We start from the raw sequence: 57,159 nt of genomic DNA on the forward strand, positions 1-57,159 counted from the left end.
TATTTCCGTCGATGCCACCGAGTTTGGTAAAGTATCGGGTGTTGAGGGGTTGCATTTCAATAATGTCCTGGTCACCGCGAATAAACTCACGCAGGACATCAATGATAGCTACGAGCGCTGATGGGGATTCCGTCAGGCCTGAGGAATGCTCTCTAAGCAGGTGTAGACCTGAAGACCACGCTTGCGCGCGACCTCAATATCCAAATCTGCACCTTTTGATGCACCTTCGATGCGATAAATCGCGTCGCATTTACCAATGAGGCGATGGGCAACGGGATAAAGCATCGCTTCACTGATTTCATCATGCAACGAGGTTGACCCTGCGGCCTTCGCCAGCGGCAGGGCGAGCCATTCACCAATGACCGGGATGTGCCCACGTTCGTACACCGCAAGCGCTGCGTTTTCTAATCTTGCCAGATTGGCATCGATACGTTCCTGAATACCATCCGTGCCGCTACGATAGGGTCCGGCGATTAAAATCAGCTGTTGAGTCATATCTACCTCTGTGAGTGATGATGCATGTTATTGCACGATAATTTCTGTTTTGCGATGAAATTAAACATAACAGGCATTATCATGCAAGATCAAGTGGAATCATGCATGCAGATCACCGAAGTCGCGGTAGTGTCAGTCCAATGAGCCGCTTTCAGGGGCATGACAAACCGCCTCGATATTATGACCATCGGGCGCAATGACAAACGCGGCATAATAATTTTTGCCGTAAGATCGTAATCCCGGCGCGCCGTTATCTTGCGCGCCCGTACGCAGCGCGGCATTGTAAAAGTCATCAACTTGCTGACGCGTTGTTGCGACAAAGGCGATATGTAATGGTGCTGGCTTATCATGTGTCTGATACAGGCAAAGTGAAACATCGCCGGAACTCATTTCGACACCGTAGTCTGGTGCGCCTTCATCGATAATGTTTACGCCAAGCGGCCGAAGGGCTTCGAGGAAGAAGGTTTTACTTTTTTCATAATCACTTACGCCAAATTTAACATGGTCAAACATTTGAGCCTCCAGTAAGTAGCGGTGAAATACGGAGTATAGAAGCGGAGCGTGATTATGGTGGATTCGATGCCTGGTAATGTGGGTTTGGGCACGTTCGTTGACGAGGACAAGGATGACCATGAAATGCTGGATTTTGCCTTAATCTATGTCGGTGCGCATAATGTATATTATGTTAAATTTAATATTATGGTCACATACCCACTCTCTACTTAAATGCCGAGTATTTAAATGTTTAAAGTCTTATCCCGTCGCCTGCAACACTGTAACGAGGTGGCTGCCAGTATCAGCAAAGCCAGCCCGGTTCAACTGCAACAGATAAAGACGCAGCTTGCTGCATTCTTTCTACGTCTTTCTATAAAATGCTGTTATTCACTCTGTATAATCGAGCCTGGCGCAAGCTAATCATCCAGACTCGTGAAGCTCACACGCCTCGCTAACCATTTCCCCTAAAAAACCCGCCATAAACTGGCGGGATTTATACTCATTATCCCAGGCGTGATATCCTTGACCTCGCCTCGTCAAGATGTGCGCGTAACGCCCTCAAACAAGGTGCAAAGCTGGCAGAGAAACGGTCGCAATCGCGGGCTAAAGCATAAAATCGCTCCGCCAGTTCCAACGCTTCACGCCAGGTTTCCCCACCGATCGCATCAAGTAGCGTTGCCGGACGAAGTGTATTCACTATTTCGCCACCTGACTTAGGCGCAAACCCCATAGGCAGAATGTCGTAGGCTGGCGCAAGATTTATGCGGTAAATGGGGGCCGAACTGAACCCCCGAAACGCATCGCGTAGCACATAGTGAATAGATGGACCGGTGCCAATTCGAACAACCTCATCACCAAGCGCTTTCATCGCTCGCGAGATGGTTGGCTGACTAATCCTCATAATATCAGTAAGTTGCCTTGCTGATGTAGGGCCTTGCCTCAGCAGCTGTCGTATCGTTTCAGAACGGTCTGTCATTATTATGAATCGCTGTGTGAATAGGTTATTGAATAGCTAATTCATCAGGTGTTGTGCTCCCTGTCATCTTCAGCAAATGCTGTCGCCGTTTTATGCCTGCGCAGCCAGATGAGCTTGTACGCCGCAGGAATAATAAACAGCGATAACAGCGGCGCCGTGATCATCCCGCCAATCATCGGTGCCGCTATCCGGCTCATGACTTCAGAACCCGCACCGGTTCCCCAAAGAATGGGCAGCAGACCGGCAATAATCACCGCGACGGTCATCGCCTTTGGCCGCACGCGCAGCACGGCACCATGATAAAGGGCGTCATCAAGCCCCTGCTCGGTGAACGTTTCCCTATGGGATAACGCAGGTTGCGCTTCAATGGCATGACGCAAATACATCAGCATCACCACGCCAAATTCTGCCGCTACCCCGGCCAGCGCGATAAACCCGGTTCCGGTTGCGACAGACATATGGAAGCCCTGCCAGTACAGGAACCATATCCCTCCAACCAGTGCGAACGGCAGGCTCATCAGAATCAGCAAGGCTTCGTCCACGCGACGGAAGGCCAGATATAACAGAATGAAAATGATCATCACCGTCATCGGCACCATCAGCTTCAGTTTTTTATTGGCATGCTCGAGTAATTCAAACTGTCCAGAGAATGACACACTGGTTCCCGGCCTCAGTTTTACCTTCTGGCTGATGGCTGTCTTAATGTCGTTTACCACCGACACCATATCCCTGCCCCGCGCATCAATGTAAATCCAGCTGGCGGGACGGGCATTTTCCGTTTTCAACATGGTTGGACCGGAAACGACGTTAATCTCTGCCACATCGCCAAGGGTGATTTGCTGCTTCATCGGCGTCAGGATCGGCATCTCCTTCAGCGCCTGCGGGCTGTTCCGGTAATCCTGCGGATAGCGGATATTGATCGGATACCGGGCCACGCCTTCTACCGTTTCCCCTACCGTCGCGCCGCTGATGGCGGAGGAGACGAAGAGTTGCACATCGCCCACCGTCATGCCGTAGCGGGAGGCTTTTTCACGGTTGATATCCACATCAACGTAGCGCCCCCCTTCCAGACGTTCAGCCAGTGCTGAGACCACGCCCGGCACGGTTTTGGCTACCGCCTCAATGCTCTGCGCCGTTGCGTCGATATCCGACAAAACGGTACCCGACACCTTGATCCCTATCGGACTTTTGATCCCGGTTGAGAGCATATCAATGCGGTTACGGATGGGCGGCACCCAGAGATTGGCAAGCCCCGGCAAACGAACCGTCTGATCCAGTTCATCGATAATCTTGTCAATCGTCATGCCCGGCCGCCACTGGTCTTCCGGCTTGAGCTGAATGGTCGTTTCAACCATTTCAAGCGGCGCGGAATCTGTTGCGGTTTCAGCCTTACCCGTCTTACCAAACACGGAAGCCACTTCCGGGACGGTTTTGATTAACTTGTCCGTGGTCTGTAATAGCGCCGCCGCTTCTGCCGGAGAGACGCCCGGCAGGGTCGACGGCATATACAGCAGATCGCCCTCATTGATCTTCGGCAGAAACTCACCTCCCACCTGACTTAAAGGCCAGATAACCGTGAAGATGGATAACGCCGCAACCAACAGGGTAGTTTTAGGCCAGTGGAGCACCCTGAGCAGTAACGGGTGATAGGCTTTAATCAGCAGCCGGTTCAGGGGATTACGGGTTTCCGCAGGGATTTTCCCGCGGATCCAGAACCCCATCAGAATAGGAATAACAATGATGGCCAGCGCGGCTGCACCTGCCATGGAATATGTTTTAGTAAAGGCCAGCGGGCCAAACAACCGCCCTTCCTGTCCTTCAAGGGTAAATATAGGAATGAAGGATAAGGTGATGATCAGCAGGCTGATAAACAGCGCGGGGCCAACCTCCACGGAGGCGTCGGTGATCACCTGCCAGCGGGTGGCGTTATCAATCTGCTCTCCGGGATGCTGATGATCCCACTCCTCGAGCCGTTTATGCGCATTTTCAATCATCACAATGGCGGCATCCACCATTGCGCCGACGGCGATGGCGATCCCACCCAGCGACATAATATTGGCGTTCAGCCCCTGGAAGTGCATGACGATAAAGGCAATGCACAGGCCGAGCGGCAGAGAAATGATGGCGACCAGCGCAGAGCGGACGTGCCAGAGGAACAGGGCGCAGACAATAGCCACCACGATAAACTCTTCAAGCAGCTTGGAACTCAGGTTGTCGATTGCCCGGTCGATTAGCTGGCTGCGATCGTAGGTGGTCACAATCTCAACGCCTTCCGGCAGACTGGCTTTCAGCGTCTCCAGTTTATCTTTCACCGCAGTAATGACCTCACGCGCATTTTTGCCCGAACGCAGGATCACGACGCCCCCGGCGACTTCCCCCTGCCCGTTTAGTTCGGCAATACCGCGTCGCATTTCCGGCCCCGTCTGAACGCGAGCAACATCACGCAGATTAATGGGGACCCCGTTTTCCCCGGTTTTCAGGACGATATTATTGAAGTCATCAAGAGTCTGGAGATAACCGCTGGCGCGAACCATATACTCCGCTTCCGCGATTTCAATGGATGAGCCCCCTGCTTCCTGGTTGGACGATTCCAGGGCCTGCTTAACCTCAGGCAGGCTTACGCCGTACTGGGCCAGTTTTAACGGATCAACCTGAATCTGATACTGCTTCACCACGCCGCCGACCGACGCCACCTCGGCCACGTTCGGAATGGTTTTCAGTTCAAACTTGAGGAACCAGTCCTGAAGAGATCGCAGTTCCGCGAGATCGTGTTTTCCGCTGCGATCGACCAGCGCATACTCAAATATCCAGCCCACACCCGTGGCATCAGGCCCGATTTCAGCGCTTACCCCGGCGGGCAGTCTACCCTGCACCTGATTCAGATACTCCAGCACGCGTGACCTGGCCCAGTAGAGATCTGTCCCATCTTCAAAAATGACATACACGTAGGAATCACCGAACTGGGAAAACCCGCGCACGGTCTTTGCGCCCGGCACCGACAGCATGGTGGTGGTGAGCGGATACGTCACCTGGTTTTCAACAATCTGCGGAGCCTGGCCGGGATAGCTGGTTTTAATAATGACCTGAACATCAGACAGATCGGGCAAGGCATCGACCGGCGTGTTGATGATGGTCCAGGTTCCCCAGACGCTGAGAAACAGCGCCCCCATCATCACCAGAAAACGATTGGCGACTGACCGCCGGATAATCCATTCAATCATCGTCGTCTCCTTAGTGACCAGCATGCGCGTCGTCATGTTTTTCAGGATGCCGCATGCGTTCCAGCGCACCGGTAATATTGGCCTCCGAGTCAATCAGGAACAGGCCGCTGACCACCACCGACTCCCCTTCATTCAGGCCTGAACCAATACCGGACTGTTGCTGAGATTCGTGCAGCACGTGGATCGGCTTCGGCACAAAACGCCCCTCCGAATCGACCGTAATCACGCGCTGTTCTTTGCCGGTATCGATAACGGCCTGAGACGGGATCAGCAGCATGTCCTGGCTTTGGGTATTCAGCTTCAGATAGGCGTTCATACCCGGTTTCAGACGTTCATCTTTATTGGAAACCTGCAGGCGCACCTGCAGCGTGCGAGTGGCCGGGTCCACGCTCGGCAGAAGGTTCCATTTTTCAACGGGGAAAGATGTGTCCGGATAAGCCGGTACGGAAATAGCAAACTGCGACGTGTCTTTCAGGAGATACGCGATGGACTCAGGGACGGCTGCGCTGATCCAGACGGGGTCCATCCCCTGAATCTGTGCCACCACTTTATCTTTTGAAATATTCATTCCGGTGCGCAGGTCAAACGCGGTGATCACCCCGTCGATGGGGGCTTTGATGGTAAATCGGGTCTGAATCGTTCGGCTTGCGCGCAGCCTTTGTATATCGTCGTCTGGCATGCCTGCCAGCCGCAGCCGCTCAAGCACCCCTTTAATCTGGGTAGGCGTTCCGCCGGTGCCGGATAACAGCAAAAACTCACTTTGCGCCTCGACCCAGTCCGGGATCGTGATATCAATCAGCGGCGTGCCTTTCTTCACATGGTCGCCCGTTGTCAGCGGGTACACCTTCTCAACGAAACCTTCAGCGCGTGCCTGCACAATGACAAACTGATAGTCGTTATAGCTGACGTTGGCCGGGATGGTCTGGGAATAATTCAGCTTCCCTCGCGTGACTTTTTGCGTTTTTAATCCCAGGTTCTGAACCTGTGTCGGATCAATACGAATACCGGCGCTGCTTTTCTCGTCGTCTTCATCCGCATATTTCGGCACCAGGTCCATATCCATAAAAGGCGATTTACCGGGTTTATCAAATTTAACGTCTGGCTTCATCGGGTCATACCAGAAAAGTACCTTTCGCTCGGGTACTGTCTTTTCTGTTTTATCCACTGAATGCATTACCTGCCAGGCCGTCACTGAAATCAGCCCACCTGCGATGAGGCTGGAAATAATCATTGCAGCATATTTTATTTTAAAAGACGCCATGCCGTTTCTCGCTATTTAATGCTCTTCAGTAAAGAGATATTGCCCTGCTGCACAAACGAAAAATTAACCTGGCTACCCACTTTTAACGCCGTAATACTCTCGTCAGCCTGGGTAAAGGTGAAGCGCATGGTCATCGCGGGCCAACCCACCGCCGGGATAGCATCATGAGAAATGGTGATTTTCTTATTGGTGAGATCAATGTCCTTCACAATACCGGTTCCTTCAATCACCTGCTCTGAAGCGGCGTCGCTGGCAGCAGTCATTTCACCATGCTGATGAACTTCAGCCTGAAGGCCAGCAGAAAACATCACAGAGAGAGCACCAAATACAACGGCTTTAATGGAATTACGCATATTCATTGTCCTGTTAAATGATAAATAAGTTATTCAACCCAGCCGCCACCTAGTGCGGTGTAGAGATTAATTTCATTCACCTGTCTGGAATTGGTCAGGTCGAGTAGAGTTTGCTGTGTGGTGAAAAGAGAACGTTCAGCATCAAGTACTTCGATATAGCTCACCGCGCCGCTGGCATATAATCCTCTGGCGCGCTGAAGGGTAATTTGCAGTGAATCCAGATAACGCTGCTGCGCATCAATTTGCCTGCTAATGCTGTCACGCAGGGCGAGCGCATCAGCAACATCTTTAAATGCAGCCTGAATTTTTTGTTCGTAATTCACAACCGACTGCTGCTGGCGATTTTCAGCCAGCTTCAGGTTGGCGTTATTCCTTCCGGCATTGAAAATCGGAATGTCGATTTTAGGAATAAAATTCCACATTCCGCTCGCCGGTGTGAACAGGCTGGATAACGCCGTACTGCTTGTTGAAAGTCCACTGGTCAGCGAAATTGAAGGGAAAAAAGCGGCTCGCGCAGCGCCAATATTGGCATTAGCCGCTTTCAGCTGATACTCCGCCTCCATGATATCCGGGCGCTGAAGCAGAATGTCTGATGACAGATTGGGCGGCAGCTTTACGGGTGTCAGAGCGCTATCGCTCGCACCGTTTTCTGCCGGGAGCGCGCGATACGTGCCCAGCACAAGCTGCAGGGCATTATTGGCCTGCGCCAGCTCGCCCTCTCTTTTGGCAATCTCCGCGCGGGTGCTTTCGATTTGTCCACGAGCCTGCTCCAGCGCGAGGACGTTCGTGCTGCCCGTCACCAGCTGCTGCTCTACAAAAGCATAAGACTGTTGATAATTTTTCAGCGTCTCGCGCGCAATACGCAGCTGTTTGTAGGCCAGCTGCTGGCTGAAATAACTCTGCGACACGCTGGAGACAAGCAGAATATGCACCGCCCGGCGAGCTTCTTCGCTTGCAAAAAAGTTATGTCTGTCTGCCTCACTCATGTTCCTGAGCTTGCCGAAAAAATCGAGTTCGTAGCTAAGCTCAAGGCCCGCGTCATACTCTTGTGATGTCGGCTTGTCACTTTTCAGCCCGCCGCTGTAGGTAATGCCTGACGACGCATTCAACTGCGGATAGCGGTCTGCATCCGTGACGTTAAACTGAGCCCGGGCTTCTTCCACCTTCAGGGCCGCCATGCGCAAATCGCGGTTATTGCTCAGGGCCTCGGCGATCAGCCTTGTCACCTGCGGATCGTCAAAAAAGTTGCGCCACCCGCTGTCCTGATAATTCTGCGCTGCGGGCATCAGACCGTTGCGAGACAGTGAAAACTGCTGCGGGACCGGTGCCGCGGGGCGCTGGTATTCAGGTGCCAGGGAGACGCAGCCTGCAAGGAGGAAAATTGTGCTGATGCTAAGTCGTTTTAAGGTGAACATAACGCTTCTCGTCCAGGCAGACCTGGTAAATGATTCCAATGAAGTCCAGAGTGTTACCAGGGTTACTCTAACGAAATCATCCTGTTTGCCCGGTGACAGGATAATGACAATGTTGTCATTTTTAGCGTAAGCCGTTGATTACGGCCTTCGGCACAATAGAATGTCGCTAGCAGCCAGTCAGGGGAGCAAGATGAAAATACTGATCGTTGAAGACGAGATTAAAACGGGCGAATACCTCAGCAAGGGGCTGACGGAGGCGGGCTTTGTGGTGGACTACGCTGACAATGGCCTGAACGGATATCATCTCGCCATGACCGCCGGGTATGATCTACTGATTCTGGATATCATGCTGCCTGATGTGAACGGCTGGGATATCGTCCGCATGCTGCGTTCTGCCGGGAAAGGGATGCCGATACTGTTACTGACGGCCCTCGGCACGATTGAACACCGGGTTAAGGGGCTTGAGCTGGGCGCAGATGATTACCTGGTAAAACCTTTCGCGTTTGCTGAGCTTCTCGCTCGGGTGAGAACGCTGCTAAGGCGCGGTAATACGGCGATAGCCGAGAGCCAGTTCAACGTGGCGGACCTGACGATCGATCTCATCTCCCGGAAAGTCACCCGCGCCGGAAACCGTATTCTGTTAACCAGTAAAGAGTTCAGCCTGCTCGAGTTTTTCATCCGGCATCAGGGCGAAGTCCTGCCCCGCTCCCTGATTGCTTCGCAGGTGTGGGACATGAACTTTGACAGCGACACCAACGCCATCGACGTCGCGGTTAAGCGCCTGCGCGCCAAAATAGATAATGATTATGAGCCAAAACTGATCCAGACCGTCCGCGGCGTCGGCTATATGCTGGAGGCGCCGGATGCAAAATAAGCCCGCCAGGCGTCCATTCTCTCTTGCCCTGAGGCTGACGTTTTTTATCAGCCTCTCTACGATCCTCGCTTTTTTCGCTTTTACCTGGTTTATGCTGCATTCGGTTGAAAAGCATTTTGCCGAACAGGATATTAGCGATCTGCAGCAAATCAGTACCGCAATGCACCGCATACTGCAGTCACCGGCCGATCCCGATGAACGAAAGGTCAGTAAAATCAAAGAGTCGATTGCCAGTTACCGCAACGTCGCCGTGCTGCTTCTGGATCCTCAGGGGAAAGAACTGTTCAGTTCAGCGCAAGGCGCGGCATTACGCCCTGCGGTAAATACGGCGGATTTTGGCACACACCGCCGCGCGCAGGATGTGTTTCTCTGGACGGTAGAAGACCCGTCCATGCCCGCGCACTCCGGCCCCGAAATGAAAATGGAAACCTACCGAATTATCGCCTCTTCTGGAACGGCTGCATTTCAGGGAAAAACGCAGAACTACGTCATGCTTATCGGGCTATCCATCAATTTTCATCTTCACTACCTCGATGCGCTGAAAAAGAATCTGCTCGCGATTGCTGCTGTTATCAGCGTGCTGATTATTCTTGTCATCCGCATCGCGGTTCGCCAGGGACACCTGCCCCTGCGTAACGTCAGCACCGCTATCAAAAATATCACCTCTGAAAATCTGGATGTGCGGCTGGAGCCGTCCCGCGTGCCTGTTGAGCTGGAACAGCTGGTGATCTCCTTCAACCATATGATTGAAAAAATTGAGGATGTCTTTACCCGTCAGGCCAATTTTTCTGCCGATATCGCGCACGAAATCAGAACCCCCATCACCAACCTGATGACGCAAAGCGAGATTGCCCTAAGCCAGAACCGGACCCAGAAAGAGCTTGAAGACGTGCTCTATTCCAGCCTTGAAGAGTACACCCGGATGACCCGCATGGTCAGCGACATGCTGTTTCTCGCCCAGGCGGATAATAACCAGCTGATCCCTGACCGGGTCATGTTTGATTTACGTGCAGAGGTGATGAAAGTTTTCGATTTCTTCGAAGCCTGGGCGGAAGAGCGCAACATCACGCTGAAATTCAACGGGATGCCCTGCCTGGTTGAAGGCGATCCCCAGATGTTCAGGCGAGCAATCAATAACCTGTTATCCAATGCCCTGCGCTATACGCCGGAAGGACAGGCTGTGACCGTCTCACTCACAGAACAAGATAGCTATTTTGTTCTGATGATGGAAAACCCCGGCACGCCCATCCCCGAAGCGCATTTGCCGAGACTGTTCGACCGCTTCTATCGTGTGGATCCGTCCAGGCAACGTAAAGGCGAAGGCAGCGGGATCGGGCTTGCCATCGTCAAATCCATTGTGGTTGCCCATCATGGAAAAGTGCGTGTGGAATCTGACGCTCGCTCGACGCGGTTTATCTTGTCTGTGCCAAAGGCGATATCGCGCTAAGGCTCACTGCGCATCCTGACAGACTTCGCGCACTTTCTCTCTCAACCAGCGGTGCCCCGGATCCTGCTCCATTCGCGGGTGCCACATCTGGGAAACCGTAATGGTCCGGGCTTTAAACGGCAGTTCGAAGACGTGCAAACTTTCCGTCATGGTTTGATTGCGCAGATACAGTGCGGGCACCATCGCAATGAGATCGGATGCCAGCGCCACGGATAACGCCGTCGGGAAGCCCGGCACCACGCTGGCCACTTTACGTTTCATACTCTGTTCCGCCAAAACATCATCGACAAAGCCGTGTAACGAACCGTCAGGCGAGGCGACCACATGGCCCCATGACACATAATCGTTGATGCTGATTGCCGACAGCGCGGCCAGCGGATGTCCTTTGCGTACCGCACCCACAAACCGGTCCTGAAATAACCGCTGCAAACGTATCTCCGGTCCCATGTTGCTCTGTACGCCAATTTCCAGGTCAACCAGCCCCTCACGCAGATACCGCGACGTTTTTTCAGGCTTCGGTGCGAAGCGTATACAGACCTCAGGGGCAGCCGCGGCAACGGCGGCAATCAGGGCAGGACCAAAGGCCACTACGAAGCCATCATTTGCCCGAATGGTGAAAAGTCGTGCCAGAGTTTGGACGTTAAGCGTCTCGGTGGAGGGCTGGAGCACCGCCCTCGCCTCGTGCACGGCGTTTCTGGCCCGGTCCCGGGTGGCTTCTGCCCAGGGCGTCAGCACCATGTGACGTCCGGCCCGAACCAGAATCGGATCGCCGGTCACTTCACGCAGCCTGCTCAGCGTTCGGCTCATGGCGGAGGTGCTCAGGTTTAGACGCCGCGCCGCAGCGGCTACGCTGGCTTCAGCCAGCAAAACGTCGAGGGCAACCAGCAAATTGAAATCAGGGTCGGTCACGTTATCTCCTCATATAAGGCGTTATACGCAACGAATGAATGCACAGGCTGCGTCTTCCGCCTTGTATACCCCATGATTATAGTTTCGTCATCACTATTCTTTTCTGGAGTAAATATCATGACGCTGTTTTCAAACCAGCCCGGCGATGAGGGATTACCGGGACATGAACGTGCTCGGGTCATGGTCGCGCTGATGACCACCACGCTGATGGGCGTCTTTGATGGCACCATGATTAACGTAGCGCTGCCCTCCATGGCGAGCGCGATGCAGGTCTCTGCGAATGTCGCAGTATGGTTTGCCAACGGTTACCTGCTGTCGGCGGCGATGACGCTGGCTATCTTCGCGGCGCTGGCAGCGCGCATGGGCTATCGCCCGGTGTTTCTGGCGGGTCTTGCGACGTTCACGCTTACCTCCCTTGGCTGCGCGCTGGCGACGACGCCGGACATGCTGATCGGGATGCGCGTTTTGCAAGGCATAGGGGGTGCGGCCACGTTGAGTATCGCCCCGGCGATACTGCGCTCCGTTTTCCCTGGACGACTGCTTGGCCGCGTTCTGGGGCTGCACGCCCTGCTGATTGCCGCCAGCACGGCCATAGCGCCGGTGCTGGGCGGCACGATCCTGGAGGCGCTGCGCTGGGAATGGCTGTTTGCGATTAACATTATTCCGGGAAGTGTCGCACTGCTGCTGGCCTGGAAGGCGTTACCGCGCGGTTCGGCTTCCAGTAAAACGCCCTTTGACACCGCAGGTGCGGTGCTCTCGGCGATTCTGCTCGGTTCGACAATCATGACCGCGAACAGTTTCCAGCACGTCAGCCATGAGGCGGTGTTTTGGGTGGGTATTGCCCTGCTCAGCGCCACCGCCTTCATCTGGCATATTCGCCGCGTCCAAAGCCCCTTACTGCCCCCCGTTATCTTCCGCAACGGCCGCTTTACGCTCGCCGCACTCACCTCACTTGCGTCGTTTGTCAGCCAGGGCATCACCTTTATCGCGCTGCCGTTTATGTTTCAGAGCGTGTATGGCTACAGCCCGCTGGAATCGGCCCTTCTGTTCACGCCCTGGCCGATTGGCATCGTGTTGATTGCCCCTCACGCGGGCCGTTGGGCAGATACGATTTCCGCGCCGCTGATTTCCACCATCGGGCTGATGATTTTTGCCGTTGGGTTGATCCTGCTGGCGACGTTACCCGCAAGCCCTCCCACATGGGATATCTGCCTGCGCAGTCTGGTATGCGGTATTGGGTTTGGCTGCTTCCAGAGCCCTAATAATCGGGAAATGCTCGCTAACGTGGCGCGGGAGAATGCCAGCTATGCGTCCGGGGTATTGTCCATCGTCAGGACCTTCGGGCAGTGTCTGGGGGCGGCCGTGGTGGGTGTTTGGTTGGCCGCGACGACGGGCTCGGACCAGGCCGTTCACTTTGCGCTGTGGACTGCGGTGGTCGCCTCTGCCGAGTCGGTGTTGTTTAGCCTGAGCCGACTGCGCGCCGCCGTTCGGGCATCAGCCTGATTCGCCCGGCGGCGCTACGCTTACCTGGCCTACAATGTAGGCCAGGTAAGCGCAGCGCCACCCGGCAAAAAAGACGACGCGTTTATTTACTCCAGCGCCAGCAGCGCAAAGCTCGCCAGCCAGTGCCCGCCGCTGTAGTGGCTGCCCACCACGTGCTCGACGCTTGCCGTCAGGTGTTTCGCCACGGCATCACGCAGCGCCTGCTGTCCCGGATGGTTCTCCGGCAGCGCCTTTGCGATGTGCTTCATACACCAGGCGCGGCTGAGGTTTAACCCGTCCAGATGGGCAATTTTCGGGTCGGAACGGTCGCTCACCTCCGCCGGGTTCATCAGTGCCGCAACAGTCTCTACGTCAGGGAGGAATTTATCGAACCATGCCGGGAAGTTATCCGTTACCTTGCTCATCAGCAGCGCCTCGGTCAGCGCGCCGGAAATATACTCATCGCCGCCCGGTTCGTAGTGCGCCGGATAGCGCGTATCGGCGAAATAAAACCGCTCAGCCGCCGTCAGAATCGCCTGCTCCAGCCCGCTGTCCTGCACGGCACGGGCGTAATCCAGCCCCAGCGCGAGGGCAAACGCCGTGTTGTAGTGCGTTCCGACGCGGATCGGATAGGTGAGCTTGCTGAGATAATCCACCAGCCGGTTACGAATATCCTGGGTTAACGGCTCAAGCGTCTGGTACCAGCCTGCGGCCTGCGGCAGCGACGACTGTTTCAGCTCCTGAGCCAGTGCCAGCAGCCAGCCGTAGCCATACGGACGTTCGAACGACGCGCGGAACGGCGCGGTGAAATAGGCCAGCTCTTTCGCCACGTTCTCGTCGGTCAGATGCTCGTCGATAAGCGCGACGATGTCATTCCGACACGGTAGCTCAGGATAGAGGCGCAAGCAGCGCAGCAGCAGCCAGTAGCCGTGCACCGCCGAGTGCCAGTCAAAACAGCCGTAGAAAATGGGGTGCAGCTCGCGAGGCGGCAGAACATCGCCATCATCATTCAGCAGGTGCATGATGTGGTTCGGGTATTCCTGGCGCAAATAGGTCAAAGGCATGCGGGCAAACGCGTCTGCCTGATGTTGCGTTAATTCCATATCAGCTCCTTAGCGAAACACGAGGAAATACATTAAGAACACGTTCACCACCAGCAGGGTTAACGCGGTCGGGATCTGGATCTTGATCACCTGATATTTGTCTTTGAGTTCCAGCAGCGCGGCGGGAACGATATTGAAGTTCGCGGCCATCGGCGTCATCAGCGTGCCGCAGTAGCCCGCGTACATGCCAATCGCCAGCAGCGGTGCCGGGTTGCCGTGATGCACGTTAATCAGGAACGGTAAGGCGATACCGGCACTTAATACCGGGAAAGCGGCAAAGGCGTTACCCATGATCATGGTAAACAGCGCCATACCCACGCAGTAAATCACCACCAGCATGAAGCGGCTATCCGGGTTCACGAACAGGCTGACCACCTTCTGCACCGAATCGCCGGTATTGGCCGCCACGAACACGCCGCCAAGCATCGCCAGCATCTGCGGCAGGATCACCGCCCAGCCGATGGTGTCGACAAGACGACGAGACTGGCGGATAGCGTGCAGCGGTGTCCCCTTCGTTAGCCACCATCCGGTGAGGATCGCCGCGACGCAGGCCACGCACAGCGCCGCCAGGGTAAGCTGTTTCTGGTCGAGAAGATAAACGCCGCCAATCGACACGCCCTTCAGGAACAGCGTCCCGATAACCGTCACCGCCGGGATCATCAGCGCGGGCAGGAACAGCCAGTTTTTGAGCCGGTTCGATGAGGCAACGCGCTCCTCGTCGGAGGCCATTTTATAGTGCCCTTTCCCGACCAGTCCAAAGCCCGCCAGCAGCGCGATAGCGATGACGCCGCCGCCAATGATCCGGTACGCCAGCGATTTCCCCAGCTCCTGTACCATCAGATCGCCAAACAGGAAGATCCCGCCGAATAAAAACCAGAACAGCGCGGTGGTAAAACGCTTCGGATTGGCGCGATCGCGCAGGGTCATCACGACCAGCAGCATCACGACAAAGCCGATGAGGTAGTACACGCGGTTAATGGTGATAAGCGTCATCATTGCGCCACCTCCTGTTTACCCTGCTCTGCACGCCAGGCCATGACGTCGCGACGAATGCTTGCATCCAGGCGCAGCAGGCGCGTCATATGAATAATTAATGCCGCAATGGCGGTGGGAATAGCCCACAGGCCGATATGCAGCGGTTCGATCCCCTGGATCCCGTTCTCTTTCAGGAAGGCGTCAATCAGCAGAACCGCACCGAAGGCGATAAAGATATCTTCGCCAAAAAAGACCGCGATATTGTCGCACGCGGCGGCATGGGCTTTGATTTTGTCGCGGATATGTTGCGGCAGTTCGCCATATTCGTTCAGCGCCGCCCCTTCGGCCATTGGGGCCAGCAGCGGGCGCACCGTCTGGGCATGGCCGCCAAGAGACATCAGACCCAGCGCCGCGGTCCCTTCACGCGCCACAAAGTAGAGCATCAAAATACGCGCCGAGGTGGCGCTGGCGATCTTCGCCACCCAGGCCTGGGCGCGCTCTTTAAGCCCGTAGTATTCCAGCAGACCAATCACCGGCAGGATCAGGATGAAGGTGGCCAGCGATCGGCTATTCACGAACTTTTCGCCGAAGGTCTCCAGCAGCATCCCGAAATCCATCCCGACCAGCAGACCCGTCGCCAGCCCCGCCACCACGACCACCAGCAGCGGGTTGAAGCGCAGTGCAAAACCAATAACCACGATCGGTATCCCGATCAGCGGCAACAGCGTAGTACCGTCCATAAACGTTTACCCTATCCAAAGTGAGCGTTGCGCGCCGACGGCTATTTTTTTAATTTGCGGCGAGCGATGTTGTGTTTTGTTGGCAGGCTTCGCAAAACCTGCGCTAAAAAGCTATATCTGAACCTCAAAAACATGTAAACAATTTATCAATAAAATGTTCTTATTTTATCGATGAGTTTACATTTCTGGCTAAGGAACGTTATGACCTCAAAAAAGAGTGTTGCCTCAAACCACGACGATATTACGGATGGCCGCATCGTCTCCTCTCGCCACCTGGTGTCGGAACGCTGTGCGGAGCTATCGGAGCTGGAATACGCGCTGATCATGACCAGCAACGCGTTTAACAAATGGATGGTGCGCTGCATGACGGCTGCCGGCGAGCCGGATATGGGGGCATTTGACGTGTCGCTGCTGCATCATGTGAATCATCGCAACCGCAAGAAAAAATTGGCCGATATCTGCTTTGTCCTGAACGTGGAGGACACGCACGTGGTGACCTATGCGCTAAAGAAACTGGTGAAAGCGGGCTATGTGACGAGTGAGAAAGCGGGCAAGGAGCTCTTTTTCTCAACCACGGAGGAAGGCAAAGCCTTATGCATGAAGTACCGCGACGTGCGGGAAGCCTGCCTGATTAACATTCATGGAGAGAGCGGTATTTCAGGAACGTCTATCGGGGAGACCGCGCAGCTGCTGCGCACGATCTCCTCCCTGTATGATACCGCCGCACGGGCGGCGGCATCGCTGTGAGTTAAGGACGTCTGAAAAGCGAGATACTGCGTCCGGCCAGTTCGTAATCTACGGCCTGGGTGATAACCGTTCCGGCGGCAGTATCTTCAGCCGTAGACAGTTCAAGCACCCATCCACCTTCCCCAAACTGCGGGATCTGGAACGCCACCGGGCCTTCAAACGGGTTAAACAACATCAGCACATCGTGCCAGATGCCGTCCTCCTGTTTGAGATCCGGCCTGCTGATGGAGACCCCAAGCGTCGAGCCCTCATCCCACTGTTCCTCCTGCTGCGGCCCGCCTCCGGCATTAAACCAGCGGATCTCCAGCCCGTCGCGCCAGCTTTCACGGCGCAGTAACGGCTGTGAAGCGCGCAGGGCAATGAGACGGCGGGTAAAGTCGCGCAGCGCCTCGTCGTTTTCGGATAGCCCCTTCCAGTCTATCCACGAGATCTCGCTGTCCTGGCAGTAGCCGTTGTTATTGCCCTTCTGCGTGCGGCCAAACTCGTCGCCCGCCAGCAGCATCGGCGTGCCGTGGGAGAACAGCAGCGTGGTCAGGAAATTACGCTTCTGCCGCTCGCGCGTGACAATAATATCCGGGTTCTCCGTCGGCCCCTCTTCGCCATAGTTGTACGAGCGATTATCGTTATGCCCGTCGTTATTATCTTCTCCGTTGTCGGCGTTGTGCTTCTCGTTGTACGACACCAGGTCGTTCAGGGTAAAGCCGTCGTGAGCGGTGATGAAGTTAACGCTGGCCCACGGACGACGACCGCGCAGATCGTAGAGATCGCCGGAGCCCAGCAGACGCGCGGCAAAATCGGTTGAGACGTTATCGCCCTTCCAGTATTCGCGGACGGTGTCGCGATATTTGTCGTTCCACTCGCCCCAGCCCGGCGGGAAACCGCCGACCTGATAGCCGCCGGGACCGATATCCCAGGGTTCGCCGATAAGCTTAAGCTTAGAGAGCACCGGATCCCGGGTGACCGCGTCAAAAAAACCGCCGCGCGGATCAAACCCTTCCGGCTCGCGGCCAAGTATGGTCCCTAAGTCAAAGCGAAAACCGTCAATATGCATCGATTCCGCCCAGTAGCGCAGGGAGTCCATCACCATCTGCAGCACGCGCGGGTGCGAGGTGTTGACCGTGTTTCCCGTCCCGGTGTCGTTAATGTAATACCGGTGCTGGTCGGGCAGCGTGCGGTAATAGCTGTAGTTATCAATGCCCTTAAACGAGAGCGTTGGCCCAAGCTCGTTGCCTTCCGCCGTATGGTTATACACCACGTCCAGAATGACCTCGATGCCCGCATCATGATACGCGCGTACCATGTCGCGGAAACCCTGGATCCCCGCCGGGCCGTAGTAGCGCGACGCCGGAGCGAAAAAGCCCAGCGTGTTATATCCCCAGAAGTTTTTCAGCCCGCGGTCAAGCAGATGCTGGTCGTCAGGGAACCAGTGAACCGGGAGCAGCTCAACCGAGGTGATGCCAAGACTCTTGATGTAATCGACCGAGGCTTTGTGTCCCATCCCCTCAAACGTCCCGCGCAGTTCGGGCGGAATGGCCGGGTTCATCTGGGTAAAGCCTTTCACGTGGCTCTCGTAGACAACGGTATGCGGCCATGGCACCTCCGGTCGGTTGTTGTCCTGCCAGTCGAAGGCGTCCGGATCGATAACCTTGCATTTGGGCGTGAACGGCGCGCTGTCGCGAGTATCAAAACTGAGATCCCGTTCATCATGCCCAAGCTCATAGCCAAAATGGGCGTCGTTCCAGTCGATATCGCCCACCAGTTCACGCGCGTACGGGTCGATAAGCAGCTTATGCGGGTTGAAGCGGTGGCCGTTTTCCGGGTCATAAGGACCATAGACGCGATAGCCGTACAGCGCGCCAGGCTTTAGATCGGGCACGTAGCCGTGCCAGACTTCATGGGTATATTCCGGGAGTTCCAGCCGGGCAATTTCCGTTTTGCCGGACGGGTCAAACAGACAGAGCTCCACCCGCTCTGCGTGCGCGGAGAAGAGCGCAAAGTTCACGCCTTTTCCGTCGTAGTTTGCGCCCAACTGCTGGCCGTGACCGGCCCGAATTTCAAACCTGTTATCCTTTGCCATTTTCGTTCTCCACGATTATTCGCAGGTAAGCAGAACCAATGCACATCCCTTTTCTGACGTTAGATCCAGCGTCTCTTGCAGAACGCGGCTTTCACCGCTGAACACATCGCGATAGCGCTTCCCGACCAGCTCTTCGGGTATGGCTACCGAGGTATTGACCCACAGTTTTTCGTGACTGGTGATTGTGAAAACCAGGCGCGGCACAGCAACAATCAGCGCCTCGTCGTCCTTCACGCGTGCATACACAATCAGATGCTCCTCACGCTCACCGGTCACTTTAAGCGGCAGCCAGTCGCCGTAGCGGAACAGCGACGGGTAGTGCGGACGCAGCCGCAGCAGCGTGGCAGTGACATACTGCTTCACGCGTCCGTCCCGCCAGCACTGTTCGTCGTTAAATACCGTGGAGTTCGCCGTACTGAGGTTTTGCACCAGCGCGGCGAAGTCCGGTTCGCGTCGGTTATCCGGGTCAACCAGGCTAAAGTTGAGCGCTTCGCTGCCCTGATAGATGTCCGGTACGCCGGGCGCGGTAAGTTTAATCACCGTCTGGCTCAGGCTGTTCATCAGGCCCGCTCGAACAAACGGCTGTAAGGTTTCACTGAAATCATGCAGGAACAGCGTGTTGTCGGGCGACAGCAGATGACGAACATAGTCCATCACCACGTTTTCGTAGCTCTCGTTACTGTCTATCCAGTCGGTTCGCTGCTTGGCCTCGCGCAGCGCTTTTTCAATAAAACCGAGGAAACGCGCTTCAAGGGTTTGCAGCCCGTCCCAGTCGTCGGGTGAGAGTGTGGCAGGCCAGACGCCAGCCAGCGCCTGATAAATCATCCAGGTATCAGCGGCGTTCGGCGCGGTACCGTCGTTAAGGAAACGCACGTGCGTCTGGTTCATCTGCCGCCAGCGGGCCAGATTTTCGCCCCACTGCTCGGGCGCTTCGGTCAGCGTGTACAGGCGCGCCCGGGCATCCTCCCCGCGCTTGGTGTCGTGCGTCGAGGTGCCCAGCAGCGCGTCGGGCTGACGGGCAAGACGGATGCGCATCTCCTGATGGAAACGCGATAGCGAGAAGGCGCGCGGCGTCGGGTCGGCCCCCACTTCATTAAGCGCAAGCTCCAGGTTGTGGCGGAAGAATAGCGTGTCTTCCACGGACTTCGCCATCAGCGGCCCGGTCAACTGCTGGAAACGGGTCCTGAACAGGGTGGCCGAATCGCGGTCACGCTCCGGCAGATCGCCGGTCAGAATACGCACGATCAGGCTCAGCGCGGGTTCTGAAGCGTTCACACTGGCGACAACGCGGCTCAACAGCGTAACGTCAGAAGGCGTTAACCCCTCCGCCGTCCCGTAGGTGCGGTAAACCGGAAAGGCGATAAGCAGTTCGCGTAACGCATGGTGAATATCATCCGTCTGTATCTCAACGCCGTTGTGCTGAGCCAAATCGCGGGCGAGGTTGAGAAGCGTGGTGAATTCCCCTTCGAAGTTGCGGTCGGTCATCAGCCCTTTGGCATCCCGCAGCGCGTTTTGCCGATCGACCGTAACGCCCAGCGTCTCGTTATGGACTTTCTCCAGACGCGCCAGGCTATTGTCATCCACCAACACCTCCGCCAGCGACGCGATGAATTCATACCCCGTCGTGCCGGACACGGGCCACTCGGCCGGGAGCTGTTCTCCCTTCGCGAGGATTTTCTCCACCGTGATGTAACAGTCTGGCCCGGTGGCCTGGCGCAGGCGCTGCAGATACTCCAGCGGATCCGCAAGCCCGTCAATATGGTCAATGCGCAGGCCGTCAACGGTCCCGTCGTGAACCAGCTCGAGGATCAGGCGGTGCGTGTCGTGAAAAACCTGTTCGTCTTCAACCCGGACGCCGACCAGCCCGGTTATCTCAAAGAAGCGTCGCCACGAAAGCTGCTTCGGTGCTTCGCGCCATGACATCAGCCGCCAGCTCTGGGCCTCGTGCAGTTCGGCGATGCTTTTGTTCTCGTCCCAGGTACCCGGGTTAAGCGGATAGGCGGTGTCGTAATAGACCATCGCGGCCTTATTCGTGACACTGTCACGATGAAGCCTGATTGCACCCTTCTCCAGCTCCGCCTCAAAGGTATCGCCAAGAAACGGCAGCGTCAGCGGTCGCGACCAGTCGATATCGAAATAACGTGCGTAGCGGCTCTGTTTGCCATGCTCAATCACGTCTCGCCACCAGCGGTTTTCCAGCGAGGTCGACATATGGTTAGGGACAATATCCAGTATCAGCCCCATGCCAGCCTGCCTGAGCGCCGCGGCCATGCGGTTAAAACCGTCTCGCCCGCCTATTGCGGGGTCAATTTCGTTGGGATCGGTGACGTCATAGCCGTGGGTGGAGTCCGTTGTCGCGGTAAAAACAGGTGACGCATAGAGATGGCTAATGCCGAGATCGCGGAAATACGGGATCAGAGCAACCACCCGGTCAAACGTCATGCCATTGCGAAACTGTATGCGGTACGTGGCGGAAGGGATCATAACGCGGCTTCTCCATCAGCAAAGCGAACAACAATACTGTTCGGCGGCAAAATGTCTCCCGTCTCCGGCCAGCTAAAGAGAGTTTCTCCGGCCAGTTCGGGCATTGGGGCAGGTTTTTTGCCAATATTCAGCGCCAGCGACAGCGTCCCCTGCGGGAACTGCCAGCTCACCGCGACCCTGCCGTGCGCCGTATGCAGGATCTTGCCCTCAACGGTTCCGCCCTGGCGCAGCAGCGGGACGATATGGCGATGTCGCAGCGTGAGCAGGCTTCGGGTAAAGCGCAGCCATGATTTTCCCTCCTCCTGTGACAGCTTATCCCAGTCGAGCGTTGAGCGAACAAACGTGTTCAAATCGTTAGGATCGGGGACGGTTTCATCGTGCCCGGCATGGCCGGTAAACTCCTTCGCGCGCCCTTCCCGTACGGCTTTTGCCAGTTCGCCATGGAAATCGGTGAAGAACAGAAACGGATGGGTTTCTCCGAACTCTTCGCCCATAAACAGCAACGGGATATGGGGTGAAAGAAGCAGCGTCGCCAGCAGCACGCGGGTCTTTTCCGCGCCCGCCAGCGTGATGAGCCGCTCCCCCTGGGCGCGATTCCCGGTCTGATCGTGGTTTTGAATAAAATCGACGAAGAACGGTGGCGGCTGGGTGTGGCACTCCACGCCGCGCGATTGACCGGTTTGCAGAGAAATCTCGCCCTGGTAGACAAAGCCTTCCGCCAGCGCCCGGGCGAACTTTTTCTCCGGCTCAAAGGCAAAATCCTGGTAGTAGGCGTGTGTTTCTCCGGTGGCGAACACGTGGGCGGCATTGTGGAAGTCATCATTCCACTCGGCGGTGAACAGTGGCGTATTTCCCTGTTCATCTCGCGGATGCAGGAAAATCACGTTGCGGCTGTCTTCCGTGGTCAGGTGAACGTGACGGTGCGGGATCGCTTCTCGGATCTTTTCGGCTATCTCCTCAAGAATATGCGTATCCGAGGTGTCTTTGATCTGATCGATGGCATCAAACCGCAGGCCATCCAGACGATATTCCGTCAGCCAGTAAAGCGGTGCATCGGTGATGTACTGCCTCACCGGTTCGCGCTCGTAAGCGATGCCGTTGCCCCACGGCGTCATCCGATCCGCATCGAAAAATGCGGGCGACAGCAAGGGCAGATAATTCCCTTCCGGGCCGAAGTGGTTGAGCACAATATCCAGCACCACCGAAAGCCCCAGTCCGTGCGCGGCGTCGATAAACGCGTGAAAATCCTCCGGCGTACCGTAGGCGGCGTGCGGAGCGTACAGCAGCACGCCGTCATAGCCCCACCCGCGGGATCCGCCAAACTGAGAGACGGGCATCAGTTCAAGCTGGGTAATTCCGAGCTCTGCCAGATACGGCAGCTTGTCGATGGCCGCCCGGAAGGTTCCCTCCGGGGTAAAGGTGCCAACGTGCAGTTCGTAAATAACCGTCTCTTCCCACGGACGCCCGCTCCAGTCCCGGTTGACTGGCTGATAGCGTCGGGGATCGATCACCACGGAGGGGCCGTTAACGTCCCCTTTTTGCGCGCGCGAGGCGGGATCGGGCACCGTCATGCCGTCCTGAAGAACAAACTGATACTCTGCGCCGTGCGCGACGCCGGGCACATCAGCCTGGAACCAGCCGTCGCCGGTTGCCGTCATCGGCACGTCGGTGGCGGCAAGTCGTAGCGTAAGTTCTTTCTGTCCTTCTGCCCAGACGCGAAAACGTACCACGTCATCGGAAATAAACTCAGCACCCCACTGCTTTTGAAATGTTCTGAATTCCATTCCTTGTCCTCGAATGACCGCATTTTACGCGAAACGAAGTACAAGCTTAGTTCAGGATGAAAAGTGTGTTAGCTCAGCGGATTTAACCGCTTCGTCTATTCTTTATGAAATAACTCACCACAGGGAATACTATGCAGATTCGAAAAGGATTAAATACTGACCTTGTACGTCTTGAATGCTGTGACTTTTCTTTCACCATTAGCCATATTGCGCGAGAGCCCTTTATCCACTGTGATTTGCATATTGAAGCCGTCGCCGAGCCCTGGACAAAAACCTATGAGCTCGACATTCAAACCCTTGAAAACCACTGCGTTAACCCGGACGCCATATTTCTTATCGCCGAAACGGATGACGGTGAAATAGCCGGATTTATTACTGCGTCAATCGGCTGGAATAAGTTTATTTCAGTGGATTATATTGCCGTTGAGCGAACAAAACGCAGAACCGGCGCTGCGCAAAAATTGATGGCCGCCGCCCACGTCTGGGCCCGCAGCGTAAACGCGCCGGGATTACGGCTTGAAACACAAAATGTGAACGTCTCTGCCTGTCTGTTTTACCGTCACTACGGGTTTACCCTGGGCGGATACGATCGTTTTCTCTACAACGCCTTACCGGAAAAAGACGAAGTCGCCCTGTTCTGGTATTACATGCTGGTGTAGCAACGCAGCCTTCATATTTCTGTCATTAGATTTCATTACGCTTTCGGGATTTTAACCACGGTGTTGAGGAAAGAAGTGTGAATTCAATGGCTAAGGCATTACTGCTGGCATTACCTGTTTTGAGTGCAACGGCAACGGCCGCTGAGCGCGACCTGTGTGAACCCAAAGCGTACGAAATGGCGCTGCGCTATCAGCAGAAATCGGCAGAGATTATGGCTCTTCAGCTGCAGACGTATCGGTTTGCCACCGAGCGTTTCAACGAAAAGGTAAAAGACCTTAAAACGCCTGAAAATTACGCCGTGGTAATGGATCTGGATGAAACAGTACTGGATAACACCCCTCTGCTGGTGCGCGACACGGAGCAGTGTCACGACTATACAAAATGGGACACCTGGAGCGACTGGGAGAAACAGGGAAAACCCGGCTTAATTCCCGGCGCGAAGGCGTTTCTTGACCATGTGAATCAAAGCAATGTCCGTATCTATTATGTCTCGGACCGCATGCAGGAAAATAAAGCCGATACGCTCAGGACGTTAAAAGCCCTCGGACTTCCGCAGGTATCCGATGAAAGCGTGCTTCTGGATACGGTCAGCAAGGAAGAGCGTCGCCAGAGCATCCTCAAAAAGCAGCAGATCGTGATGCTGTTTGGCGACAGCCTGCCGGATTTCGCCGTGCAGTTTAAAAACAAAAAGCCGAGCGAGCAGCAGCGTGAGCTGGTTGAAGCCAGCAAAGCGCACTTTGGCGATGACTGGATTGTGCTACCTAACGCCGCTTATGGCGCTTGGTCGAAAGCCACGCTGGACAGCTGGAACGCCTCCCTGAAAAAATAATATTTTACTGGCCGGGAAAGGCATCGCCCGCCTTACCGGCCCTTCGGTTTACTATCCATCCCATTTATAGGTCCTATCATTATTAGGCAGGTTCTTATAATTTTACGGAGAAGTAAGATGAGCGCTTTCAAAGGAGACTCGTATGCTTACCGTGAAAAAACTTGCTCTGTCCACGCTGATTTCCAGTTCATTGCTTTTCTACCCTGCGCTGCAGGCGTCGGCACTGACGCCTCAGCACGTTGTTAAACAACCGGCGGGCGGATACAGCGTTCAGGTCGGCGATGTGCTTGTCACCTCGTTTACCGACGGGAGCGTCGCGCAGGATCTGCACAAGCTGCTGCGCCGGACAACGCCGCAAAACATTGATGCACTGCTGGCGAAAAATTTCCAGACTAACCCGGCTGAGGTGTCCATCAACGCCTTCCTGATTGCGATGCCCGGACATAAAATTCTGGTGGATACCGGCTCAGGCCAGCTTTTTGGCCCCGGCAACGGCGGACGTCTGATTGAGAGCCTCGCCACGCAGGGAATTAAGCCGCAGGACATTACTGAAGTCCTGCTGACTCACGCCCACTCCGACCATTCTGGCGGCCTGGTAAAAGACGGCAAGGTGGTGTTCAGCAACGCCCGCGTTTTCGTGGGCAAACCGGACATCGACTTTTTCTTTAACGACGACAACCAGAAAAAAACCGGCTACGGCAAGAACTACTTTACCATCGCGCAGAAGACCTTAAAGCCCTATCTGGACGCCGGCAAGGTCGTGCCGTTTAGCGGCACCTCTGAACTGCTTCCGGGCATTACCGGCACGGTTCATCCAGGACATACGCCGGGTTCAGCGTTTTATACCCTGGAAAGCAAAGGCGAGAAGATCACCTTCGTGGGCGACATTATTCACGCCGCGGCGGTCCAGTTCCCGCAGCCTGACGTGACAATCACCTACGATGAAGATCAGAACAAAGCGGCAGGCGTGCGCCAGCACGCGTTTGCGGACTTTGTGAAAAATAAAGATCTGGTGGCCGCGCCCCATCTGCCTTTCCCGGGTATCGGCTACGTGACCAAAGGCGAAAGCAGCGGTTATGCCTGGGTACCGGTAACCTATACCAACCGGGACGCCAGCGGCGCGAAATAAGATGACGCGGGTCACTGAGATGGACATAGACCTGCTCCTGACCCTGGACGCCCTGCTCCAGGACAGGAACATCACCCATGCGGCCGTGCGGCTGGGCATCAGCCAGCCGGCGATGTCCGCCCGTCTCGCGCGCCTGCGTTCGCTCTTTGGCGAACCGCTGTTTATTCCCTCCCCGCATGGACGCGGGGTGTTACCCACGCCGAGAGCGGAGGCGCTCAGGCCGCAGGTGGAGAGCGTACTGCGCGGCATCAGCGCGATGTTTGCCCCCACCGCCTTCGAGGCGCAAACCAGCAGCCGGACCTTTGTTATCGCGCTGCATGAAAACCCGGCGCTGATGCTGGGCACCGGGCTGCTTAACCAGGCAGGCGCAGCAGCCCCCGGCGTTCGCCTGCGCTTTGCCCTGCCTCAGATGGCCGAACTGCCGCAGCAGCTGGAAAACGGCGATGTGGATATCTACATCGGCGTGAGCGCGGGAGCCCACGACGGCTGGGTAAGACGCAAACTCATCGACGACGCGTTTGCCACCGCACAGCGCAAAGGCCATCCGCGCGGGACAGGACCGTTAGATCTGGAAACCTACTGCGCCCTTTCTCATCTGGTAGTGTCATCGGCGGGGGATCCGTTTACCGGCTTTGTCGATCAAACCCTCGCAGGGCTGGGCCACCAGCGGCACGTCGCCATGTCGACGCAGAGCTACGCCGTGGCGCCTGCGCTTGTGGCCGGTACCGACCTGGTGTGCACCCTGCCGGAGCGGATGCTGAAACAGTTTGCCAGCACGCTGGATCTCTTCGCGCCGCCGCTGCCGCTGCCGCTCCAGCCGATTACCATCAACATGTACTGGCACCCGAAAAATAGCCATGATCCGGCGAATATCTGGCTGCGCGAGCAGCTGCTGCTGGCCGCCGGACGTCAGGTGTGATCGAGGGTAAGCAGAAACTTTTTAAGCACCTCTGAGCGGATAATCCGGTGGCAAACCAGCGTCAGCTCGCTCTCCCGCAGCCGGTCGAGGATGTCCACGTAAACCACATTCTCGACGCTCACCGCCTTTGCCGAGGCGGGCAGCAGCGCCAGCCCAAACCCCGCCGAGACCATGCTTATCACGGTGGGCACGTCGGTCGCGTTTTGTACCACGTTCGGCTGAAAACCCGCTCCGCTGCAGGCGTTGTAAAAGTACTGTTCCAGCCCCATCCCCTCCGGGTCGCGCAGGGAGATCCACTTTTCATCTTTAACGGAGGCGAGCGTCAGCGCGGATGAGCCCGCCAGCGGATGCTGACGATACAGCGCCAGCACCGTTTTCTCGGCGGTGAACGGTCGGCTCTGCAGATCGTCAGGCAGCGTGGGCAAGGGAGCCCGTATGATGGCCACATCCAGCTGATTGCTCTGCACGGCAGCGTAGAGCGTCTGCACATTTCCCGTCACCAGCGACATGGTGATGTCCGGCCAGCGCGTATGCATCTGGCGCAGCGCGGCGGGCAGCCTGCCGTCGAACATCGCGCTCGACACGCAGCCCAGGTTTAACACCCCTGCTCACCCCTTGCCGTTTGCCTGGCGTCCAGAACCGCCTGCTCGGTCAGGGAGATGGCGAGTCTGGCTTTCAGCAGAAACGCTTCACCAGCGGGAGTCAGGGTCAAGCGGCGGTTCGCCCGGCTAAAGAGCGTGACGCCCAAACGTTCCTCAAGCGCCTTGATTTGTTGGCTCAGCGCCGGCTGCGCCATGTTAAGACGCTCGGCAGCCCGGTGCATGTGAAGCTCTTCGGCAACGACGATGAAATGGCGCATCTGACGAAACTGCACGGAACGCCTCCTTTTTTGATATGAATTTACTTATCAATTTAGCAGTAATGATGCAATTGATGCTATTGGTCATTGCCATAAGAATGGAGGTATTCAACCGAGGGAGGAAAATATGGAAAACCCGATCAACGATCTCCGCAGCGCCATCGCCCTGCTTCAACGCCACGAAGGGCACTATATTGAAACCGATTATCCGGTCGATCCCAACGCGGAGCTGGCGGGGGTCTATCGTCATATCGGCGCGGGCGGTACGGTAAAACGTCCGACCCGTACGGGTCCGGCCATGATGTTCAACAGCGTGAAGGGCTATCCGGGCTCCCGCATTCTGGTGGGCATGCACGCCAGCCGCGATCGCGCGGCGCTCCTTCTGGGCTGCGAGCCTTCTGAACTGGCAAAACACGTTGGGCAGGCGGTGAAAAAGCCGGTGGCACCCGTTGTCGTCCCGACCTCGCAGGCGCCCTGTCAGGAGCAGGTTTTCTACGCGGACGATCCTGATTTCGACCTGCGCAAGCTGCTTCCGGCACCGACAAACACGCCAATCGATGCGGGACCGTTCTTCTGTCTGGGGCTGGTGCTGGCAAGCGATCCTGAAGATAGCTCGGTCACGGATGTCACCATCCACCGTCTCTGCGTCCAGGAGCGCGACGAGCTTTCCATGTTCCTCGCCGCCGGTCGGCATATCGAAGTCTTCCGTAAAAAGGCGGAAGATGCAGGAAAACCGCTGCCGGTGACGATCAACATGGGGCTCGATCCCGCCATCTATATCGGCGCGTGCTTTGAGGCCCCCACCACGCCGTTTGGCTACAACGAACTGGGCGTCGCCGGGGCGCTGCGCCAGCAGCCGGTTGAACTGGTGCAGGGCGTGGCGGTGAAAGAGAAAGCCATTGCGCGGGCGGAAATCATCATCGAAGGCGAACTGCTTCCGGGCGTGCGCGTAAGAGAAGATCAGCACACCAATACCGGCCACGCGATGCCGGAGTTCCCCGGATACTGCGGAGAGGCAAATCCCTCCCTGCCGGTGATCAAAGTGAAAGCGGTGACCATGCGTCATCATGCAATCCTGCAAACGCTGGTGGGACCCGGAGAAGAACATACCACGCTGGCCGGTTTGCCAACGGAGGCCAGCATCCGTAATGCCGTTGAGGAGGCGATTCCGGGCTTCCTGCAAAACGTCTATGCGCATACCGCGGGCGGCGGTAAGTTCCTCGGGATATTGCAGGTGAAAAAACGCCAACCGTCAGACGAAGGACGACAGGGCCAGGCGGCGCTCATTGCCTTAGCCACCTATTCGGAGCTGAAAAACATTATTCTTGTGGACGAAGACGTGGATATTTTCGACAGCGACGACATCCTGTGGGCGATGACCACCCGCATGCAGGGAGATGTCAGCATCACGAATATACCGGGGATCCGCGGCCACCAGCTGGATCCGTCCCAGTCGCTGGACTACAGCAACTCAATTCGCGGAAACGGCATTTCCTGCAAGACCATCTTCGACTGCACGGTGCCGTGGGCGCTGAAGGATCGCTTCGAGCGCGCGCCATTTATGGAGGTGGATCCACGTCCGTGGGCGCCGGAGCTGTTTAAAGATAAAAAATAAACGCTTTTTCTTCACCCCTCAGGGGTGAAGAACCTCACGCTTAAATTGCCGCTTCCCCTGCTTTCTTGTACCCTTTCACCGGAAACCCTTCCCCCATAAACATTGAGATATCCGGACGCCTATGACTGCACACATTTCTAACGATCCTTTACATGGCGTAACGCTGGAGATGATGGTCAACGCCCTGGTGGCGAAATATGGCTGGAGCGAGTTGGGCGACCGAATCAAAATTAACTGTTTCAGAAAAGATCCCAGCGTTAAATCGAGCCTGAAATTTCTGCGCCGCACCCCGTGGGCGCGCGCGGAAGTCGAAGCCCTGTATCTGGACTCCCTCAACGATGAGGTAAGCACAGAACAGGCGGAGCCCGCCTTTAATCCCTGGGCTAACAGTCGGATTATCAAGAGCTAAAACGCAAATGACGCGACACGTAAAACGGATTGGTGCGCTGGCTGCCTGCGCACTTTTACTTGTAAGCTGCTCCTCAAAGCCACCCAAATCACTGGTCACCCCTCTGCCGACCGTGAGCAAACCGACGCCGCAGGCAAACGAGCCGATGCGCGGGATCTGGCTGGCGACCGTCTCTCGTCTCGACTGGCCGCCGTTGGCATCGGTGAATGGCCGCAGTGCTGACCAGCGTATCGCGATGCAGAAGCAGGCGCTGACGGACAAACTCGATAAGCTGAAAAGCCTCGGGATCAACACCGTATTTTTTCAGGTGAAGCCGGACAGCACGGCGCTGTGGTCATCTAAAATCCTGCCCTGGTCGGATACCCTGACGGGAACCATTGGAGAATATCCGGGCTACGATCCGCTCCAGTTTATGCTGGATGAGGCCCACAAGCGCGGCATGAAAGTCCACGCCTGGTTCAATCCATACCGCGTCTCCACGAACACCAAACCTTCGACCATTGCCGCGTTAAACCGGACATCGTCACTGCACCCTTCCAGCGTTTACGTACAGCACCCGGAATGGATCCGTACCTCAGGCGATCGTTTCGTCCTCGATCCGGGCATTCCGGAGGTGCGTGACTGGATAACCCAGGTTGTAACAGAAGTAGTGAGGCAATATGCGATAGACGGCGTGCAATTCGACGACTATTTCTACACAGAAACGCCCGGGTCGACACTGAATGATGCCTACACCTACAGGCGATATGGCGAGGGATTTGCCTCAAAAGCAGACTGGCGACGTCACAATACGCAAGAGTTGATCGTGCAGGTCTCCCGTGCAATTAAACAGGCAAAACCCAACGTTGAGTTTGGTGTGAGCCCGGCGGGTGTCTGGCGCAACCGCTCCTTTGATCCGGCAGGCTCTGACACGCGCGGTGCTGCCGCGTATGATGAATCCTACGCCGACACCCGTAAATGGGTTCAACAGGGGTTGCTGGATTATATCGCGCCGCAGATCTACTGGCCCTTCGCCCGTGACGCCGCGCGCTATGATGTTCTGACCAAATGGTGGGCTGACGTGGTGAAACCGACCCATACCCGCCTTTACATCGGCATCGCGTTTTACAAAGTGGGGGCACCCTCTAAAAATGAGCCCGACTGGACGGTTAACGGCGGCGTGCCTGAGCTGAAGAAACAGCTCGATTTGAACGATTCACTGCCCAACGTGAATGGCACCATCCTGTTCCGTGAAGACTATCTCAACCAGCCGCAAACACAGGACGCGGTAAGCTATCTCCGCGGGCGCTGGGGTAGCTGAGAGGGTAAACGCGGGCAGGAACACGCCGTTTCTGCCCGCGCCGATCAGGGTTTCGGCCCGAACATCTCTACCAGCTGTTTCTCGTTCGGCAGTCCCATCACCTGCTGAAGTTCGTTTTCTTCATTCAGATAATAAATCGCCGGAGTGGCATTCCCCCCCAGACTGTCCATTAAGGCCTGATGCTTCTGCAGGATCTCGACGGTTTCACGCGTCGCCGCAGCGTCTGGTTTAGGCAATTTTTTCCCACCGGAAAGCTCGTACTCTTTCCAGGCCGAGACCGGATCTTTGGCATTCAGAATGGCTGAGGCGTTACGCCCGCTGTTGGGGTTGAGAAACGCAACCAGCAGCGTGTTGAGCTGGACCTTGCCCGCCTTCACCCACGGCTGCGCTTCGGCCCAGAACTGTTTGCAGTACGGGCAGAACGGATCGGCAAAAACAAAGACTTTACGCGGCGCAGCGTCAGCCCCCTCTTTCAGCGGATGTGCTGCATTGAGCTTTTTCCACATTTCACGCCCCATCGGCGCGTAGATCTCTTTCTGGAAATAGGCCTCACTGAGATTTTTTCCCTTCTCATCATATAGATACCCTGAAACCACGTGCTTTCCGTCAGGGGTTAAAAAAAGGGTGACGCCCATGTCCTGGTATTGTCCAAGCCATGCAGGTGCGCCGCCTGGGGCCTCAATCTTCTTGAGGATCTTGATATCCTGCTGCTCGCTGAAGTTCTTCACGGCATCAGGCAGCGTCTCTTCCGCTTTGAGCCCCCAAGAAACCATGAGAGCAGCAAGTAACAGCACTTTTTTCTTTGCAGGCAGTTGAAGCATAACGATCCCTCTAACATATTGTTTTTCAGAGTGGTCGAACTTCAATCCCCTGTCAACGCTTCATAGATATCCTGCAGGCGACTACGCAGAAATCGCACGGCCTTGTGCTTGCGGGATAACAACGCCTGCACCGTGTCGCCCGTTTCATCCGCCAGCGCTTTCATGCTGTACCCCTGAAATTCCGTTTTTTCGAATACCTCCCGCTGCGACGGCGGCAGTTCCAACAGGGCTTGCTCGAGTTCTTCCCACAGCAGCGATTTAAGATACTCCTCCTCCGGCGTTTGCGGCACGCCGAATAACGTTTCGGCTAACTCCTCTTCGGGGAAATCCTCGTCGTCGTCAGCGGTAAAGTAGCCAGCGAGCGAAACCTCACGCTTTTTCCGCGCCCGGTCGGTCATCTCATTGCGTGCCGCACGAAACAACCAGGCGGCGACGTTCTCCACCGGCTGTTCCACTTTCATCAGCTGATACGTCACTTCCTGCAGGATATCGTCGGCGTCATCGCGAACCGCCGTTCGCCCGCGAATGAATGCCTTCAGGCGGGCGCGGCAGGCATTAAGCGCCGAGACCAGTAATGATTCTCCTGCCTCACCGGCTTTCATATCGTTCACTCTGCTTCCGGTGTTTTCGCCGCATTGTCATCGCGCTTTTCATCACGATGGTCGCGCCAGCCACAATGGCCGTGGCGTCCAAACCCAGCGCGACGCTGCTGAATAAAGGCTTCACGCTGTTCTGGCGTCATGTTCATCCAGCGCTCGTGCATCCGGCGGTGTGCGCCGAACATACCAGGCCTGAAGCCTAACCCACCGAACAGAATGCGGCTCAGCAGCAGAATGCCCAGCGCCTGCCAGAAGCCGATGGCTTTCACGCCGAGGATGGCGGGAAGTAAAGCGTTCCACAGGGTCATCACCAGCAGGCCGAGCACGATGAAAATCACCGCGCCGATGACTAAACCCTTACCCATACGATGGCGACCGAATCCGCGTCCGTGACCTCTGACGTGCATTTCAAAATCTCTCATGGTGTTTACCTCGTTTACAGTAACTGATTATGGCTTGTGATGAGGTAGACGGATGAGGGCGGGAAATATTGCTGGGGAAAATGAAATAAATACTCTGGCCGCATATTCGCGGTTATTGCCCGGCGGCGCTGACGCTTGCGCGGGCCTACAGGTTTGGTAGGCCGGGTAAGCGTCAGCGCCACCCGGCATATGTCAAAGGCTTACGCCTGCACCGGCAATCTAAAGCTCGAAATACTCCGTGAAAGCTGCTGCGCCTGCTCTTCCAGCGAGGCCGCTGCCGCCGCGGACTGCTGCACCAGCGCCGCATTCTGCTGGGTCACGCCGTCCATCTCGGTCACCGCCTGGCCGACCTGCCCAATCCCCCGGCTCTGCTCTTCGGAAGCGACGGAAATCTGTTCCATCAGCGTATTCACTTTATTTACCGAAGAAATAATCGAATCAATAACGTCTCCCGAGCGGTTAACCAACTGCGCACCGTTTTTCACGCTGGAAACCGACTGCGCAATCAGGCTCTCGATGTCCTTGGCCGCCACCGCGCTTTTCTGCGCGAGTGTTCGCACTTCGCTGGCAACAACCGCAAAGCCGCGGCCCTGCGAGCCCGCGCGCGCGGCTTCAACCGCTGCGTTGAGCGCCAGAATATTGGTCTGGAAGGCGATGCTGTTAATGACGCTGGTAATATCCTCGATGCGCTTCGAGTTCGCCGCAATGGTGTTCATCGTTTCGATCACTTCGCGGGTCACCGCTTCGCCGGTGTGGGCATTTTTCACCGCATCCTGCACCAGCTTCCCGGCCTGGAATACATTATCGGTATTATTCGCCACCGTCGCGCTCAGCTCTTCCATACTGGCTGCGGTCTGGGTCAGTGCAGATGCCTGTTGTTCGGTGCGTGAAGCCAGGTCGATATTTCCGGAGGCAATCTCTTGCGCCGCGTGCGTGACGGTATGGCTCGCGTCGCGCACCTGGGCGATAGTGGCGAGCAGCGCCTGACGCATCTGCTCCATCGAACCCATCAGGTGATCGATTTCATTCCCGGAGCTGCCCTTCACGGGCACCGGTATGTCCAGCTTGCCCGCCGCAATCTGGCTGCAGTGTTCACGGGCCAGGTTAACCGGCGCGAAGACAAATCGCTTCATCAGCAGGCTGACGGCAATAATCACCAGCACAAACAGGCAGGCGATAACGGCAATAATCACCAGGCCAGAAACAAAGTTGCTGCTCGCATCCTCGTTAAGACTTTTGGCATATTTCTGATGAATGGAAAGGACCTGGTCGAGAACGATCTCGTACTGACGGTCAAGGCGGGAGACTTCCGGGATCAGCGCGTTAAATTTGGCCACGTCGTGCGCCTCGGCGGCATCGATCAGCGGAGCCAGCCCCTGGTTGCGGTAGTTTTGCCAGGCATCCTGATAGGCAGCCACCTGCGGGGCTTCATCCGTCAGACGCGGCGAAGCCATAAAGGCCGCAAAGGCGTGGTCCGCTTTGGTCAGCGCCTCTTTCACCGCAGAAAGCTTGGTAGCCTCATCGGCAGTATTGCCCGCTTCCACCATCTTCACGTACTCCATCACCCTGACGCGCAGCGTACGGCTATGGTTGATAGGGTCAATAATGGAGAGCACAACCTGGATCTCTTTGTTCACGTTATCCAGGGAATTATTACTTTTAATGATGAGGCCAACGCTGGTAGCAGTGCTGACAACAAAGAAGAAAAGCAGTGAGAACAGGACAATCAGGGACGACTTCTTCAACGACATAAACCAATACCTCAAGGAAAATTATTCCTTATGGTTATCGGCTGTTCCAAAACTTAAATTAATTAAAGTTATTGATGTATTGGCCGGGGCTATACCGCTGACTTATAGCGCCGCTGAAGGGTAGCATCCAGCTTCCGCTGCACAGGTTGCGGTGCCTCACCGTCGATCAATTTACCAATCAGATCAAAGCAGTGCCACGCCAGCTGGCGGTTATCCTGGCGAATAGTATCAACCGGTATCGTCAGCGAATCATACAAATAATGATCGTCAAAACTGGCTAACCTGATATCACTTTGCAACAGATTATGTTGGCCCATATAGCGCAATACCCCTTCCAGCAGGCCACAGGCGGCGGTAAAGAGGGCTTTAGGCGGACGGCCTAAGCGCGCGCAAAGCTCAGCGAACATCTCGTAGCCGGAGCTCGGGTGATAGTTGCCGTGAATGATCCACTCCGAACGTAGCTCGACGTTGGCCTCACGTAAACCTTGCTTAAAGCCTTCCAGACGGTCCCGCGTCGGGGAAAGCCGTGGCTGCCCGCCGAGGAAATAAAACTCATCAGGATGCTGGCGGGCGATCTCGGCCACCAGTTCCGCCGTGGGGGTAATCGAATCGGTAATGACCAACGGCAGAGAGCTGTCGTTCATATGGCGGTCAAAGAGGACAACGGGCAGCTGTTCGCTCAGTTTCTGGTAGTCCGCATCATTCAGCATGCTGGAGGCCACAATCAGACCGTCCACCTGGCGCGCCACCATGTTATTGACCACCACGGTCTCCTGCCCCGGATTCTCATCGCTACAGGAAATCAGCAGCTGAACACCCGCCTCGCGGCACAGTGTTTCCAGTTCGTGAGAAAAGACGGCAAAACCGTAGTTGGTGATCTCCGGGACCACCAGACCAATGGTGTGACTGCGGTTATCACGCAGCGAACGGGCGTGAATGCTCGGCTGATAGTGATGCTCTTTGGCAATTGCCAGAACGCGATCGCGGGTCTCTTCCGCCACCCGAAGCTCTTTGCTGCGTCCGTTCAGTACCAGGCTGGCGGTGGCTTTTGAAACCCCCGCCAGCTCCGCGATGTCTTTAATTGTGACGCGTTTTGTTTTTCTCACAACGACTTAGATCCGGCTGCCAAAACCCCTATTCTATCATGCAGCGGCGCAGCGACCAGTAGCGTAATGTGATGTCGGACGCACCTTCGAAGCACACCTGAGCCGGATGAGCAGGAAAATAGCGGCTGCTCATCACCCCTTCGCCATGATTGATGAAAATCTCAACGCTGGAACGGTCGCACAGCACGCGTAAATGGTTAACGTCACCCAGCCAGTAGCGAGTCAAGGTTTCGCCATTTTTCAGGCTGGCGCGTTCAAGACGCAGCCCCTTCTCATCCCAGCGAAGGCGCATCGCGCCGGCAAAATCCACATTCACACACGCCGTTTCCAGCTCAAACTCAAGACTCGTCGCATTCAGAACGGGCGCACCGCGGGCAGCACCCTGCCACTGACATTCGGTCTCGCGCAGCGTTTCCAGTTCACGAACGGGCGTTTGCCACAGCCTGCCGTCGCGATACCGCAGTTCACGCGGGCAGGTCATCTGGTGGATCCAGCCATGGGCCCGCGTCGGCTGGAGCATCTCTTCCCCGTCCGGCACACCCATCCAGCCAATGAGGATACGCCGACCGTCTTCCGCCAGCGTGGTTTGCGGGGCGTAGAACTCGAACCCGGCGTCCAGTTCATGTAGCTCGCCGTGATCAAACGTCGCGCGCTGGTAGTCAAACGCCCCGCTCATCCAGGTCGCCGGATAGGTATTGAGGTAGCGATGCGGCTCGCGCTCCAGCCCCTGCGGACAGCAGATCAACACGTGCGTCCCGTCGAGGGCGAACAGGTCCGGACACTCCCACATATACCCCGCGTCCGACAGGCCGTTGACGCCGTGACCGGCAATCTCGCCGCAAGGCTGCCAGCGCTGTAAATCACTGGATGTGAACAGCAGCACTTTGCCGTGCTTTTGCACGTCTTGCGCACCCAGCACCATGTACCACTCCCCGTCGTGTTGCCACACCTTCGGGTCGCGGACGTGTCCGGTATAACCGTCCGGCAGCGGCAGCACCGGGCCCCGTTTTTTAAAGCTTCCGTCCGGTTGTTCGACGGCCAGGCACTGCCAGGCGGTGCGGCTGCCGTCGTCAAACTTCACGTTGCCGGTGTAGCACAGCGTCAGTTCGCCGCCGTTGTCCACGGCGCTGCCGGAGTAGCAGCCGTTGCGGTCATATTCTTCATCCGGCATCAGCGCCAGCGGCTCATGCTGCCAGTGCACCAGATCCGCTGAACTCCAGTGTCCCCAGCATTTGTAGCGATGATCGCACTCCAGCGGATTCCACTGATAAAACAGGTGGTAGCGCCCGGCAAACCAGATAAACCCGTTGGGATCGTTCATCAGCCCCGTAACCGGCGCGGCGTGCCACGCGGGGTAATGGCTGTCGGCCAGCGCGCGCGGCTGGCCCTTCATGACGGCCTGCAATATCGCAGGCCAGCGGGAAGCGAAGGTCATTATTCAGAGTCCGTTTTATATTTCAGCAGCAGCGAGACGGTAAACGCCACGCCGAACGCAATCACCATGCCGATAATATAGTTGAGCAGCGAGCTGGCCTGCACAATAGCCATTCCCGGAATAGCTGTCAGGCCAACGGCGGTCATATAGACATGGACCGACACCACCCAGGCACCGCCCACCGCGCCGCCAATCAGCGCGGCGATAAACGGTTTTACAAAGCGCAGGTTGATACCAAAAATGGCCGCTTCGGTGATGCCCAGCATCGCAGAAAACGCCGAGGGTAAGGTAATGGCTTTGATTTTGGCATCTTTGGTCTTGAACCACACCGCCAGACAGGCACCGCCCTGCGCCACGTTCGCCATGGCCCAGATAGGCAGCAGGAAGTTAACACCAATCGACGGGTTACCCAGCAGCCCGGCCTCGATGGCGTGGAAGCTGTGGTGAATACCGGTGATCACAATCACCGAATAAAGCCCACCAAACAGCAGCCCGGCCAGCCAGCCCGCGTGTTCAATGAGCGTGCTCAGGATAAAGGAGATGCCGTCTCCCAGCGCGCGCCCTGCCGGGCCGATAATCAACAGCGCAATAAAGCCGGAGATCACCACGGTCAGGAAAGGCGTCAAAATCAGATCCAGCGCGTCCGGGATCGCGCGGCGCAGATTTTTCTCGACGATGCTCATAAACCAGACGGCCAGCAGCACCGGGAACACCGTGCCCTGATAGCCAATCATGGCGATCTCAAGCCCGAAGAAGTTCATGGTGTGGAAGCCGGACGCCACGCCCCAGGCGTTGGTCAGCGCCGGGTGCGTCAGGATCCCGCCAAGCGTGGCCCCCAGGTAGGGGTTGCCGCCAAATTCGCGTGCGGCGGTGAAGCCAATCAGGATAGGCAGAATGATAAACGCCGCCGAGCTGCACATGTCCAGCATGATGTAGAGCGCGTTGTCCGCGTTAACCCAGCCGTAGGTTTTCACCATCCCGAGCAGCCCCATCAGCAGACCCGAGGCCACAATCGCCGGGATAATCGGCACAAAAATATTGGAGAGCAGACGCGCGATGCGCTGGAACGGGTTGAGCTTGCGCGCCGCGATATCCGCCGCTTCCGACTTGCTGGATTCACTGATACCCGCCGCCTGAATAAACGCCGCGTAAACCTTGTTGACCACGCCCGTGCCAAAAATGACCTGCATCTGCCCGGCGTTACGAAAACAGCCTTTTACACCCTCGACCTTGCCGATAGCCTGCTGATCGGCAAGCGCGTCATCGACCAGCACCAGACGAAGACGCGTTGCGCAGTGGGCGGCGCTGGCGATGTTTTCCTTGCCACCGAGCAGCGGAATAAGCTCGCGGGCGATTTGATTAAAATCCATAGATACCTCTGCCTGACTTCTTTTTTATGATGTGCGAAACGCTCCCGCCAGGCGGGAGCGTGATGGGTTAAAACCAGGTTTCCATCTGAACCCCAAAGTTCCATTCCCCGCCAGCGTTGAAGCCGCTGCTGCCAAAGGCATCATCGCTGGCGTAATTATCCAGTTTGCTGCTCCAGTCCATCCAGGTGGCAAACAGGCGCAGCTCCGGACGGCTGAAGAAATCGCCAATCTTGCCCGCTTTTAACGTCGGGGCGAAGGTCAGCTTGTAGAAGCTGCCGTTGACCGCATTGCGATCCTTGTAGCCTTCCGGGTTTAAGTCCATGTACTGATAGCTGCCCTCGAACGCGAGGGCGAAATTCTGCGTGACCTCTTTGATCAGGCGCGTATTCAGGGTGACCCACTCATAGCTGTCGCCTTTCACGTAGCGGTCCTTGCTGCTCTGCGCCAGCACGGCAGGCGCGATATGCCAGCCACCGCCGAGCGGCGTGACACCGTAACTTGCAAAGCGCCAGGTATCGGCTTCCGACAGCAACGCGCCATCCGAACCGATGCTTTTAACCTCAGCGCCCAGACCGTGGCCGTAGAGCAGCGCCGTTTTGGCGGAACCTTCACGCAGCCCGTAGAAACTCTCGTTATGCAGGCCGACCAGGGCGTGCACGCCGTTGTTCGCCGCATCGGTTTTAATCAGATCGCCGCTGCTGTCTTTACGGTCGTCATTATCCTTCGCGCGTAAGCCGCTGACCATGACCTGGAGCGGACCGGCGAAGTGGTTCATGCTGAGGATGTAATTCTGAACGTTATTGTCGATCTCCTCTTCGCTGCCAAAGTTGCGGCCATAAATCGAGAAGTTGCTGCGCAGGTTCTCGTTCCACTTCACGTCATACACGCCGCCGCCGGTCCCGGCGAGAAACACCACGTCGGAGTCCAGCCAGTGAATGTCAAAGTTATCGCGATCGAATCGTTTACCCGCCCAGAAGGTGCTGCCCTTTAGCGCGCCGGTAAAATCTGGCAGATTTCCCAGTTCGGCAAAGGCCTGACGAATATTGAGATCGCTGGTATCGGCGGACCAGTCGTTATAGGTCTTCTGACCGTCGGCAAGCATTGCCTTGAAGCGGGTGGTCGCCCCGCTGTCGAGCGTCTGTTTGTGCTCCACGTTCAGCTCAACGTAGGTGTCTGCTTCGTTACCCAGACGCCCTACCGCACCACCGGTTTCCCCGGCTGGCGTCAGGTATGGCCCACTTTTACTGCTGGAGGCCGCGTCGTTCATCAGCAGCCCCGAACGGGCGTAGCCGTGGAACTCAAACCCGCTGCTCTGGTCGGCTTTTTTCTCCAGCACCGTCGTACGTTGCGCCACCGCCTGAGTGGTGGTTTGCGCCTGCTGCTGTGCCGCCACCAGCTGCTGCGTTTTTTGCTCCGCCGCCGTGGCGCGTTTCTCGGCAACCTGTGCGCGGGTTTCCGCAGCCTGGAGGCGCTGCTCCATCGCGGCAAGGCGCGCTTCAATGCTTGTCATATCCGTTTGGGCAAAAACAGAGGTACTGCCGGCCAGCATGCCTATCATCACGGCAAGTCTGCGTTTTTTATACATTTTGTCGCATCCCTAAAAGAATTTATAAAAAGTGCTAAATTGCTAAACCGGTTTAGGTTGCTGATACTAAACCGGTGAAATTTGGATCGGCAATGTTTTTTGCTAAACCGATTTAGTTTGTGTGATCGAGGCGACAATTCAGGCCGCCGACGGGCGGCCATGGGGGGAATTACAGTTCGTGATGGTAAGGCAGCGCGGTCATTGCGCCTTTCGCCGTCGTGGCTAACGCGCCGCAGCGCTGCGCGAGTCCGATGACCGGGACAAGTTCCTGACCGGCGGCCAGTCCGTAGAGAAGACCGGCCACGAAGGCATCACCTGCTCCGGTCGTATCGACACACTCCACGGAGGTTGCCGGATAGTGTTTCACGGCGCCATCATGCCAGGCGATAACGCCCTCTTTGCCCAGCGTGACCAGAACCAGACAGGCCGGACAGCGGCGCATAAGTGACTCCAGCCCGGTTTTTACCTCAGCGTCATGGGTTAAAAACGTCAGCTCCTCAACGGAGAGTTTGACCACGTCTGCGTGCTGCAAAGCCAGTTCGAGGCAGCGGCGAAGTTCGTTCTCATCAGCCCAGAGATCCGGGCGAATATTGGGGTCGAAACTGACGTAACCACCCGCCTCCCTGATGGAGGTCATCGCCTGAAACGCCGCTGAGCGGCTCGGTTCTGCGCTTAAGGCGATGGAGCAGACGTGCAGCCACTCACCGGCGCTGAAGGACGGCAGATCGGCGGGTTCCAGAAACAAATCGGCGCTCGGGCGCACCATGAAGGTAAACGAGCGTTCGCCATGGTCATCCAGATCGACAACCACTGTGGAGGTACGATGCGCAGGGTCAAGGCGCATCTGCCGCACCTCAACCTTCTCATCAGCTAATATCTGATACATAAAGCGGCCAAAAGGATCGTCGCCCACTCTGCCGATAAACGCGCTGTTTCCCCCCAGCCGCGCAACGCCAACCGCCACGTTTGCCGGTGCGCCGCCAGGGCATTGCAATAACCTGCCTTCCCCATCTGGCAGGAGATCCACTACGGCATCACCAAGAACCCAGATCTTTTTCATGTCATCCTCTTTGCTAAACAATGTTAAACCGTTTTAGCTATTTAAGCACAGCCTGGCATGAGGGGGAAATAGTCGAGGAGGAAATGTATGGAATGTGCGATCACCGCGTCATATGCGGCCAGTTAATATCAGATACGCCATTCAGCTGTGGGCGTGCAAACAAAAAGCCCTGAAAACGGCGTATTCCGGCAGACTCAAGCCAGAACCACTCTTCGAGCTTCTCGATGCCTTCGGCCACCAGGGTAATTTCAAGGTCGGTACAGCAGCTGATGATTGAGCGCACAATCGCCTGCTTCGGACCGCTTAGGTGAATATTGCTGACAATCTCCCGGTCGATTTTAATTTTATCCGGCTGGAATCGGGTCAGCAGAGAAAGTCCGGCATAGCCAGAGCCAAAATCGTCAATGGCCAGACCAATCCCTTCTGCACGCAGCTGTTTAATGGCGCTGTTAAACTGATTGAAACCGGAAATCATCTCGTTTTCGGTCACTTCGATGATGACCTGTTCAGGCTGTAAACCGTACCTGCCGATCTGTTCGACCAAAAACTCAACCGCGCCAGGCACATTCACCAGCGACATTGGCAGCAGGTTCACTGCAAGTTTGTGACTCCCGATCCCCAGTTTTTCGGCCAGCGCGAAGGCATAGGCTTTGGTTTGCAGATCGACCTCGTAAATCTTATCCGGGTCGAGAGCATTGAAGAAATGCTCCGGGCTTCCGCCGTCATTTCCGCGGATCAGCGCTTCAAAAGAGCTAATTTTGCCTTCCGAGGGCTCGACAATCGGCTGAAGGGCAAACTGGCAGGGCTGATCGGCAAACAGCCCCAGGCCGTGACGAAAAACCGTGCTCTCGCGGGAAAGCGTCCATTTCTCCGGTTCGTAATGCGAGCCAGACGATGTCGATTTACTGCCGGTAATAAACGACTGGATAAATTTAAACACCCGATCGTCAGATGTCAGATAACTCTCGAGCTTGCTGTAATGCAGAACTGATTCCAGAACCTCTTTCTGCGACTGGACCTGCAGATCGAACAGCAGCATGCCGACGTTGTCGAAACGTCGGCGCGGACCGTAATCCCGCATGAGTTCCACCACGTCTGCATGCCGTTTATCTTCGCGGATCTTATGGAAGAGCTTCACCACGCTCTCTTCCTTCCCTTCGAGAAGTGGCAGAATTTCGCTTCCGTTCGAGAGAAGAATACCGGTGATGTTCTCCCCCGTATTACGGATCCTGGCCTTTTCAACCAGCGCGCTGAGCTCTGCAGTGCTGCAGGATAAATTCCACTGGCTTCGATAAATGAGAGTAGTAAGCACAGAATCGGGGTCCGGATATAAGGTAAACGTCTGAACGTTACTGTTTAACATACTTCCCCCTTGCGGCCTAATCTATTCATTAAACCAATTAATTCCCCTCAATGCGCCCGTTAATCCGCGCCTGCATATAGTCGTAAAACGGATTCGACGTGACCCGCATGAGCGCATCCTTCCCGACGCTAAGAACCGAGGTCTCGCCCCACAGCGCAATGGTCCCCAGGCTAATGCCATAGCGGTTTTTGACCTCCGGATGACGGCCATACAGATCATCTTCAGGAGGGAACGGGATGGCCACATGCGAGAGCGAATAGACCTCTTGCGGATACGGAGTGGAGAGCGGAACTACCGTTTCACGCGTACTCTCCGCAGGCGTAATCTTAGCAACCGTGTCATCACTGTCTGCCCTGCGATTGGTCACCACCGTGACACTGTAACGCCTTTTTGCCGCAGGCAGGAGATCGGCAAGCGCTGTCCATGAAGAGGGTTTAAACAACGGACGGAAGCTCGCCGCCTGGTTAATATCAAATACCACCAGTTCACTGCCGTTTGCCGGAAGCTGGTCGAACAGCCCCGTCACCACCGCCCGGGTACTGACCGTAGAGTCCATGATGGACTGAAACGCTATCACCGGCGAGAGCTGGTCGAGGCGGTGGATCTGCGCATCATGGCTAAGCTGCTGCTGCAACGCCTGCGTCAGTAACCACGACTGTCGCGCCGCGTTCACCGGAAACGAATTATATTTGTAAGGGTTATATTCTGGAGCAATGTTGAGCCACGCGGCTTTGGCAAATGCCGGTAACATCGCGGGTAGTCCGGCGAATCCGGCAAAACGGGCGAACGCCGTAACGCCAATCATGGGTGACAGCAGAACCAGCTGCTGAGGTTTGCGCAGCGTCGGGGCGTCGAGCGCATCAAGGGCATACTTCATGGCCAGCGCCCCGCCGTTGGAATACCCCACCAGATGCAGCGGCACCGCATCTCCCGCCAGACGCGTCGCTTCACGTACGGCAAGCCGCGTCGCCGCCATCCACATCTCCCAGTCGACATCCGTTAACGCACCGGGCGCGGTGCCATGACCGGGCAGGCGCGGAACAACGGCGACAAAGCCGTGCTGCTGATAGTTAACCGCAAGGTGTTTTACGCTGTAAGGCGAATCCGTCAGTCCGTGAAGCAGCACCACCGCTCCGCGTGGTTTGCCTTTTGGCATCAGCACAAATGAACGGTTGGCATCGGGTGAAAACTGTCCTGGCCATACCAGGCTCTGGCGGTTGTAGCGGTTAAGGGGGGTCTGCTCTTCTGCTTCCGTTTTCGCCGTCACCTCGTTTTCCAGCGCGCTGAAAATGGCGTTTTCGCGGGTCAGGTACTGGGCGAAATTTGCCTTGTCCATCTCCTGGACGGACATTTCATCCGCGCGCCAGGTATGCCAGCGGTGCAGTTCCGGCCCCTGCTGCGAGAGATAAACCCGCACGGCGAGCAGTACAAACAGGATAATCCCCAACACCAGGATACTTTTCTTTGCGAACGCGATCAGCCGCACGCTGACACGCCAGGGCCAATTCGCCATGCCGATTTTCCTTTCCAGCTCAGTGTCCTTCAATCTTAACAAAAATGTGAAGGCACTGACGTATTCACCAAAATCATTCTCCTCCGCTTCGACCAATGCACCAAAAGTGAACTACGCTGCACAAATGTTGATCATTGGTTAAACAAATATTGCATTAACTTTGCTGCATAGCGGGTTTTACCCGCTCTGTGAACATGGCACGCGTCCTGCATTGTTAATCAGATAACAAAAAATCGGCAATTGACAGCCAGTTAACAGCGAGGCGGTATGACGACACAACCTGAAGTGCTGAGCCGTATCGAAGCGACCTTCAGTCAGCTCACGCCAAGCGAAAAGCGGGTGGCAAGCTGGATGCTGGCGCACGCCGCGCAGATCCCCTTTGAAACGGCAGAAAGCGTGGCGCTGATTACCGGGACCAGCGGGATCACCGTCGGGCGCTTCCTGCGCAAGCTGGGCTACCGCAATCTGGACGATGCCAAAAAAAGCCTGCGCGACCCTTATCAGCCCTGGGGCATGAACGAGCGTCTTGACTCGTGGCAGCAGCAGCAACCGCTGTCGGACCGCGTTCAGCACTCGCTTTCCCTGGAAATCGACGCGATTACGCAGGTGTACCAGCTGGCGCAAAGCGAGGCCTTCAGGCAGGTGGTCCATCAGCTTGCCCGTGCAGACGCGGTTTTTGTGCTGGGTATTCAGTCGACGCGCGGGATCGCTAATGCGTTCTTCAGCCATCTGGAATATCTGCGCCCGCGCGTGAGCTACTCAGAAGGGTTATCCGGCAGTTGGGTGGAGTCCCTGAACTCCGGATTTGCGAACCCCTACGTGGTGCTGACCGATACCCGCGCCTACTCCGCTATCGCCCGTCAGTACTGTCGCGTCGCGAGTGAAAAAGGCATTCCGATGGCGCTCATTACCGATATCTGGTGTCCGTGGGCGCGGGATTACCCTATCGATTTACTGCAGGTGAAAACCGATACCGGACACTTCTGGGATTCACTTGCCCCCGTCAGTTGCCTGTTCAACCTGCTGCTCTCGGGCGTGGTGGAAGCACTGGGTGAAGCGCTGCCGGAACGCCTCGCGGTAAACCGGCAGCTACAACAAGAGTTTGGTCAATTCGAACGCTAAAGGAGTGGATCAATGTCCGACGAGTATCAACTGGTTGATGTGGCGAAGACGTTTCCCGCGCTGCATATCGATCTTAAATACGCCACCGATGACAACATCACCGGCAGGCCGATTTATCAGGAAGCGCGATGCTTGCTGCATACCGATGCGGCTACCGCGTTAGCGAAATCGATCGGCATTGCTACCCTGGCCGGACTGAAACTGGTGGTCTACGACGCCTACCGTCCGCAGGAGGCCCAGGCGCAGCTGTGGGATGCCTGCCCAAACCCGGAATACGTGGTTGATGTGGCCATTGGCTCGAACCACAGCCGGGGGACCGCCATCGACGTCACCTTGATGGATGAACGGGGTCACGTGCTGGATATGGGCGCCGGGTTTGACGAAATGCACGACCGCTCGCATCCGTATCACCCTTCCGTACCGCCGCAGGCACAGCGCAACCGCCTGCTGCTCAACGCCATTATGTTTGGCGGCGGATTCGTGGGCATCAGCAGCGAATGGTGGCATTTCGAGCTGCCAAACGCCGCAGGCTACCCGCTGTTAGACGATCAATTTCCCTGTTTTTCGACCACACACGCTGCACGTTAATACTGGAGCCCGGCCATGAAAAAAACGCTTCTGACCACGCTGATCGCCGCTACGCTGGCGTTAACTTCTACCGCTGCACTGGCAGCCGTCCCCAAAGATATGCTGGTGATTGGTAAGGCGGCCGATCCGCAAACCCTCGACCCGGCGGTGACAATTGATAACAACGACTGGACGGTCACCTACCCGTCCTATCAACGTCTGGTGAAATACAAGCCGGGCACGACCGAGGTGGAAGGCGATCTGTCGACGGGCTGGAAAGCGTCCGACGACCAGAAAGAGTGGACATTTACCCTGACGGACAACGCCAGATTCTCCGACGGTACGCCGGTCACCGCCGAGGCGGTCAAGCTTTCCTTCGAACGTCTGCTGAAAATCGCTCAGGGCCCGTCGGAAGCCTTCCCGAAAGATCTCAAGATTGATGCGGTTGATGAACACACGGTGAAATTTACCCTCAGCCAGCCGTTTGCCCCCTTCCTCTATACGCTGGCGAACGACGGGGCCTCCATCATTAACCCGGCGGCGCTGAAAGCCAATTTCGCCGATGATGCACGCGGTTTTCTGGCGCAGAACACGGCGGGATCTGGCCCGTTTATGCTGAAAAGCTGGCAGAAAGGCCAGCAGCTGGTGCTGGTACCGAACCCACACTGGCCGGGCGACAAGCCGCATTTTAAGCGCGTGTCGGTGAAGATCATTGGCGAGAGCGCATCGCGCCGCCTGCAGCTTTCCCGTGGCGATCTGGACATCGCCGACTCTCTGCCGGTGGATCAGCTTTCCGCCCTCAAGCAGGAAGGCAAAGTGACCGTCGCGGAATACCCGTCCCTGCGCGTGACCTATCTCTATCTGAACAACAGCAAAGCGCCGATGAACCAGGCTGATTTACGCCGGGCAGTCTCCTGGGCGACGGACTATCAGGGGATGGTGAAAGGTATTCTGAGCGGCAACGGCAAGCAGATGCGCGGGCCGATCCCGGACGGCATGTGGGGCTATGACGCCACCGCCATGCAGTACAGCTTTGACGAGGCCAAAGCCAAAGCAGCGCTGGAAAAAGTGAAGGATAAACCCGCCAGCCTGACGTTCCTCTATTCCGACAACGATCCGAACTGGGAGCCGATCGCCCTCTCCACTCAGGCGAGCCTCGGCAAGCTCGGGATTAACGTCAAGCTGGAGAAACTGGCCAACGCCACCATGCGCGACCGCGTGGGCAAAGGCGATTACGACATCGCCATCGGCAACTGGAGCCCGGACTTTGCCGACCCGTATATGTTCATGAACTACTGGTTCGAATCGGACAAAAAAGGGCTGCCGGGCAACCGCTCGTTCTATGAGAACAAAGAGGTCGATGCCCTGCTTCAGGCGGCGCTGAAAACCACTGACCAGGCCGAGCGCACCAAAGACTACCAGCAGGCGCAAAAAGTGGTGATTGACGAGGCGGCCTACGTTTATCTGTTCCAGAAAAACTACCAGCTGGCGATGAACAAAGAGGTCAAAGGCTTCACCTTTAATCCGATGCTCGAGCAGGTGTTTAACATCGCCACCATGAGCAAGTAGCGGCTCTCGCCGGGGGAAAATGTATGACGTTCTGGAGCATTCTGCGCCAGCGCTGCTGGGGGTTACTCCTGGTGGTGGCCGGTGTCTGTATTATCACCTTTGTTATTTCACACATGATCCCCGGCGATCCGGCCCGCCTGCTGGCCGGTGATCGCGCCAGCGACGAAATGGTCCAGAGCATCCGCCAGCAGCTGGGGCTGGACCAGCCGCTCTGGGTCCAGTTTGGTCGCTACGTGGACGCGCTGGCGCACGGTGATTTAGGCACTTCCATCCGCACGGGGCGGCCGGTGGCGGAAGATTTGAAGGCCTTTTTTCCCGCCACGCTGGAACTGGCCTTTTGCTCCCTGCTGCTGGCGCTGGTGATTGGCGTGCCGCTGGGCATTTTATCCGCGGTCTACCGTAACCGCTGGCTGGACCACCTGGTGCGGCTGATGGCGATGACCGGCATCTCCACGCCCGCGTTTTGGCTGGGGCTGGGGGTGATTGTGCTGTTCTACGGACAACTGCAAATTCTCCCGGGCGGCGGCAGGCTGGATGACTGGCTCGATCCGCCCATGCACGTGACCGGGTTTTATCTGCTGGATGCGCTGCTGGAGGGCAACGGCGAGGTGTTCTTCAACGCGCTGCAGCACCTGATTCTCCCCTCGCTCACCCTGGCGTTTGTTCACCTGGGGATTGTAGCGCGACAGGTTCGCTCGGCGATGCTGGAGCAGCTTAGCGAGGATTATATCCGCACCGCCCGCGCCAGCGGCCTGCCGGGCTGGTACATCGTCCTGCGCTATGCCCTGCCCAATGCGATGATCCCGTCAATTACGGTGCTCGGGCTGGCGCTGGGCGATCTACTTTACGGTGCGGTGCTGACCGAAACCGTCTTTGCCTGGCCGGGAATGGGTGCCTGGGTGGTGACCTCTATTCAGGCGCTGGATTTCCCGGCAGTAATGGGCTTCGCGGTGGTGGTGTCGCTGGCGTATGTCTTCGTCAATCTGGTGGTGGATCTGCTTTATCTGTGGATTGACCCACGAATCGGGCGCGGAGGTGCCGAATGATGTTAACTCAGGAAACGTCCGTCCCCGTAAAACCCGCAAAGCAGCGCATCAACTGGGCAAAGCTGTTCTGGATGCTGCGCCAAAGCCCGCTCACGCTGATTGGCGGCGTAATAATGCTGCTGATGCTGGCGCTGATGGTGACATCACCGTGGATCGTACCGCACGACCCGAACGCGCTCGACCTGACCGCCCGCCTGCAGGCACCGTCTGCGCAACACTGGTTTGGCACCGATGAAGTGGGCCGCGATCTGTTCAGCCGGGTGCTGATTGGCAGCCAGCAGTCCATAACCGCAGGGTTAGCCGTGGTGGCGATCGCGGGCGGTATTGGCTCGCTGCTCGGCTGTCTGTCCGGCGTGCTGGGCGGACGCGGTGACGCCATTATCATGCGGATCATGGACATTATGCTCTCCATCCCTTCGCTGGTGCTGACGATGGCGCTGGCCGCCGCGCTCGGCCCGAGCCTGTTTAACGCCATGCTGGCGATTGCGATTGTGCGCATTCCGTTTTATGTCCGCCTGGCGCGCGGGCAAACGCTGGTGGTGCGCCAGTTTACCTACGTGCAGGCCGCACGTACCTTTGGCGCTTCGCGATGGCACTTGATCAGCTGGCACATCCTGCGCAACGCCCTGCCGCCGCTGATTGTGCAGGCCTCACTGGATATCGGCAGCGCGATCCTGATGGCCGCCACGCTGGGCTTCATTGGTTTAGGCGCGCAGCAACCCACCGCCGAATGGGGTGCGATGGTCGCCGTTGGCCGCAACTACGTGCTTGACCAGTGGTGGTACTGCGCCTTTCCGGGCGCGGCGATTCTGATCACCGCTGTCGGTTTTAACCTGTTTGGCGATGGGATCCGCGACCTGCTGGATCCGAAATCGGGAGGAAAGCAGTGATGAGTGATGCCGTTTTAGCGATAGAAGATGTACACCTGAGCTTCCCGATTTTTCGCGGAGACGTTCATGCGCTTAACCACGTTTCGCTGGAGATCAAACGCGGGGAAATCGTCGGCGTGGTGGGCGAGTCCGGCTCGGGCAAATCGGTGACGGCGATGCTGGCGATGCGCCTGCTGCCGGAAGGCAGCTACCGTGTTCATCACGGAAAGGTCACTTTGCTGGGTGAAGACGTGCTGAACGCCACGGAAAAACAGCTTCGCCAGTGGCGCGGCGCGAAGGTGGCGATGATTTTTCAGGAGCCGATGACGGCCCTCAATCCCACCCGGCGCATCGGCAAACAGATGGTGGAGGTGATCCGCCAGCATCAGTCCCTTTCCCGACGGGAGGCACAGCAAAAAGCCATCAGCCTGCTGGAGGAGATGCAAATTCCCGACGCGGCCAGAGTGATGGAGCGCTATCCGTTTGAGCTTTCCGGCGGCATGCGTCAGCGGGTGATGATTGCCCTTGCCTTCTCCTGCGAGCCGGAGCTTATCGTTGCGGATGAGCCCACCACCGCGCTGGATGTGACCGTCCAGCTGCAGGTGCTGCGGTTACTGAAGCATAAAGCGCGCGCCAGCGGTACCTCGGTGCTGTTTATCAGCCACGATATGGCGGTGGTATCGCAGCTTTGTGACCGGATGTACGTGATGTATGCAGGTAGCGTGATAGAGAGCGGTGCCACGCAGACGTTAATTCATCATCCCGTTCATCCCTATTCCATCGGCCTGCTACAGTGCGCACCGGAAAACGGCCAACCTCGCGATGTTCTACCCGCCATTCCCGGCACGGTACCCAACCTCAGCCAACTTCCGCGCGGGTGTGCATTTCGCGAGCGCTGCTTTGCCGCTGGCGCGAAATGCGGCGAAACGCCCCGCCTGATGCCACATGGCGCTGAAGGTCAACAGGCGGCATGCTGGTACCCGCAACAGGGGGCACACCATGTCTGACATTCTGCTGGAACTGAACAGCGTGCACGTGAACTTTACCGCGCGCAAAAACTGGCTTGGGCGCGTTACCGAGCAGGTTCACGCCCTCAACGGGCTGGATCTCCAGCTCCATCGGGGCGAAACGCTGGGCATTGTCGGAGAGTCCGGCTGCGGCAAAAGCACGCTGGCGCAGCTGCTGATGGGGATGCTCAAACCCAGTACCGGCGTTTGCCAGCGGACACACCATGCTGGCGATATGCAGATGGTGTTTCAGGATCCGCTCTCGTCGCTCGATCCGCGCTTGCCGGTCTGGCGGATTATCACCGAGCCGGTGTGGGTGCAAAAACGCAGCAGCGTACGTGAACGTCGCCAGCTTGCTGAGGATCTGGCGCTGCAGGTCGGGATTCGTCCGGAATACCTCGACAGGCTTCCCCACGCGTTTTCGGGGGGCCAGCGCCAGCGCATCGCCATCGCTCGTGCGCTCTCGTCCGATCCTGACGTCATCGTGCTGGATGAACCCACCAGCGCGCTGGATATCTCCGTGCAGGCGCAGATCCTCAATCTGCTGATCAAGCTGCAGCAGCAGCGCAATCTCACCTATGTGCTGATCTCGCATAACGTCTCGGTGGTCCGGCACATGAGCGACCGCGTGGCGGTGATGTATCTGGGGCAAATCGTTGAGCTGGGAAGCGCCGCGCAGGTTCTGGGGGATCCTCAGCACCCGTATACCCGGCTGCTGCTGGACTCCGTCCCGAAAACCGGCGTGCCGCTGGATGAAGCGCTGGCGCTGCGTAAAACGGACCTTCCGGGTAACCGCCATCTGCCTGAAGGGTGTTATTTTCGCGACCGCTGCCCGATGGCAACGCAGGGGTGTGAACGTCCTCAACCGTTACAGCCCTCGCGTGAGGGCCGAAACGTGCGCTGCTGGCGAAATGCGGGTTAGATTTGCGCCATTCCGCCGTCGACAAACAGCTCGACGGCATTAATAAAGCTGGCCGCGTCGGAGGCCAGAAACGCCACAGCTTTACCGACCTCTCCCGGTGCCCCTAAGCGGCCCAGCGGAACCTGAGCGGCCAGCGCGTCGTAAAGCCCCTGGCGCTGGGATTCTGGCACCAGGTCACCCAGTCCTGGGGTTTTGACCGGACCAGGGCTGACGACGTTGACGCGAATGCCCCGCCCCTGCAAATCCAGTGCCCAGGAGCGGGCAAAGTTACGCACGGCGGCCTTACTGGCGCTGTACACGCTGAAGTTGGCGGTCCCTTTCACCGACACGGTCGACCCCGTAAGGATGATGGATGAGCCGGTGACCAACAGCGGCAGCGCTTTTTGTACCGTAAACAGTACGCCCCGCACGTTAATGCCGAAGATCCGGTCAAACTGCTCTTCGGTGATGGCCCCGAGCGGCAGCATGTCCCCGCCGCCTGCGTTAGCAAACAGGATATCCAGGTGACCTGATTCCTGTGCAATTTGGGCGTAGACCCGGTCGAGATCGGCAAGCGAAGAGACGTCTGCACGGATACCCACGGCAGCGGCACCGACGCTGGTGACAGCGGCATCCAGCTCGGCCTGGCGGCGACCGGTGATATAGACCTTAGCACCCTGTGCCGCCAGCTCCTGCGCGGTTGCCAGACCAATACCTGTGCTGCCGCCGGTCACCAGTGCGATTTTTCCTGCGAGCGTTGTGTTCATTGTATTCACCTTTAATGAGGGGGTTGGGTTGAACACACTTTAGCGCTGGCGTTATTGGTGAAAAATGGGCAAAAATGAAAATGACTATTCACACAGAGAAATAATCCAGGGGATCGCATGGATCAATTACTGGCGATGCGGGCGTTTACGCGAGTCGTCGAATCCGGCAGCTTCACGCGTGCGGCAGATTCTCTGAACATGCCGATCGCCACGCTGAGCAAGCTGGTTAAATCGCTGGAAACGCATCTGGAAACGAGGCTGCTGCACCGGACGACCCGCCGCGTCGTGACGACGCTGGAAGGGACGGAATACTATGAAAAAGCCATGCGGGTGCTGATTGATATTGAGGATATCGACACCTCGTTTCGCGCCTCCTGCTGTACGCCCAAAGGGCATTTGCGTATTGACGTCGGCGGCTCCACCGCGCGTGACGTGCTTATCCCCCTGCTGCCGGACTTTATGCAGCGGTATCCGGATATTCGCATCGATCTGGGCGTGGCTGACCGACCGGTAGATTTGATAGGCGGTAACGTGGACTGCGTGATCCGCGGTGGCCCGCTTGATGATTCAACGCTGATCGCCCGCCGCATCGGGGAGGCGGAAAGGGTGACCTGTGCGTCACCCGACTATTTGAAGCGTCACGGCATTCCCGGGTACCCGCAAGAGCTGCGCAATGGGCACAAGCTGGTGAGCTATCTCTCACCCGTAACCGGACGGGCGTTTCCTTTTCGCTTCAGAGAAAACGGCGAGGCGCTGGACATCAGCGTGCCGCACTATCTTGGAGTAAACGAAAGCAATGCGCACCTGGCGGCGGCGGTCGCGGGGCTGGGAATTATTCAGACGTTTGGCTACGCGGCCCGTTCCTCTTTGAGAACCGGAGCGTTAGTTGAAATCCTTCATGAATGGCGTCCTGCGGATTATCCTTTTCACGTGGTTTATCCGCAGAACCGGCATCTGACGCATCGCCTGCGGGCATTTATTACGTGGCTGGGTGACGTGTTCCCGACAGCGTTGAAGGGCTAGCCGGGCGGGCGCCCGGCTTTAGACTTAGTTGAGCTTATAGTCCAGCGTGATTTCCGCTTTTAATACCTGCGATACCGGGCATCCAGCTTTGGCCTTCTGGATGATGCCGTCGAATTTCTGCGGGTCAATACCCGGTACGGTGACCTTACTGGTTAGCGCAATTTTTGTGATCGCAAAACCACCGTCGGCCTTGTCCAGTGAGACATCCGCCGTGGTGTCAATGGAATCCGCGGTGAAGCCCGCTTCACCAATCATCAGCGACAGCGCCATTGAGAAACAGGCGGCGTGCGCTGCGCCAATCAACTCTTCCGGGTTCGTGCCCTTTGCGCCTTCAAAACGGGTGTTAAAGCCGTAAGGTTGTTGATTCAGGACGCCACTTTCCGTTGAAACCGTCCCTTTTCCTGATTTGATGTCACCAGACCAGTGTGCCGAACCGTGCTTATGAATCGTCATTCTTGCTCTCCTTTTGGCTTACAAAGGATTAAGTATAGGACGCTAAGCGTATTCTGCATGAAAGACAGACGAGTCTTAACCCTCCATGAGCGACTTAGCCAGTGCATCAAGGAACACCCGCTGAGCCGCAGGCTGGTAATCCCGAGATTGGTAGATGCCAAAAATGCCGATCGGCTTGGGCGTTAATGCCTCGAGCACCTGCACCAGCTTACCCTGTGATAGGGCTTCCTTAGCCTCGCGCTCCGGTAGCATCGCGATGCCGCCGTGGTGAATGGCGGCGTCCATCAAGAGAGACGAAATGCTGGCACTGAGGTTTCCGCCCACCGCAATTGAAACGGCTTCCCCCTTCGGCGTCAAAAACGACCAGGACTGACCCGCGAAGAAGCTGTAGTGCAGGCAGTTGTGGTTGGCCAGGTCGGCTGCGGTCGTCGGTGCCCCATAAAGCGCAAGGTAGTCGGGCGAAGCACAAAGCACCGAGCGACACTCACCCAGCCTGCGGGCAATCATTCCCGGCTCCGGGTTATCCGTGATGCGAATCGCCACGTCAATCCGTTCTCCGACAAGGCTCACCGGATGGTTGTTCACGTCCAGCTCAACGCGCAGCTGCGGAAACCGGGACAGCAGATCGGGCAGCACCGGCGCGATAATGTGCATAGCGGTAAAATGCGCGCAGGCCACCCGCAGCGTGCCTGAAGGCAAATCTTTTGCCGACTGATCTTCAATTTCCTGCGACAGCCGCGAAAGCGTGCGCGTTTTTTGCAGCACCTTTTCCCCTGCCGCCGTCAGCGTCAGCTTGCGCGTCGAGCGGTTTACCAGCCGCGTTCCCGCCCACTTTTCCATCTGTTCCAGATAGCGGCTGACCATTGGGCGAGAAATACCCAGCGCGCGGGCTGCCGCGCTCAGGCTCCCCAGCTCGCATATTCGGTTATAGACCTGAGCAGCAATAACGCGATCCATACAACACTCCATTTGCTCGATTTATGAAACAAAGCATGTCTTGTTTCAGGAATTCTGGCAAATGCGAATATCCGTACAATAGCGATATTCCTGAACAACAGAGACAACAGCATGAAATTCACTCACCTTGCCCTGCTTTCCACCCTTTTTACTCCGGCTGTGTTTGCCGCGCCGTTGACCATTGATACCTATAACCCGCAGGAAAAAGGCATTTTTGCGGTCTCCTCCACGCTGGTCTCCGGCCCGAAAGAGGCGGTGCTGTTTGACGCGCAGTTCAGCGTGAAAGATGGCGAAGCGCTGGTAGAAAAAATCCGCAAAAGCGGTAAAACGCTGAACAAGATTGTGATCACCTCCGGCGATCCGGATTTCTATTTTGGCCTTCAGCCGCTGGTGAAAGCTTTCCCGAATGCCAAAGTGGTGGCCACGCAGCATGTGGTTGACCATATCAAAGCCACCAAAGACGCCAAGCTCGCCTTCTGGGGGCCGCAGATGAAAGACGGCGCGCCAACGGAGCTGGTTATCCCGCAGGTGCTCGCGTCCACCACGTTTATGGTTGACGGAGAAAAGATCGATATTGAGGAGCCAGACAGCTACGCGGCCTATGTGTGGATCCCGTCAGCGAAGACTATCCTCGGCGGCACCGGCGTCTCCTGGGGCATTCACGTCTGGACAGCGGATACCCAAACGTCGGCTCGCCGTCAGCAGTGGCAGGAAACCCTGGATAATATGGCCGCGCACAAGCCAGAGCGCGTGATCCCGGGCCACTACCTCGGTACGCCGCCAGCCGGAACCGGCGCTATCGACTTTACCCGCACGTATCTGCAGCAGTTTGAACAGGCATTGGCCAAGCATAAGGATTCTGCTGGCGTGATTGCCGCGATGAAAAAACAGCAGCCGGACCTGGCCGAAGTCAGCTCTCTTGAGTTAAGCGCAAAGGTGAATACCGGCGAAATGAAGTGGTAAGTTAAAATCTGCTCCTGCTATATTTCCGTGATAGCAGGAGCAACCCGCAAATATCTACCCACTCTCCCATTGATTCCCCCTCCTTTTTAAAAGCACATAAAAGCATGCACTTATGACTTTTTTAATTCTAAGATGAATCTTACACACAGCGCCGGAAATATTTGCCATTCTGAATGTGAATTATATTTTTGCACGCCGTAACATTAAACAGACAACGACACGGAGGCAGCATGTTTACTTATTACCCGGCAAATACTACAGCAGCACAACCGGAACTTGTTAACGCCATTGCGCAGGGTCTTCACGCCGAGCACGGTGCTGTGACTGAAGATGACATTTTGATGGAACTGACCAGGTGGGTGGAATCCACAGACAATGACATCCTCAGTGACATCTACCAGCAGACCATTAACTATGTTGTTAGCGGGCGAAACGCACCTTTGTAAAAACCTGCTAAGCTGGATCTGCAACCTAAGGGGTTACATTTCGTTTGCGTCAGCAAGCTTGTCCTTAAAACTATCAACAGGATTGAGGAGTTAACATGAAATCGAACCGTCAGGCACGCCATATTCTGGGACTGAACTACAAGCTTTCAAACCAACGTAAAGTGGTGATTGAGGGCGACAGTGAAACGCAGGTCACCCACGCCACGGGCAGAAAACGCCACGCAGGCAAGTAAGTTCCAGTAAGACATTCACGACACCATCGGTAATCCCGATGGTGTTTTTGTTTATGTGTTGCGGTAATTAATATTTAGCTCCTTTATAATACCGCCCGACCGCCCCCCGTAGCACAGGCCAGAAAGATGACAAACAGCAGTGTCAGGGACGGATCTTCATAAAAAGAGTGAGTGACATGGACAACAAACTGAAAAAACATCGTTCCTTATACATCCCATACGCCGGACCCGTTTTACTCGAATTTCCCCTGCTCAACAAAGGCAGTGCCTTCAGCATGGAAGAGCGCGGCAGCTTTAACCTGCTTGGCCTCTTGCCTGAAGTGGTTGAAACCATTGAAGAACAGGCAGAGCGCGCCTGGATCCAGTATCAGGGATTCAAGACGGAAATCGACAAACACATCTACCTGCGCAACATCCAGGACACCAACGAAACCCTCTTCTATCGCCTGGTGCAAAACCATCTCGAAGAGATGATGCCGGTGATCTACACCCCGACGGTGGGTGCCGCCTGTGAACGTTTCTCTGAGATCTATCGTCGTTCCCGTGGGGTATTTATCTCTTATCAGAACCGTCACAACATGGACGATATTCTGCAGAACGTGCCAAACCACAATATTAAAGTCATCGTGGTAACCGACGGCGAACGTATTCTGGGTCTTGGTGACCAGGGCATTGGCGGGATGGGGATCCCAATCGGTAAGCTCTCCTTGTATACCGCCTGCGGTGGCATCAGCCCGGCGTATACCCTGCCGGTGGTGCTGGATGTCGGAACCAATAACCAGCAGCTGTTGAACGATCCGCTTTACATGGGCTGGCGTCATCCGCGTATAACCGACGATGAGTACTATCAGTTTGTCGACGACTTCATCCAGGCCGTGAAACAGCGCTGGCCGGACGTACTCTTGCAGTTCGAAGACTTTGCGCAGAAGAACGCGATGCCGCTGCTGAACCGTTATCGGGATGAGATCTGCTCGTTCAACGACGATATCCAGGGCACCGCCTCGGTGACCGTAGGCACGCTGATCGCTGCCAGCCGCGCAGCCGGTAGCCAGCTGAGCTACCAGAAAATTGTCTTCCTTGGCGCAGGCTCTGCGGGCTGTGGTATTGCCGAGCAGATTATCGCCCAGACGCAGCGTGAAGGGTTAAGCGAAGAGCTGGCCCGCTCCCGCGTCTTTATGGTTGACCGTTTCGGCCTGCTGACCGACGGTATGCCGAACCTGCTGCCGTTCCAGACCAAGCTGGTGCAGAAGCGCGAAAACCTGAAAAACTGGGATACCGACAACGAAGTCCTTTCCCTGCTGGACGTGGTGCGCAACGTGAAGCCGGATATTCTGATCGGCGTTTCCGGACAAACCGGTCTCTTTACCGAAGAGATCATCCGCGAGATGCACAAGCACTGCGAGCGCCCTATCGTGATGCCGCTGTCTAACCCGACCTCGCGCGTGGAAGCGACGCCGCAGGACATCATCGCCTGGACAGAAGGTAATGCGCTGGTCGCGACCGGCAGTCCGTTCGATCCGGTGGTGTGGAAGGATAAAACCTATCCGATTGCCCAGTGCAACAACTCCTACATCTTCCCGGGCATTGGTCTGGGCGTGATCGCCTCCGGCGCATCCCGCATTACCGACGAAATGCTGATGTCGGCAAGCGAAA

The 57,159-nt window shown here is 56.6% G+C and carries 52 protein-coding genes and 1 pseudogene (2 of these 53 cut by a window edge); 24 read left to right on the forward strand and 29 right to left on the reverse strand.

All coding sequences use genetic code 11. The features are described from left to right. Positions 1–121, forward strand: the 3' end of a protein-coding gene (locus tag EXW94_RS04165) for a glycoside hydrolase family 28 protein (protein WP_174339560.1). The gene continues 1,172 nt to the left of window position 1, outside the view; 121 of the gene's 1,293 nt are visible here — the last part of the coding sequence; its start codon lies off the left edge, out of view; it ends in the stop codon at positions 119–121. Positions 122–132: 11 nt separating this feature from the next. Here EXW94_RS04165 and EXW94_RS04170 read toward each other — a convergent pair whose 3' ends face one another. The 7 genes from EXW94_RS04170 to EXW94_RS04200 all read right to left on the reverse strand — a co-directional run bounded on the left by EXW94_RS04170 (position 133) and on the right by EXW94_RS04200 (position 8,216). Beyond that, on the reverse strand, positions 133–495 hold the full coding sequence (locus EXW94_RS04170) for a DUF4406 domain-containing protein (RefSeq protein WP_126816516.1): 363 nt from the start codon (positions 493–495) through the stop codon (positions 133–135). Between the two features lie 132 nt (positions 496–627). Then, positions 628–1,008, reverse strand: coding sequence for a VOC family protein (locus EXW94_RS04175; protein WP_126816517.1), 381 nt, complete (start codon positions 1,006–1,008; stop codon positions 628–630). 484 nt (positions 1,009–1,492) lie between these two features. Further along, a complete protein-coding gene (locus tag EXW94_RS28460; RefSeq protein ID WP_174339561.1) occupies positions 1,493–1,966 on the reverse strand; it encodes an ArsR family transcriptional regulator in 474 nt (157 codons plus the stop codon). Positions 1,967–2,010: 44 nt separating this feature from the next. Next, complete coding sequence (gene silA, locus EXW94_RS04185; RefSeq protein ID WP_174339562.1) at positions 2,011–5,187, reverse strand: Cu(+)/Ag(+) efflux RND transporter permease subunit SilA; 3,177 nt, start codon at positions 5,185–5,187, stop codon at positions 2,011–2,013. A gap of 10 nt (positions 5,188–5,197) precedes the next feature. After that, positions 5,198–6,448, reverse strand: coding sequence for an efflux RND transporter periplasmic adaptor subunit (locus EXW94_RS04190; protein ID WP_174339563.1), 1,251 nt, complete (start codon positions 6,446–6,448; stop codon positions 5,198–5,200). An 11-nt stretch (positions 6,449–6,459) separates the two neighbouring features. Continuing rightward, positions 6,460–6,801 carry a cation efflux system protein CusF gene (gene cusF, locus EXW94_RS04195; protein WP_174339564.1) on the reverse strand — a complete coding sequence of 114 codons (342 nt, stop codon included), beginning with the start codon at positions 6,799–6,801 and terminating at the stop codon, positions 6,460–6,462. A 29-nt stretch (positions 6,802–6,830) separates the two neighbouring features. After that, positions 6,831–8,216: an efflux transporter outer membrane subunit gene (locus EXW94_RS04200; protein WP_174339565.1), complete on the reverse strand. Its 1,386-nt coding sequence runs from the start codon at positions 8,214–8,216 to the stop codon at positions 6,831–6,833. 190 nt (positions 8,217–8,406) lie between these two features. Here EXW94_RS04200 and EXW94_RS04205 point away from each other — a divergent pair, with 190 nt between their 5' ends. After that, positions 8,407–9,090, forward strand: a complete 684-nt coding sequence (locus tag EXW94_RS04205; RefSeq protein WP_100166640.1) for a copper/silver response regulator transcription factor — start codon at positions 8,407–8,409, stop codon at positions 9,088–9,090. Beyond that, on the forward strand, positions 9,080–10,537 hold the full coding sequence (locus EXW94_RS04210) for a Cu(+)/Ag(+) sensor histidine kinase (RefSeq protein WP_174339566.1): 1,458 nt from the start codon (positions 9,080–9,082) through the stop codon (positions 10,535–10,537). The genes EXW94_RS04205 and EXW94_RS04210 overlap by 11 nt, the downstream gene beginning before the upstream one ends. A gap of 3 nt (positions 10,538–10,540) precedes the next feature. Here EXW94_RS04210 and EXW94_RS04215 read toward each other — a convergent pair whose 3' ends face one another. After that, the gene (locus EXW94_RS04215; RefSeq protein ID WP_174339567.1) at positions 10,541–11,446 is read right to left on the reverse strand and encodes a LysR family transcriptional regulator; all 906 of its coding nucleotides are present in this window, start codon (positions 11,444–11,446) and stop codon (positions 10,541–10,543) included. A 117-nt stretch (positions 11,447–11,563) separates the two neighbouring features. Between EXW94_RS04215 and EXW94_RS04220 the strand changes: the two genes are divergently transcribed. Continuing rightward, positions 11,564–12,949, forward strand: coding sequence for an MFS transporter (locus tag EXW94_RS04220; protein WP_174339568.1), 1,386 nt, complete (start codon positions 11,564–11,566; stop codon positions 12,947–12,949). An 86-nt stretch (positions 12,950–13,035) separates the two neighbouring features. Here the strand turns inward: EXW94_RS04220 and EXW94_RS04225 are convergent, their stop codons facing one another. From EXW94_RS04225 to EXW94_RS04235, 3 genes are read right to left on the reverse strand one after another with little or no spacing between them, the layout of a single operon-like run. Further along, the gene (locus tag EXW94_RS04225) at positions 13,036–14,031 is read right to left on the reverse strand and encodes a DUF2891 domain-containing protein (protein WP_174339569.1); all 996 of its coding nucleotides are present in this window, start codon (positions 14,029–14,031) and stop codon (positions 13,036–13,038) included. Between the two features lie 9 nt (positions 14,032–14,040). Beyond that, positions 14,041–15,027, reverse strand: a complete 987-nt coding sequence (locus EXW94_RS04230; protein ID WP_174339570.1) for a DUF979 domain-containing protein — start codon at positions 15,025–15,027, stop codon at positions 14,041–14,043. Next, positions 15,024–15,746, reverse strand: coding sequence for a DUF969 domain-containing protein (locus EXW94_RS04235; protein ID WP_010431244.1), 723 nt, complete (start codon positions 15,744–15,746; stop codon positions 15,024–15,026). Before EXW94_RS04235 ends, EXW94_RS04230 begins: the two co-directional genes overlap by 4 nt. Positions 15,747–15,947: 201 nt before the next feature. On the opposite strand from EXW94_RS04235, the gene EXW94_RS04240 reads away from it, so the two are divergent. Further along, complete coding sequence (locus EXW94_RS04240) at positions 15,948–16,493, forward strand: winged helix DNA-binding protein (RefSeq protein ID WP_010431247.1); 546 nt, start codon at positions 15,948–15,950, stop codon at positions 16,491–16,493. A gap of 1 nt (position 16,494) precedes the next feature. Here EXW94_RS04240 and glgX read toward each other — a convergent pair whose 3' ends face one another. Genes glgX through treZ form a run of 3 tightly spaced genes read right to left on the reverse strand, consistent with a single transcriptional unit; the run spans position 16,495 to position 22,838 of the window. Beyond that, complete coding sequence (glgX, locus tag EXW94_RS04245; RefSeq protein WP_174339571.1) at positions 16,495–18,570, reverse strand: glycogen debranching protein GlgX; 2,076 nt, start codon at positions 18,568–18,570, stop codon at positions 16,495–16,497. A gap of 15 nt (positions 18,571–18,585) precedes the next feature. After that, entirely contained in the window at positions 18,586–21,054 is a 2,469-nt protein-coding gene (treY, locus tag EXW94_RS04250) for a malto-oligosyltrehalose synthase (protein WP_174339572.1), read from the reverse strand. Continuing rightward, a complete protein-coding gene (treZ, locus tag EXW94_RS04255; RefSeq protein WP_108417440.1) occupies positions 21,051–22,838 on the reverse strand; it encodes a malto-oligosyltrehalose trehalohydrolase in 1,788 nt (595 codons plus the stop codon). Before treZ ends, treY begins: the two co-directional genes overlap by 4 nt. A gap of 131 nt (positions 22,839–22,969) precedes the next feature. Here treZ and EXW94_RS04260 point away from each other — a divergent pair, with 131 nt between their 5' ends. The 4 genes from EXW94_RS04260 (at position 22,970) to EXW94_RS04275 (ending at position 26,375) form a co-directional block, all read left to right on the forward strand. Continuing rightward, positions 22,970–23,497 carry a GNAT family N-acetyltransferase gene (locus EXW94_RS04260; RefSeq protein ID WP_108417439.1) on the forward strand — a complete coding sequence of 176 codons (528 nt, stop codon included), beginning with the start codon at positions 22,970–22,972 and terminating at the stop codon, positions 23,495–23,497. 77 nt (positions 23,498–23,574) lie between these two features. Continuing rightward, positions 23,575–24,327, forward strand: coding sequence for a 5'-nucleotidase, lipoprotein e(P4) family (locus tag EXW94_RS04265; protein WP_120158172.1), 753 nt, complete (start codon positions 23,575–23,577; stop codon positions 24,325–24,327). 142 nt (positions 24,328–24,469) lie between these two features. Continuing rightward, positions 24,470–25,456, forward strand: coding sequence for an MBL fold metallo-hydrolase (locus EXW94_RS04270; protein ID WP_174339573.1), 987 nt, complete (start codon positions 24,470–24,472; stop codon positions 25,454–25,456). 1 nt (position 25,457) lies between these two features. Continuing rightward, on the forward strand, positions 25,458–26,375 hold the full coding sequence (locus EXW94_RS04275; protein WP_174339574.1) for a LysR family transcriptional regulator: 918 nt from the start codon (positions 25,458–25,460) through the stop codon (positions 26,373–26,375). Here the strand turns inward: EXW94_RS04275 and EXW94_RS04280 are convergent. After that, positions 26,366–27,249 (reverse strand): annotated as a pseudogene (locus tag EXW94_RS04280) (LysR substrate-binding domain-containing protein). The gene EXW94_RS04275 and the pseudogene EXW94_RS04280 sit on opposite strands and share 10 nt — an antisense overlap. Positions 27,250–27,361: 112 nt before the next feature. On the opposite strand from EXW94_RS04280, the gene EXW94_RS04285 reads away from it, so the two are divergent. From EXW94_RS04285 to EXW94_RS04295, 3 genes are all read left to right on the forward strand, one after another. After that, entirely contained in the window at positions 27,362–28,849 is a 1,488-nt protein-coding gene (locus tag EXW94_RS04285) for a UbiD family decarboxylase (protein ID WP_174339575.1), read from the forward strand. Between the two features lie 121 nt (positions 28,850–28,970). Next, on the forward strand, positions 28,971–29,258 hold the full coding sequence (locus EXW94_RS04290) for a VF530 family DNA-binding protein (protein WP_010431276.1): 288 nt from the start codon (positions 28,971–28,973) through the stop codon (positions 29,256–29,258). 7 nt (positions 29,259–29,265) lie between these two features. Next, positions 29,266–30,558 carry a glycoside hydrolase family 10 protein gene (locus EXW94_RS04295; protein ID WP_174339576.1) on the forward strand — a complete coding sequence of 431 codons (1,293 nt, stop codon included), beginning with the start codon at positions 29,266–29,268 and terminating at the stop codon, positions 30,556–30,558. Positions 30,559–30,602: 44 nt separating this feature from the next. On the opposite strand, the gene dsbG is transcribed toward EXW94_RS04295, so the two are convergent. The 11 genes from dsbG to EXW94_RS04350 all read right to left on the reverse strand — a co-directional run bounded on the left by dsbG (position 30,603) and on the right by EXW94_RS04350 (position 43,583). Further along, complete coding sequence (gene dsbG / locus EXW94_RS04300) at positions 30,603–31,379, reverse strand: thiol:disulfide interchange protein DsbG (RefSeq protein ID WP_174339577.1); 777 nt, start codon at positions 31,377–31,379, stop codon at positions 30,603–30,605. A 41-nt stretch (positions 31,380–31,420) separates the two neighbouring features. After that, positions 31,421–31,981: an RNA polymerase sigma factor gene (locus EXW94_RS04305; RefSeq protein WP_174339933.1), complete on the reverse strand. Its 561-nt coding sequence runs from the start codon at positions 31,979–31,981 to the stop codon at positions 31,421–31,423. Between the two features lie 5 nt (positions 31,982–31,986). Beyond that, positions 31,987–32,400, reverse strand: coding sequence for a hypothetical protein (locus tag EXW94_RS04310; protein ID WP_174339578.1), 414 nt, complete (start codon positions 32,398–32,400; stop codon positions 31,987–31,989). A 200-nt stretch (positions 32,401–32,600) separates the two neighbouring features. Further along, positions 32,601–34,151 carry a methyl-accepting chemotaxis protein gene (locus EXW94_RS04315; protein ID WP_174339579.1) on the reverse strand — a complete coding sequence of 517 codons (1,551 nt, stop codon included), beginning with the start codon at positions 34,149–34,151 and terminating at the stop codon, positions 32,601–32,603. Positions 34,152–34,240: 89 nt separating this feature from the next. Continuing rightward, the gene (locus tag EXW94_RS04320; protein WP_120158179.1) at positions 34,241–35,257 is read right to left on the reverse strand and encodes a LacI family DNA-binding transcriptional regulator; all 1,017 of its coding nucleotides are present in this window, start codon (positions 35,255–35,257) and stop codon (positions 34,241–34,243) included. 28 nt (positions 35,258–35,285) lie between these two features. Further along, positions 35,286–36,692, reverse strand: coding sequence for a sucrose-6-phosphate hydrolase (locus EXW94_RS04325; RefSeq protein WP_174339580.1), 1,407 nt, complete (start codon positions 36,690–36,692; stop codon positions 35,286–35,288). Further along, entirely contained in the window at positions 36,692–38,062 is a 1,371-nt protein-coding gene (locus tag EXW94_RS04330; protein WP_010431297.1) for a sucrose-specific PTS transporter subunit IIBC, read from the reverse strand. Before EXW94_RS04330 ends, EXW94_RS04325 begins: the two co-directional genes overlap by 1 nt. Before the next feature lie 67 nt (positions 38,063–38,129). Further along, positions 38,130–39,647: a carbohydrate porin gene (locus tag EXW94_RS04335; protein ID WP_108417424.1), complete on the reverse strand. Its 1,518-nt coding sequence runs from the start codon at positions 39,645–39,647 to the stop codon at positions 38,130–38,132. Between the two features lie 169 nt (positions 39,648–39,816). After that, entirely contained in the window at positions 39,817–40,707 is an 891-nt protein-coding gene (locus tag EXW94_RS04340; RefSeq protein WP_174339581.1) for an aminoimidazole riboside kinase, read from the reverse strand. Positions 40,708–40,807: 100 nt separating this feature from the next. Further along, the gene (locus tag EXW94_RS04345; RefSeq protein ID WP_174339934.1) at positions 40,808–42,019 is read right to left on the reverse strand and encodes a diguanylate phosphodiesterase; all 1,212 of its coding nucleotides are present in this window, start codon (positions 42,017–42,019) and stop codon (positions 40,808–40,810) included. A gap of 88 nt (positions 42,020–42,107) precedes the next feature. Further along, positions 42,108–43,583 (reverse strand): carboxylesterase, encoded by a 1,476-nt coding sequence (locus tag EXW94_RS04350; RefSeq protein WP_174339582.1) that lies wholly within the window; start codon positions 43,581–43,583, stop codon positions 42,108–42,110. Between the two features lie 267 nt (positions 43,584–43,850). On the opposite strand from EXW94_RS04350, the gene EXW94_RS04355 reads away from it, so the two are divergent. From EXW94_RS04355 to EXW94_RS04385, 7 genes are read left to right on the forward strand one after another with little or no spacing between them, the layout of a single operon-like run. Continuing rightward, on the forward strand, positions 43,851–44,705 hold the full coding sequence (locus EXW94_RS04355) for a MurR/RpiR family transcriptional regulator (protein ID WP_010431311.1): 855 nt from the start codon (positions 43,851–43,853) through the stop codon (positions 44,703–44,705). Positions 44,706–44,717: 12 nt separating this feature from the next. Next, positions 44,718–45,293: a D-alanyl-D-alanine dipeptidase gene (ddpX, locus tag EXW94_RS04360; RefSeq protein ID WP_010431314.1), complete on the forward strand. Its 576-nt coding sequence runs from the start codon at positions 44,718–44,720 to the stop codon at positions 45,291–45,293. Positions 45,294–45,308: 15 nt separating this feature from the next. After that, the gene (locus tag EXW94_RS04365) at positions 45,309–46,841 is read left to right on the forward strand and encodes an ABC transporter substrate-binding protein (protein ID WP_174339583.1); all 1,533 of its coding nucleotides are present in this window, start codon (positions 45,309–45,311) and stop codon (positions 46,839–46,841) included. A 23-nt stretch (positions 46,842–46,864) separates the two neighbouring features. Further along, complete coding sequence (locus tag EXW94_RS04370) at positions 46,865–47,887, forward strand: ABC transporter permease (RefSeq protein ID WP_174339584.1); 1,023 nt, start codon at positions 46,865–46,867, stop codon at positions 47,885–47,887. Continuing rightward, positions 47,884–48,777, forward strand: coding sequence for a D,D-dipeptide ABC transporter permease (gene ddpC / locus EXW94_RS04375; RefSeq protein WP_108417419.1), 894 nt, complete (start codon positions 47,884–47,886; stop codon positions 48,775–48,777). The genes EXW94_RS04370 and ddpC overlap by 4 nt, the downstream gene beginning before the upstream one ends. Continuing rightward, a complete protein-coding gene (locus EXW94_RS04380; RefSeq protein ID WP_174339585.1) occupies positions 48,777–49,763 on the forward strand; it encodes an ABC transporter ATP-binding protein in 987 nt (328 codons plus the stop codon). The genes ddpC and EXW94_RS04380 overlap by 1 nt, the downstream gene beginning before the upstream one ends. Further along, positions 49,756–50,685, forward strand: coding sequence for an ABC transporter ATP-binding protein (locus EXW94_RS04385; RefSeq protein WP_100166613.1), 930 nt, complete (start codon positions 49,756–49,758; stop codon positions 50,683–50,685). The genes EXW94_RS04380 and EXW94_RS04385 overlap by 8 nt, the downstream gene beginning before the upstream one ends. Here EXW94_RS04385 and EXW94_RS04390 read toward each other — a convergent pair. Beyond that, positions 50,682–51,431, reverse strand: coding sequence for an SDR family oxidoreductase (locus tag EXW94_RS04390; protein ID WP_174339586.1), 750 nt, complete (start codon positions 51,429–51,431; stop codon positions 50,682–50,684). The two genes, EXW94_RS04385 and EXW94_RS04390, sit on opposite strands and share 4 nt — an antisense overlap. 117 nt (positions 51,432–51,548) lie before the next feature. On the opposite strand from EXW94_RS04390, the gene EXW94_RS04395 reads away from it, so the two are divergent. Next, positions 51,549–52,454 (forward strand): LysR family transcriptional regulator, encoded by a 906-nt coding sequence (locus EXW94_RS04395; RefSeq protein WP_174339587.1) that lies wholly within the window; start codon positions 51,549–51,551, stop codon positions 52,452–52,454. Between the two features lie 24 nt (positions 52,455–52,478). Here the strand turns inward: EXW94_RS04395 and EXW94_RS04400 are convergent, their stop codons facing one another. Continuing rightward, on the reverse strand, positions 52,479–52,907 hold the full coding sequence (locus tag EXW94_RS04400; RefSeq protein WP_010431333.1) for an OsmC family protein: 429 nt from the start codon (positions 52,905–52,907) through the stop codon (positions 52,479–52,481). Positions 52,908–52,982: 75 nt separating this feature from the next. Beyond that, entirely contained in the window at positions 52,983–53,864 is an 882-nt protein-coding gene (locus EXW94_RS04405; RefSeq protein ID WP_250901290.1) for a LysR family transcriptional regulator, read from the reverse strand. Positions 53,865–53,975: 111 nt separating this feature from the next. Between EXW94_RS04405 and EXW94_RS04410 the strand changes: the two genes are divergently transcribed. The 4 genes from EXW94_RS04410 to EXW94_RS04425 form a co-directional block, all read left to right on the forward strand. Beyond that, complete coding sequence (locus tag EXW94_RS04410) at positions 53,976–54,827, forward strand: Vmh family MBL fold metallo-hydrolase (RefSeq protein WP_174339589.1); 852 nt, start codon at positions 53,976–53,978, stop codon at positions 54,825–54,827. A gap of 230 nt (positions 54,828–55,057) precedes the next feature. Next, positions 55,058–55,273 (forward strand): biofilm-dependent modulation protein, encoded by a 216-nt coding sequence (bdm, locus tag EXW94_RS04415; protein ID WP_014883903.1) that lies wholly within the window; start codon positions 55,058–55,060, stop codon positions 55,271–55,273. 95 nt (positions 55,274–55,368) lie between these two features. After that, positions 55,369–55,506 (forward strand): stationary-phase-induced ribosome-associated protein, encoded by a 138-nt coding sequence (sra, locus tag EXW94_RS04420; RefSeq protein ID WP_013096533.1) that lies wholly within the window; start codon positions 55,369–55,371, stop codon positions 55,504–55,506. Positions 55,507–55,682: 176 nt separating this feature from the next. Next, positions 55,683–57,159, forward strand: the 5' portion of a protein-coding gene (locus tag EXW94_RS04425; RefSeq protein ID WP_089598514.1) for an NAD-dependent malic enzyme. It continues 221 nt past the right edge of the window; 1,477 of the gene's 1,698 nt are visible here — the first part of the coding sequence; the start codon lies at positions 55,683–55,685; the stop codon falls past the right edge of the window.

Source organism: Enterobacter sp. JMULE2 (genome assembly GCF_013337145.1).
GTDB lineage: Bacteria > Pseudomonadota > Gammaproteobacteria > Enterobacterales > Enterobacteriaceae > Enterobacter > Enterobacter mori.

Excerpts from the sequence above, each read along its gene's own strand:
- EXW94_RS04170 (WP_126816516.1), bottom strand. The coding sequence starts at position 495 with ATGACTCAACAGCTGATTTTAATCGCCGGACCCTATCGTAGCGGCACG.
- EXW94_RS04175 (WP_126816517.1), bottom strand. The coding sequence starts at position 1,008 with ATGTTTGACCATGTTAAATTTGGCGTAAGTGATTATGAAAAAAGTAAA.
- EXW94_RS28460 (WP_174339561.1), bottom strand. The coding sequence starts at position 1,966 with ATGACAGACCGTTCTGAAACGATACGACAGCTGCTGAGGCAAGGCCCT.
- silA (WP_174339562.1), bottom strand. The coding sequence starts at position 5,187 with ATGATTGAATGGATTATCCGGCGGTCAGTCGCCAATCGTTTTCTGGTG.
- EXW94_RS04190 (WP_174339563.1), bottom strand. The coding sequence starts at position 6,448 with ATGGCGTCTTTTAAAATAAAATATGCTGCAATGATTATTTCCAGCCTC.
- cusF (WP_174339564.1), bottom strand. The coding sequence starts at position 6,801 with ATGCGTAATTCCATTAAAGCCGTTGTATTTGGTGCTCTCTCTGTGATG.
- EXW94_RS04200 (WP_174339565.1), bottom strand. The coding sequence starts at position 8,216 with ATGTTCACCTTAAAACGACTTAGCATCAGCACAATTTTCCTCCTTGCA.
- EXW94_RS04205 (WP_100166640.1), top strand. The coding sequence starts at position 8,407 with ATGAAAATACTGATCGTTGAAGACGAGATTAAAACGGGCGAATACCTC.
- EXW94_RS04210 (WP_174339566.1), top strand. The coding sequence starts at position 9,080 with ATGCAAAATAAGCCCGCCAGGCGTCCATTCTCTCTTGCCCTGAGGCTG.
- EXW94_RS04220 (WP_174339568.1), top strand. The coding sequence starts at position 11,564 with ATGACGCTGTTTTCAAACCAGCCCGGCGATGAGGGATTACCGGGACAT.
- EXW94_RS04225 (WP_174339569.1), bottom strand. The coding sequence starts at position 14,031 with ATGGAATTAACGCAACATCAGGCAGACGCGTTTGCCCGCATGCCTTTG.
- EXW94_RS04230 (WP_174339570.1), bottom strand. The coding sequence starts at position 15,027 with ATGATGACGCTTATCACCATTAACCGCGTGTACTACCTCATCGGCTTT.
- EXW94_RS04235 (WP_010431244.1), bottom strand. The coding sequence starts at position 15,746 with ATGGACGGTACTACGCTGTTGCCGCTGATCGGGATACCGATCGTGGTT.
- EXW94_RS04240 (WP_010431247.1), top strand. The coding sequence starts at position 15,948 with ATGACCTCAAAAAAGAGTGTTGCCTCAAACCACGACGATATTACGGAT.
- glgX (WP_174339571.1), bottom strand. The coding sequence starts at position 18,570 with ATGGCAAAGGATAACAGGTTTGAAATTCGGGCCGGTCACGGCCAGCAG.
- treY (WP_174339572.1), bottom strand. The coding sequence starts at position 21,054 with ATGATCCCTTCCGCCACGTACCGCATACAGTTTCGCAATGGCATGACG.
- treZ (WP_108417440.1), bottom strand. The coding sequence starts at position 22,838 with ATGGAATTCAGAACATTTCAAAAGCAGTGGGGTGCTGAGTTTATTTCC.
- EXW94_RS04260 (WP_108417439.1), top strand. The coding sequence starts at position 22,970 with ATGCAGATTCGAAAAGGATTAAATACTGACCTTGTACGTCTTGAATGC.
- EXW94_RS04270 (WP_174339573.1), top strand. The coding sequence starts at position 24,470 with ATGCTTACCGTGAAAAAACTTGCTCTGTCCACGCTGATTTCCAGTTCA.
- EXW94_RS04275 (WP_174339574.1), top strand. The coding sequence starts at position 25,458 with ATGACGCGGGTCACTGAGATGGACATAGACCTGCTCCTGACCCTGGAC.
- EXW94_RS04285 (WP_174339575.1), top strand. The coding sequence starts at position 27,362 with ATGGAAAACCCGATCAACGATCTCCGCAGCGCCATCGCCCTGCTTCAA.
- EXW94_RS04290 (WP_010431276.1), top strand. The coding sequence starts at position 28,971 with ATGACTGCACACATTTCTAACGATCCTTTACATGGCGTAACGCTGGAG.
- EXW94_RS04295 (WP_174339576.1), top strand. The coding sequence starts at position 29,266 with ATGACGCGACACGTAAAACGGATTGGTGCGCTGGCTGCCTGCGCACTT.
- dsbG (WP_174339577.1), bottom strand. The coding sequence starts at position 31,379 with ATGCTTCAACTGCCTGCAAAGAAAAAAGTGCTGTTACTTGCTGCTCTC.
- EXW94_RS04305 (WP_174339933.1), bottom strand. The coding sequence starts at position 31,981 with ATGAAAGCCGGTGAGGCAGGAGAATCATTACTGGTCTCGGCGCTTAAT.
- EXW94_RS04310 (WP_174339578.1), bottom strand. The coding sequence starts at position 32,400 with ATGAGAGATTTTGAAATGCACGTCAGAGGTCACGGACGCGGATTCGGT.
- EXW94_RS04315 (WP_174339579.1), bottom strand. The coding sequence starts at position 34,151 with ATGTCGTTGAAGAAGTCGTCCCTGATTGTCCTGTTCTCACTGCTTTTC.
- EXW94_RS04325 (WP_174339580.1), bottom strand. The coding sequence starts at position 36,692 with ATGACCTTCGCTTCCCGCTGGCCTGCGATATTGCAGGCCGTCATGAAG.
- EXW94_RS04330 (WP_010431297.1), bottom strand. The coding sequence starts at position 38,062 with ATGGATTTTAATCAAATCGCCCGCGAGCTTATTCCGCTGCTCGGTGGC.
- EXW94_RS04335 (WP_108417424.1), bottom strand. The coding sequence starts at position 39,647 with ATGTATAAAAAACGCAGACTTGCCGTGATGATAGGCATGCTGGCCGGC.
- EXW94_RS04340 (WP_174339581.1), bottom strand. The coding sequence starts at position 40,707 with ATGAAAAAGATCTGGGTTCTTGGTGATGCCGTAGTGGATCTCCTGCCA.
- EXW94_RS04350 (WP_174339582.1), bottom strand. The coding sequence starts at position 43,583 with ATGGCGAATTGGCCCTGGCGTGTCAGCGTGCGGCTGATCGCGTTCGCA.
- EXW94_RS04355 (WP_010431311.1), top strand. The coding sequence starts at position 43,851 with ATGACGACACAACCTGAAGTGCTGAGCCGTATCGAAGCGACCTTCAGT.
- ddpX (WP_010431314.1), top strand. The coding sequence starts at position 44,718 with ATGTCCGACGAGTATCAACTGGTTGATGTGGCGAAGACGTTTCCCGCG.
- EXW94_RS04365 (WP_174339583.1), top strand. The coding sequence starts at position 45,309 with ATGAAAAAAACGCTTCTGACCACGCTGATCGCCGCTACGCTGGCGTTA.
- EXW94_RS04370 (WP_174339584.1), top strand. The coding sequence starts at position 46,865 with ATGACGTTCTGGAGCATTCTGCGCCAGCGCTGCTGGGGGTTACTCCTG.
- ddpC (WP_108417419.1), top strand. The coding sequence starts at position 47,884 with ATGATGTTAACTCAGGAAACGTCCGTCCCCGTAAAACCCGCAAAGCAG.
- EXW94_RS04380 (WP_174339585.1), top strand. The coding sequence starts at position 48,777 with ATGAGTGATGCCGTTTTAGCGATAGAAGATGTACACCTGAGCTTCCCG.
- EXW94_RS04385 (WP_100166613.1), top strand. The coding sequence starts at position 49,756 with ATGTCTGACATTCTGCTGGAACTGAACAGCGTGCACGTGAACTTTACC.
- EXW94_RS04390 (WP_174339586.1), bottom strand. The coding sequence starts at position 51,431 with ATGAACACAACGCTCGCAGGAAAAATCGCACTGGTGACCGGCGGCAGC.
- EXW94_RS04395 (WP_174339587.1), top strand. The coding sequence starts at position 51,549 with ATGGATCAATTACTGGCGATGCGGGCGTTTACGCGAGTCGTCGAATCC.
- EXW94_RS04400 (WP_010431333.1), bottom strand. The coding sequence starts at position 52,907 with ATGACGATTCATAAGCACGGTTCGGCACACTGGTCTGGTGACATCAAA.
- EXW94_RS04405 (WP_250901290.1), bottom strand. The coding sequence starts at position 53,864 with ATGGATCGCGTTATTGCTGCTCAGGTCTATAACCGAATATGCGAGCTG.
- EXW94_RS04410 (WP_174339589.1), top strand. The coding sequence starts at position 53,976 with ATGAAATTCACTCACCTTGCCCTGCTTTCCACCCTTTTTACTCCGGCT.
- bdm (WP_014883903.1), top strand. The coding sequence starts at position 55,058 with ATGTTTACTTATTACCCGGCAAATACTACAGCAGCACAACCGGAACTT.
- sra (WP_013096533.1), top strand. The coding sequence starts at position 55,369 with ATGAAATCGAACCGTCAGGCACGCCATATTCTGGGACTGAACTACAAG.